The sequence below is a fragment of the Nostoc sp. genome (assembly GCF_036917615.1).
Lineage (GTDB): Bacteria > Cyanobacteriota > Cyanobacteriia > Cyanobacteriales > Nostocaceae > Nostoc.
Genome location: NZ_JBALCZ010000056.1, coordinates 1 through 57671, shown reverse-complemented (window position 1 = coordinate 57671; position 57671 = coordinate 1). Strand labels below are relative to the sequence as shown.

General features: G+C 40.5%; 51 protein-coding genes and 6 pseudogenes. 19 read left to right on the top strand and 38 right to left on the bottom strand.

Annotated elements, in window-relative coordinates; translation table 11 throughout:
- Positions 1-384 precede the first annotated feature (384 nt).
- The 3 genes from V7K85_RS18510 (at position 385) to V7K85_RS18500 (ending at position 1428) form a co-directional block, all read left to right on the top strand.
- Positions 385-582: a hypothetical protein gene (locus V7K85_RS18510; protein WP_334815292.1), complete on the top strand. Its 198-nt coding sequence runs from the start codon at positions 385-387 to the stop codon at positions 580-582.
- Between the two features lie 156 nt (positions 583-738).
- On the top strand, positions 739-1221 hold the full coding sequence (locus V7K85_RS18505; RefSeq protein ID WP_334815290.1) for a tetratricopeptide repeat protein: 483 nt from the start codon (positions 739-741) through the stop codon (positions 1219-1221).
- A gap of 21 nt (positions 1222-1242) precedes the next feature.
- Positions 1243-1428: a hypothetical protein gene (locus tag V7K85_RS18500; RefSeq protein ID WP_334815288.1), complete on the top strand. Its 186-nt coding sequence runs from the start codon at positions 1243-1245 to the stop codon at positions 1426-1428.
- A 130-nt stretch (positions 1429-1558) separates the two neighbouring features.
- On the opposite strand, the pseudogene V7K85_RS18495 reads toward V7K85_RS18500, so the two are convergent.
- From V7K85_RS18495 to V7K85_RS18465, 7 genes and pseudogenes are all read right to left on the bottom strand, one after another.
- Positions 1559-1999 (bottom strand): annotated as a pseudogene (locus V7K85_RS18495) (DUF3891 family protein); the annotation flags it as partial.
- Positions 2000-2448: 449 nt separating this feature from the next.
- Entirely contained in the window at positions 2449-3141 is a 693-nt protein-coding gene (locus V7K85_RS18490) for a manganese catalase family protein (RefSeq protein ID WP_334815286.1), read from the bottom strand.
- Between the two features lie 173 nt (positions 3142-3314).
- Positions 3315-3590 carry a GlsB/YeaQ/YmgE family stress response membrane protein gene (locus V7K85_RS18485; protein WP_334815284.1) on the bottom strand — a complete coding sequence of 92 codons (276 nt, stop codon included), beginning with the start codon at positions 3588-3590 and terminating at the stop codon, positions 3315-3317.
- Positions 3591-4252: 662 nt separating this feature from the next.
- The gene (gene hemN / locus V7K85_RS18480) at positions 4253-5635 is read right to left on the bottom strand and encodes an oxygen-independent coproporphyrinogen III oxidase (protein ID WP_334815282.1); all 1383 of its coding nucleotides are present in this window, start codon (positions 5633-5635) and stop codon (positions 4253-4255) included.
- A gap of 106 nt (positions 5636-5741) precedes the next feature.
- Positions 5742-6053, bottom strand: a pseudogene (locus V7K85_RS18475) (biliverdin-producing heme oxygenase); the annotation flags it as partial.
- Between the two features lie 122 nt (positions 6054-6175).
- Positions 6176-7156, bottom strand: coding sequence for a magnesium transporter CorA family protein (locus tag V7K85_RS18470; protein WP_334815280.1), 981 nt, complete (start codon positions 7154-7156; stop codon positions 6176-6178).
- 211 nt (positions 7157-7367) lie between these two features.
- The gene (locus V7K85_RS18465) at positions 7368-9428 is read right to left on the bottom strand and encodes a tetratricopeptide repeat protein (RefSeq protein ID WP_334815278.1); all 2061 of its coding nucleotides are present in this window, start codon (positions 9426-9428) and stop codon (positions 7368-7370) included.
- A 75-nt stretch (positions 9429-9503) separates the two neighbouring features.
- Between V7K85_RS18465 and V7K85_RS18460 the strand changes: the two genes are divergently transcribed.
- Complete coding sequence (locus V7K85_RS18460) at positions 9504-9767, top strand: hypothetical protein (RefSeq protein WP_334815276.1); 264 nt, start codon at positions 9504-9506, stop codon at positions 9765-9767.
- A gap of 92 nt (positions 9768-9859) precedes the next feature.
- On the opposite strand, the gene V7K85_RS18455 is transcribed toward V7K85_RS18460, so the two are convergent.
- The 7 genes and pseudogenes from V7K85_RS18455 to V7K85_RS18425 all read right to left on the bottom strand — a co-directional run bounded on the left by V7K85_RS18455 (position 9860) and on the right by V7K85_RS18425 (position 17177).
- A complete protein-coding gene (locus V7K85_RS18455; RefSeq protein WP_334815274.1) occupies positions 9860-11692 on the bottom strand; it encodes an aspartate kinase in 1833 nt (610 codons plus the stop codon).
- A gap of 115 nt (positions 11693-11807) precedes the next feature.
- The gene (locus tag V7K85_RS18450) at positions 11808-12377 is read right to left on the bottom strand and encodes a Uma2 family endonuclease (protein WP_334815272.1); all 570 of its coding nucleotides are present in this window, start codon (positions 12375-12377) and stop codon (positions 11808-11810) included.
- Positions 12378-12425: 48 nt separating this feature from the next.
- Positions 12426-12560, bottom strand: a pseudogene (locus V7K85_RS18445) (type II toxin-antitoxin system HicA family toxin); the annotation flags it as partial.
- A 182-nt stretch (positions 12561-12742) separates the two neighbouring features.
- Positions 12743-12919 carry a hypothetical protein gene (locus V7K85_RS18440; RefSeq protein WP_334815270.1) on the bottom strand — a complete coding sequence of 59 codons (177 nt, stop codon included), beginning with the start codon at positions 12917-12919 and terminating at the stop codon, positions 12743-12745.
- A gap of 452 nt (positions 12920-13371) precedes the next feature.
- Positions 13372-15591: pseudogene (locus V7K85_RS18435) on the bottom strand (tetratricopeptide repeat protein).
- 60 nt (positions 15592-15651) lie between these two features.
- Positions 15652-16029: a hypothetical protein gene (locus V7K85_RS18430; protein WP_334815268.1), complete on the bottom strand. Its 378-nt coding sequence runs from the start codon at positions 16027-16029 to the stop codon at positions 15652-15654.
- A 203-nt stretch (positions 16030-16232) separates the two neighbouring features.
- Positions 16233-17177: a lysylphosphatidylglycerol synthase domain-containing protein gene (locus tag V7K85_RS18425; protein WP_334815266.1), complete on the bottom strand. Its 945-nt coding sequence runs from the start codon at positions 17175-17177 to the stop codon at positions 16233-16235.
- A 177-nt stretch (positions 17178-17354) separates the two neighbouring features.
- Between V7K85_RS18425 and V7K85_RS18420 the strand changes: the two genes are divergently transcribed.
- The 3 genes from V7K85_RS18420 (at position 17355) to V7K85_RS18410 (ending at position 21482) form a co-directional block, all read left to right on the top strand.
- Positions 17355-18332, top strand: coding sequence for an alpha/beta hydrolase (locus V7K85_RS18420; protein WP_334815264.1), 978 nt, complete (start codon positions 17355-17357; stop codon positions 18330-18332).
- 240 nt (positions 18333-18572) lie between these two features.
- Entirely contained in the window at positions 18573-19475 is a 903-nt protein-coding gene (locus tag V7K85_RS18415) for an alpha/beta hydrolase (RefSeq protein ID WP_334815262.1), read from the top strand.
- A 336-nt stretch (positions 19476-19811) separates the two neighbouring features.
- A complete protein-coding gene (locus V7K85_RS18410) occupies positions 19812-21482 on the top strand; it encodes a phosphatidylglycerol lysyltransferase domain-containing protein (RefSeq protein ID WP_334815260.1) in 1671 nt (556 codons plus the stop codon).
- Positions 21483-21871: 389 nt separating this feature from the next.
- Here the strand turns inward: V7K85_RS18410 and V7K85_RS18405 are convergent, their stop codons facing one another.
- A complete protein-coding gene (locus tag V7K85_RS18405) occupies positions 21872-22348 on the bottom strand; it encodes a hypothetical protein (protein WP_334815258.1) in 477 nt (158 codons plus the stop codon).
- Positions 22349-23006: 658 nt separating this feature from the next.
- On the opposite strand from V7K85_RS18405, the gene V7K85_RS18400 reads away from it, so the two are divergent.
- Complete coding sequence (locus V7K85_RS18400; protein WP_334815256.1) at positions 23007-23282, top strand: DUF485 domain-containing protein; 276 nt, start codon at positions 23007-23009, stop codon at positions 23280-23282.
- Between the two features lie 53 nt (positions 23283-23335).
- On the top strand, positions 23336-24904 hold the full coding sequence (locus V7K85_RS18395) for a sodium:solute symporter family transporter (RefSeq protein ID WP_334815254.1): 1569 nt from the start codon (positions 23336-23338) through the stop codon (positions 24902-24904).
- A gap of 168 nt (positions 24905-25072) precedes the next feature.
- Here the strand turns inward: V7K85_RS18395 and V7K85_RS18390 are convergent, their stop codons facing one another.
- Together V7K85_RS18390 and V7K85_RS18385 are read right to left on the bottom strand one after the other, a co-directional pair.
- Positions 25073-25915 (bottom strand): tetratricopeptide repeat protein, encoded by an 843-nt coding sequence (locus V7K85_RS18390; protein ID WP_334815252.1) that lies wholly within the window; start codon positions 25913-25915, stop codon positions 25073-25075.
- Positions 25916-26666: 751 nt separating this feature from the next.
- Entirely contained in the window at positions 26667-27587 is a 921-nt protein-coding gene (locus V7K85_RS18385) for a ribonuclease D (RefSeq protein ID WP_334815381.1), read from the bottom strand.
- Positions 27588-28057: 470 nt separating this feature from the next.
- Between V7K85_RS18385 and V7K85_RS18380 the strand changes: the two genes are divergently transcribed.
- From V7K85_RS18380 to V7K85_RS18370, 3 genes are all read left to right on the top strand, one after another.
- Positions 28058-28531 carry a BON domain-containing protein gene (locus tag V7K85_RS18380; RefSeq protein ID WP_334815250.1) on the top strand — a complete coding sequence of 158 codons (474 nt, stop codon included), beginning with the start codon at positions 28058-28060 and terminating at the stop codon, positions 28529-28531.
- Positions 28532-29049: 518 nt separating this feature from the next.
- Positions 29050-32694 carry a chromosome segregation protein SMC gene (gene smc / locus V7K85_RS18375; RefSeq protein ID WP_334815248.1) on the top strand — a complete coding sequence of 1215 codons (3645 nt, stop codon included), beginning with the start codon at positions 29050-29052 and terminating at the stop codon, positions 32692-32694.
- 58 nt (positions 32695-32752) lie between these two features.
- Entirely contained in the window at positions 32753-33748 is a 996-nt protein-coding gene (locus V7K85_RS18370) for a PRC-barrel domain-containing protein (RefSeq protein ID WP_334815246.1), read from the top strand.
- 324 nt (positions 33749-34072) lie between these two features.
- Here the strand turns inward: V7K85_RS18370 and V7K85_RS36560 are convergent, their stop codons facing one another.
- On the bottom strand, positions 34073-34243 hold the full coding sequence (locus V7K85_RS36560; RefSeq protein WP_442940598.1) for a type II toxin-antitoxin system RelE family toxin: 171 nt from the start codon (positions 34241-34243) through the stop codon (positions 34073-34075).
- A gap of 316 nt (positions 34244-34559) precedes the next feature.
- On the bottom strand, positions 34560-34697 hold the full coding sequence (locus V7K85_RS18360; RefSeq protein WP_334815242.1) for a hypothetical protein: 138 nt from the start codon (positions 34695-34697) through the stop codon (positions 34560-34562).
- Between the two features lie 166 nt (positions 34698-34863).
- Between V7K85_RS18360 and V7K85_RS18355 the strand changes: the two genes are divergently transcribed.
- A complete protein-coding gene (locus V7K85_RS18355; RefSeq protein ID WP_334815240.1) occupies positions 34864-36588 on the top strand; it encodes an ABC transporter ATP-binding protein in 1725 nt (574 codons plus the stop codon).
- Positions 36589-36667: 79 nt separating this feature from the next.
- Here the strand turns inward: V7K85_RS18355 and V7K85_RS18350 are convergent, their stop codons facing one another.
- Entirely contained in the window at positions 36668-38125 is a 1458-nt protein-coding gene (locus tag V7K85_RS18350; RefSeq protein WP_334815239.1) for a protein adenylyltransferase SelO, read from the bottom strand.
- Positions 38126-38247: 122 nt separating this feature from the next.
- Here V7K85_RS18350 and V7K85_RS18345 point away from each other — a divergent pair, with 122 nt between their 5' ends.
- Complete coding sequence (locus V7K85_RS18345) at positions 38248-38925, top strand: SMI1/KNR4 family protein (protein WP_334815237.1); 678 nt, start codon at positions 38248-38250, stop codon at positions 38923-38925.
- A gap of 25 nt (positions 38926-38950) precedes the next feature.
- Here V7K85_RS18345 and V7K85_RS18340 read toward each other — a convergent pair whose 3' ends face one another.
- Both V7K85_RS18340 and V7K85_RS18335 read right to left on the bottom strand, forming a co-directional pair.
- Positions 38951-39406: a hypothetical protein gene (locus tag V7K85_RS18340; protein WP_334815235.1), complete on the bottom strand. Its 456-nt coding sequence runs from the start codon at positions 39404-39406 to the stop codon at positions 38951-38953.
- Positions 39407-39792: 386 nt separating this feature from the next.
- Positions 39793-40368 (bottom strand): GNAT family N-acetyltransferase, encoded by a 576-nt coding sequence (locus V7K85_RS18335; RefSeq protein WP_334815233.1) that lies wholly within the window; start codon positions 40366-40368, stop codon positions 39793-39795.
- Positions 40369-40664: 296 nt separating this feature from the next.
- Between V7K85_RS18335 and bioB the strand changes: the two genes are divergently transcribed.
- Positions 40665-41672, top strand: coding sequence for a biotin synthase BioB (bioB, locus tag V7K85_RS18330; RefSeq protein ID WP_334815379.1), 1008 nt, complete (start codon positions 40665-40667; stop codon positions 41670-41672).
- 385 nt (positions 41673-42057) lie between these two features.
- On the opposite strand, the pseudogene V7K85_RS18325 reads toward bioB, so the two are convergent.
- The 3 genes and pseudogenes from V7K85_RS18325 to V7K85_RS18315 form a co-directional block, all read right to left on the bottom strand.
- Positions 42058-42779, bottom strand: a pseudogene (locus V7K85_RS18325) (HesA/MoeB/ThiF family protein).
- Between the two features lie 382 nt (positions 42780-43161).
- Positions 43162-44292: a HesA/MoeB/ThiF family protein gene (locus tag V7K85_RS18320; RefSeq protein WP_334815231.1), complete on the bottom strand. Its 1131-nt coding sequence runs from the start codon at positions 44290-44292 to the stop codon at positions 43162-43164.
- Entirely contained in the window at positions 44292-44510 is a 219-nt protein-coding gene (locus V7K85_RS18315) for a hypothetical protein (protein WP_334815229.1), read from the bottom strand. Before V7K85_RS18315 ends, V7K85_RS18320 begins: the two co-directional genes overlap by 1 nt.
- 313 nt (positions 44511-44823) lie before the next feature.
- Between V7K85_RS18315 and V7K85_RS18310 the strand changes: the two genes are divergently transcribed.
- Positions 44824-45303, top strand: a complete 480-nt coding sequence (locus tag V7K85_RS18310) for an EamA family transporter (RefSeq protein ID WP_334815227.1) — start codon at positions 44824-44826, stop codon at positions 45301-45303.
- Positions 45304-45468: 165 nt separating this feature from the next.
- On the opposite strand, the gene petL is transcribed toward V7K85_RS18310, so the two are convergent.
- Positions 45469-45564 (bottom strand): cytochrome b6-f complex subunit PetL, encoded by a 96-nt coding sequence (gene petL, locus V7K85_RS18305; protein ID WP_334815225.1) that lies wholly within the window; start codon positions 45562-45564, stop codon positions 45469-45471.
- A gap of 177 nt (positions 45565-45741) precedes the next feature.
- Here petL and aroB point away from each other — a divergent pair, with 177 nt between their 5' ends.
- Positions 45742-46854 carry a 3-dehydroquinate synthase gene (aroB, locus tag V7K85_RS18300; RefSeq protein WP_334815223.1) on the top strand — a complete coding sequence of 371 codons (1113 nt, stop codon included), beginning with the start codon at positions 45742-45744 and terminating at the stop codon, positions 46852-46854.
- A 658-nt stretch (positions 46855-47512) separates the two neighbouring features.
- On the opposite strand, the gene V7K85_RS18295 is transcribed toward aroB, so the two are convergent.
- Positions 47513-48166 (bottom strand): hypothetical protein, encoded by a 654-nt coding sequence (locus tag V7K85_RS18295; RefSeq protein WP_334815221.1) that lies wholly within the window; start codon positions 48164-48166, stop codon positions 47513-47515.
- A 246-nt stretch (positions 48167-48412) separates the two neighbouring features.
- On the bottom strand, positions 48413-48727 hold the full coding sequence (locus V7K85_RS18290) for an S-layer protein (protein ID WP_334815219.1): 315 nt from the start codon (positions 48725-48727) through the stop codon (positions 48413-48415).
- 666 nt (positions 48728-49393) lie between these two features.
- Here V7K85_RS18290 and V7K85_RS18285 point away from each other — a divergent pair.
- A complete protein-coding gene (locus tag V7K85_RS18285) occupies positions 49394-49633 on the top strand; it encodes a hypothetical protein (RefSeq protein ID WP_334815217.1) in 240 nt (79 codons plus the stop codon).
- A 438-nt stretch (positions 49634-50071) separates the two neighbouring features.
- Here V7K85_RS18285 and V7K85_RS18280 read toward each other — a convergent pair.
- The 6 genes and pseudogenes from V7K85_RS18280 to V7K85_RS18255 all read right to left on the bottom strand — a co-directional run.
- Positions 50072-50410 (bottom strand): annotated as a pseudogene (locus V7K85_RS18280) (CmcJ/NvfI family oxidoreductase); the annotation flags it as partial.
- 164 nt (positions 50411-50574) lie between these two features.
- The gene (locus tag V7K85_RS18275; protein ID WP_334815215.1) at positions 50575-51351 is read right to left on the bottom strand and encodes a discoidin domain-containing protein; all 777 of its coding nucleotides are present in this window, start codon (positions 51349-51351) and stop codon (positions 50575-50577) included.
- Positions 51352-51371: 20 nt separating this feature from the next.
- On the bottom strand, positions 51372-51698 hold the full coding sequence (locus V7K85_RS18270; protein WP_334815213.1) for a hypothetical protein: 327 nt from the start codon (positions 51696-51698) through the stop codon (positions 51372-51374).
- A gap of 29 nt (positions 51699-51727) precedes the next feature.
- Positions 51728-52183: a hypothetical protein gene (locus V7K85_RS18265; protein ID WP_334815211.1), complete on the bottom strand. Its 456-nt coding sequence runs from the start codon at positions 52181-52183 to the stop codon at positions 51728-51730.
- Positions 52184-52236: 53 nt separating this feature from the next.
- Complete coding sequence (locus tag V7K85_RS18260; protein ID WP_334815209.1) at positions 52237-52425, bottom strand: hypothetical protein; 189 nt, start codon at positions 52423-52425, stop codon at positions 52237-52239.
- 47 nt (positions 52426-52472) lie between these two features.
- Positions 52473-53060: a hypothetical protein gene (locus tag V7K85_RS18255; RefSeq protein ID WP_334815208.1), complete on the bottom strand. Its 588-nt coding sequence runs from the start codon at positions 53058-53060 to the stop codon at positions 52473-52475.
- 140 nt (positions 53061-53200) lie between these two features.
- Between V7K85_RS18255 and V7K85_RS18250 the strand changes: the two genes are divergently transcribed.
- Positions 53201-53713, top strand: a complete 513-nt coding sequence (locus V7K85_RS18250; protein ID WP_334815206.1) for a hypothetical protein — start codon at positions 53201-53203, stop codon at positions 53711-53713.
- Here the strand turns inward: V7K85_RS18250 and V7K85_RS18245 are convergent.
- Genes V7K85_RS18245 through V7K85_RS18230 form a run of 4 tightly spaced genes read right to left on the bottom strand, consistent with a single transcriptional unit; the run spans position 53676 to position 57519 of the window.
- Positions 53676-54536, bottom strand: coding sequence for a hypothetical protein (locus tag V7K85_RS18245; RefSeq protein ID WP_334815204.1), 861 nt, complete (start codon positions 54534-54536; stop codon positions 53676-53678). The genes V7K85_RS18250 and V7K85_RS18245 overlap by 38 nt on opposite strands.
- Complete coding sequence (locus V7K85_RS18240; RefSeq protein WP_334815202.1) at positions 54529-55950, bottom strand: hypothetical protein; 1422 nt, start codon at positions 55948-55950, stop codon at positions 54529-54531. The genes V7K85_RS18245 and V7K85_RS18240 overlap by 8 nt, the downstream gene beginning before the upstream one ends.
- Positions 55950-56735, bottom strand: coding sequence for a hypothetical protein (locus V7K85_RS18235; RefSeq protein WP_334815200.1), 786 nt, complete (start codon positions 56733-56735; stop codon positions 55950-55952). The genes V7K85_RS18240 and V7K85_RS18235 overlap by 1 nt, the downstream gene beginning before the upstream one ends.
- Positions 56736-56757: 22 nt before the next feature.
- Positions 56758-57519 (bottom strand): hypothetical protein, encoded by a 762-nt coding sequence (locus tag V7K85_RS18230; protein ID WP_334815198.1) that lies wholly within the window; start codon positions 57517-57519, stop codon positions 56758-56760.
- Positions 57520-57671: the final 152 nt, after the last annotated feature.

Sequence of the window (57671 nt, the reverse complement as noted above, 5' to 3'; positions counted from 1 at the left end):
GTTCATTGCGGCTCTGCCGCGAGTAAGGAAGGCGGAGCCTAAGAGTAGGCATTAAGAGTCTGCGACTCTTGACGAGACAATCTCTAAAAGCTAGTTCTAAACTGGTTTTAACGTTAAGTTGACACCTATGTACCCTGCCTTAAGCCGCAACTCTTGGAGACGCTCCGCGTAGCTTGCTTCTCCGTAGGAGTATGCGTCTAGATGAATTGCTCCTACGGAAAATCAAGGCTTTCACTGCCTTTTTGCGTAAGTCTTGAACAGGATTAACTGCTGATGAATGGATAGCCTTTAATTTTGGTCGTAGAACAGAATCTACATGATTTAGAGCTGCTTAATTCTCATTTAGGAATATTAAATTTTTCATGCATATGTACCAAACAAGTGGTGAGGGCTGTGATATTGGCACAAACTCATCAACCAGATTTAATCCTGCTAAGTATGATGCTATCTAATTTGAGTGCCAACCAAGTCATTGATGACCTCAAACACGACTCAAAAACTGCTACTATCCCAATCATTACAGTAACACCTCTAACAATGACACAAGATGATGACTCCACGATGCTGATTCTAGATGTCTAGTGTGGTATTAGTCGTATTACTAAATACAATAAATCACACAGGAAATTCATAATTAGCAATTAATCACCGCAAATTTAAAGATGACTTTAAAAATGATTGAATAGATATATTTTGTGAGAAAGTTAATACAAACGTATATTCACTGATCTCAAATTCATGGATTCTTTATCTATCAATTCCTTACTTGAAGAGTTGAAAAACCCGGATGCCACAGTCCGCGAAAAAGCAACCAGAGAAATCTGGCGGATTTGGTTTCAGCAAAAGGGAATCTATGGGCTGGAAATAATTGACCGCAGTCAAAAATTACTAGATGCAGGTGAAATTACTGAAGCCGAAACAGCACTAACGGTACTAATAAAAGACCAGCCAGATTTTGCCGAAGCCTGGAATCGCCGTGCTTTCCTCTATTACAGTATTGGTGATTATCAAAAATCTCTGGCAGATTGTCAGATAGTTGTGCAGATAAATCCAATACATTTTGGGGCACTTCACGGGATGGGTTTGTGTTATGCGGCACTAGGAGAATATGGTCAAGCGATCGGAGCTTTTCAACGCGCTTTAGAAATTCAGCCTTATTCGCTAGTGAATCAAAAGTTGATTCTAGAATGTACATTTAGATTCAGCTATAACGGCAGATAAAAGAGAGCATTATACTGTTTTATGAATCCGTCATCACCCTCATCAACAGCAATTCATCGCCTTAGTCGCCGCAATTTTATTCAATACGGTTCTATCTGGATTGGTAGTAGCATGATTGCTGCTTGTACTAACAGCAACCAACCGTCAACTAGCAATTCTCGGTTGGATAAAGTTACCTTTGGTACAAACTGGATAGCACAACTATAACACGGCGGATTTTACCAGGCGATTGCCACGGCTATCTATAAAGACTACTGTTTAGATGTCACTATCAAAATGGGTAGTCCCCAGGTTGCCAATGGTACTCAATTGTTGATGGGGGGTGCGGTATATCTATCTAACTATTAACGAATGTCCACTCTAGTACCTTGATGGGAGCTTCTTGTAGTGCTTGAGTTAGTTCGGTGCTACTCTCAAATTTCACCTGCCAGAGGTCGCAGGCTTCGACGTTGACTGTAAATTTATTGTCTTGGAAGGGCCAGGGTTTGACAACAACCAAGTTATCACTACGCTGCATGATGTCATAGCGCTGACCTTCAGGGCCCTTGCTAATTTCTAAAAACCGCTCATCGTTAGGTAGTTCCTGCTGACAGAGGATGAGAGAAAGGCGATCACACCATTACATAAATGCATAAGCGGTATCAACTTCTTCTTTTTCGATACCCAGTTCTTTACGCCAACGTTGCTGGTTTTGAAGTTGCTCATCTAAAAGTTTGTCTAGTTTTGAAAACTGACCCCGGCTTGGCTCATTTAAACGGCTGATGCGTAGCGTTGACAATCACAAATCAATCTCCTGATTCTCAGTTTTGATTTTGAGTTGAATTAATTTTTGAAGTCAGAAATGTTGAGGGGCGATCGCTCTGACTTTTTCAGTGTAGCTTTTGACTTACACCCATTTTCAAGTGAGTCTAACATAGTCCATTCGTAGGGGCGCACATCTGTGCGCCCCTAGAGTGGGTTGCATCCAAATGAATATCAGCAAATACTGCTCGGCTGAGATCCCAACTTGTTATAGAAGTCGAGAATCTTGCTGTTCACGAATGATTTAGGATTGCGAGAGGTTGGATACAGCTAAATTCTCCCTAAAAAATCTTTGGTGTGGGCAAACAACCCAATAATTGCAAAAAAAGGTGGGCTATTTGCCCACCTGATGATTAAAAGCTTTCAAGAATATGTCAAAATCTTTCAGCCTCCAATCAATTTATAATCTAACTGCAATCAATGGAATTAAGAATGACTTTCTAGGGGATTAGCAACATATTTAAATGTTGGTTCAGAATTCCAAGGCCCACGCTCATCTTTACCATTACCGTCTGTAGATAGGTTGTAGTAGAGAGCAACAGTTTCATCTGGCTTAACATTACCAAAGAATGGATCTGTCAACTTACCCAGTGAATCTAGAGCTTTCATAAACATCTGGGTATGAGAAATTTCTCGTGTTAACAGATGCACTAAAGTCTCTTGGGTTCCTTTGTCAGTTGCCAACTTAATCAATTCTTCGTAAGTCTGACGAGCGCCAGCTTCAGCTGCAAGATTAGCTCTTAAATCACGCACTACATCTCCACCCTCATTCAAATAATTTGCAGTCCAAGCATTACCTTGACTATCTAGAAAATGAGGGCCAACCCCTCGAATCGCAAAAAGAGTACTCTTATAAGCCTCTGTTTGATCCACATTTTTGGTATGACCTTCGATGAGTTTCCCAACCATTTCTAAATGGCCGAATTCCTCGATCGCAATGTCTTGGAGCATATCTTTAATTCCAGCATTTTCAACATGGAATGATTGAACCCAATATTGAAGTGCTGCGCTAAGTTCTCCAGTAGCTCCGCCAAACTGCTCTAAAAGTAATTGAGCAAAACGAGGGTTTGGTTCACTAATGTTAACTGCATGAATAAGCTCTTTCTTGTGAAAAAACATAGATTTACACTTCCCAAAATTATGATGTTACAGAAAGGATCGGCTATTTTATTGTCTCCTAGTATTTTTCCAGCACAGAGCTAATTTGATGTTTGATAGTTTTTCCAACTGGTGAACTAGAAGACTGATAAAATACAATAGTAATCTTAGTGTTGATAAATGCCAATCAGCCATTAGGCATTGCTGCTTCTGATTAATCCCCAGAGATAAATAGCAATAATTGCGCCGAGCACAGCTACTAAAATACCAGGAAGAGTTAAACCAGTGCCAGCCGCAGTAATTTGCAGAGTTCCTGTTCGTAACAAGGTAAACAGAGTTCCACCGACGAAAGCACCAATGATACCCAGAATCATTGTGGAGAGAGCTCCGCCGCCTTGATAACCAGGATGAATAGCTTTAGCAATCGCACCTGCTAAAATTCCTAAAACTACCCAAGCAATAATACTCATAACTGCCTCAACAATCTCTCTTATCTCTAAGTTATCAACTCTAACTCAAAATTCTTTCTACCACATGGGATAAATGCTAAATCCAAAAGTTAGATAAAAAACTTTACATTCCGATTTTGATGAAAATTTGCATTTTTTTATTTCTTAGTATAACTATGTTAAACAAAAGTATTTCTCAATAAGTTAGCAATTCTTGAACACATCAGTCTAGACCTGATTTTCTATAAAAATAGACACTGAAAAATTAATTAACTTATTATATCTATCTTAAGGAAGATGTAAAAATTCTATCTAACTTTTTGGAGATCCGATGCGTCAAAATCTGATTCATAAAAATTCCTAACGGTTTCATTAGCATTCATTATTGATGATTTTTAATTAGAGATAAATAATCAACCAATATTTTGCAAAATTTTTGTTTCAAATATTGATGATTTACTTAAATTGTAATTTTGAGCATCAAAATTAGGTAATAGCTTTGTGATCATTACTAAGAGTTCATTTTAAAATTAAAATTTTGCCAGGAGTTGATTATATTTCACTGCACAGGTGGCTGACAATAATTATTTTAACAATTGCAACATATTAGCTCCCCTCAACCGTTATTTTCAAGGTAGATTCAGGGGATAATATCTATTTTACCAACATTTGCAAAAATGGTATCAAATGGCGCGTGAGAATTTTGTCTCTCGCGTTCTTGTGTGAGTATCAAAGATGACGGCAATATTTCTGACTAGTAATCTACCAATATCTGTAATCTGGATGTGATTTTTTGATAAACTAACCAAACCATCGGCTTCTAGCGGCTGCAACACCTCTAGTTCCTCACAGAAATATTCGTCAAAATTGATCTGATATTTGTTTTCAATATCTTGTTTATGCAACTGAAAGTGAGACATAATACCCATGATCACATCCCGTCTGATGATGTCATTCTGAGTAAGCTTAATACCTTTACTAACAGGTAAAGCGCCTGCTGCAAGTGTCTGATAATAATCCTTTAATTCCTTGTGGTTTTGAGCATAAGCATCTTCTAGCATACTGATAGATGTAGCACCGAAACTAAATAGTTCTGTCTCAGCATGGGTAGTGTAGCCCTGGAAATTGCGTTTGAGAGTGCCATTACGTTGAGCGATCGCTAGTTCGTCATTAGTTTTAGCAAAATGATCCATCCCAATAAATAGATATTGGCTATTCGTCAATTCTTCAATGGTCATTTTCAGAATCTCTAACTTTTCCTCTGCTGGGGGTAGTGCCTCTTGAGGAATATTTTTTTGCGTCGGTTTGAGCCACGGTACATAGGCAAAGTTAAAGACAACAATTCGGTCAGCATCTAACTCAATAGTCTTTTTCAGGGTCTCTCGAAATGTCTCGCGGGTTTGATAGGGTAAACCATAAATTAAGTCTACATTCACACTTTCAAACTTAGCTTCTTTAATCCAACTCATGACATCAAAGAGCATTTCTTCGGGCTGGACACGATTAACAGCTACTTGAACTTGGCGATTAAAATCTTGAATGCCAAAACTAATGCGGTTAAACCCAATCTGTCTCAGAAAGAAAATGTAGTTTTTATCGATATAGCGGGGATTAATCTCAATTGAGATTTCTGCTTGTGGATCAATGTTGAAATAGCGATTGATGTTTTTCCATAAAAATTCTACTTGGTAACGATCCAAGTAATTAGGAGTACCACCTCCCCAGTGGATTTGCAGCACTTTTCTGTTTGGATCGATTAAAGCTGCGGTATTTTTGATGTCTTGAACCAAAGATTCTAGGTAAGGTTTAGCAATATTCTTATTGTTGGAAATTACGGTGTTACAACCACAGAAGTAGCAAGCACTTTGGCAAAAGGGGATGTGGAAATACAAAGAAAGAGGGGTTTTGCGTTGATTCGAGGCTGCGATCGCGGCCTTAAAATCAGTTTCAGTGAATGTTTCACTTAACTCTGTAGCGGGCGGGTAACTGGTGTATCTGGGTGCGCGAGTGTCGTACTTTTGGATCAGATCGAGATCAAACTTGACACTAGGTAATAGAAAAACCATTGAGTTGCTTTCCAATAAATGAGGGTAAGAGGAGTGGTGGAGATGAGGGGGATGAGGGGGAAATAACTAATGCCCAATGACTAATGACTAATGACTAATGACTAAATTAATTAGGCGCAGCTACTTCAGTACTACCTGAATTCTGAGAACCAGTGAGGCTATTAAACAGGACTTGACCGAGTGCTTTGATTAAACTTCCCTCTAACTCCTGAGCCATCTGTAAATTGAATCTAAAGGCATTATTAGCTTCTGCAACAATCCGTTCTGCTGTTATATCATCAATAGATAATGCATTTAATGCCTGATGATACTTATCCTTAAATGCCTTTTTGTCAGGAATTTGCTCAAAATTGTAAAAGGATGTGCCCTCGTAGCCAGAAAGCTTCAGGGCTGATTGAGCAACTTTTTGTAGCATTTGATAGGAGATTCACCTTTATTTACCGATTTCGGTTGATTCAGTCTACTTACTCAAAGCATATAGCAATCCCAAATGAGATGTAAATTTTACTGTTACGGCAATAGTCTGTAACTTGATAGATGCTACAACCAACGTTGTTTTTTAGCATAGACAATACTACTAATCACAATTAATGCCATCACACAGATTACAGCCGGATAAGCCCAAGGTTGATCTAATTCCGGCATATATTTAAAGTTCATACCATAGAAACCAGACATGAAAGTGATTGGTAAGAATATGGTCGAGAGGATAGTCAGGCGATTAATTCGTTCACCGGTTTTGCTAGCAATATTATCGCGTTGAATTTCCATTAATTCTGACATCCAGGCTCTCAGAGCTTGATATTCTTGCCAGAGTTTATCAACGTGATGAACCAATTCTTGATTGAATAGTTCCTTCACTGGTTGGGTGAGCCATTGGAAATCTTCGTGATCCATAATAGCCATAAGTAACTTGATGCTTTGAAAATTACGGCGTCCGGAACGAGTAGATTGCCTCATCGTGGCAATTTTTTGGTACGTTGATTCATTACCGGAATTCTCTAAAACTTCATCTTCTAAATCATCAAGTTTTCTAGAAATATAGTCAAATACAGTATCGTAATTATTCAAAAAATCTTTGAAAATGAGATAAAAAAGATAGTCCATTCCCCATTTTTGAATATCTAGAGTTCGTTTTTGAAGATTATTAGCTAGAATGCTTAAAATTTTTAGTTCAGTGATTTCAAAGGTGATAATAAAATTATTTCCAACCACAATATTGCCACGTGCAGTCTCAAGCTGGTGATTTTTTATTTGAGGAGTTAGAATTTCATAGCTGTCAAATAAACAATCTTCTACGTCTTCATCAATTCCTAGAGGGGAATGGTTGAAAATCATGTCAACACGAGATGGATTGAGTCCAAAGTGCTTGATAATTCTAGCGGTTCCAGTGCGATCGCGGAAGTGAATACAGCGCAACCAAATATTGTGAGAACCATCAATTCTTTTCAGTAGCGTATCGACATCCCTAGTGGTAAATAATTCTACGTTGTCTGGATAAAAAGTGAGGAGAGTTAGCATATAGCAATCCTAATTGAGTCGTCAAAAAACACGGTGACTCATATTGAACAATAATTTATTTGACTACAACTACACATAAAATGTCAAAGTCTACGATTTTTGATGGTAATACCATTTTATACAAACCTTGATACATATAGATTTTGGACATATTGGGCTAATAGTATAAAAGGAATAGTCCTAAAATGGTATTACTATATTGAGTCATAGCTTAATTTTTTTCTATTTTCCCAGATTTAGGGCGAGTAGTCGGCGCTGGTGCTGAATTATTTTGCAGAATTGCAATTTCTCTCTGTGCATCTTGATAACTATCTTGTTCCCCTTGCTGTTGGAATAGTTTTGTAGCTTTTTTGAAATCTGCGATCGCACCCTGTTTATTTTTCTGCTTGGTGCGAATCACACCCCGGTTATAGTAGGCTAAGGCATTGTTAGGATTAATGGCGATCGCTCGTGAATAATCTTGATTTGCAGCTTTTTTATTTCCCATATCGAGATAGGCATTACCACGGTTATTGTAAGCTGCTATATTATTAGGATCTAGTTTTAGCGCTTCAGTGTAATCTTCAATAGCGCCTTTATAATCTCCGAAAGAAAAGCGGTGCATACCTCTGTGAATATAAGCTGCAATAAATTTCGGATCAATCTGTAAAATAGTGTTGTAATCTTCAGTTGCTTCGAGTTTATCTCCCAGATCGCTGTAAACATCACCACGATTAAGATAGGCTTCTATGTATTTGGGATTGATGTTAATTGCGTCCGTATAATCTTTAAGCGCTATATATTTTTGTTTATTAATAGATTGAGTTAAACCCCTTTGATAATAAGCTTTGGCATCACTAGGATTAATCTTAATTACTGTATCAAAATCTTGGATTGCTTCAAGTCTTTGTCTGAGGCGACGGCGGAGAATCCCTCGCTGCAAGTAGGCTTCGGTATATTGAGGCTTGAGAGCGATCGCTTTGCTAAAATCTCCAATTGCACCTTTATTATCCTTCCGTTGAGTACGAGCTAACCCACGACCATAGTAAGCGTATGCATCTTTAGAATTTAACTTAATTGCTTGGGTATAGTCAGCGATCGCTTCTTTGTACTTGCCTAATTCAGAAAAAGCAAATCCTCGGTCAAAATAGGCATTAGCATCTTGAGGATTCAGCAAAATGGCTTGGCTAGAGTCTGCTTGTGCTTGCTCGTAGTCTCCTAATCGATAATAAGCATCGCCTCGCCGATTATAAGCCAAAGCGTTTTGCGGATCTAATTCAATAGCCTGATTGAAATCTTCAACTGCTCCTTCATAGTTTCCGGCGTCATATTTATTTACTCCCTCTTGATATAATTTTTGTTGAGCATCACTTACAGGTTTTGGCGACCTCAATTGCCACGCTCCAACACCAAATGTGATACAGCCAGCTACCCCCGCTAGAATTAGTAATAATTTTTTATCATGCTGTTTTTGCTGATCGCGATCAACATTTGTTATATTTTTCAGGTCGTCTAAAACTTCGGTTGCATACTGGTAGCGCTTACGATAGTCAAAACGCACCATTTTATTAAGAATTTTTGCTAATTTTCTGTTAATTTTTAAATTTTTGTGACGCCAAACTATTTCACCTGTCAGCCGATTTTTATGACCTCGGAAATTAGATATTTCCTTTGCTGGTAAACCTATAAGTGCTGCGATCGCAACTACACCTAAAGCATATATATCACTGTTGTATTTGAGATTGCTGTTCACTTGTTCTATAGGCATATATTCCAGACTGTCAACGGTATTAGTGATGGCTTCATTAAAAGTACGAAAATTAACCAAAACTAACTTTTTATCTGATTCCCGGCGAATAATATTTGCTGGTTTAATATCCCGATGAATCACGCCATACCTATGTACAATCACCAAAATTTCTAAGATTTCTGATAAAAGAGTAATAACTTGGTCTTCTCTCAGAGGTTGTCCCTGGATAATTTCGTCAGTTAAAGGATTGCCGGGGATGAATTCTTGAACTGTATAGAATTTTTCATTTTCTTCAAAATAAGCAATTAGCTTTTGAATTTTATCGTGTTCCTGTCCTAGTGTTTCTAAAGTTGCTGCTTGACTAGCAAACAAGCGACGTAAGATTGTTAAAGTTTGAGGATTGCTACTAGGAGGACATAACTGCTTTATTAGAAATTGGCTGGCACGAAGATTAACATCTTCAACTAGATAGGTTTTCCCGTTTTCCCCATCATTGAGAAGTTTTAGTATTCGATAACGTCCATCTAGGAAATGACTATTCATCAATATAAATATAGTCTTATAAATTGTTCGATTATAGCTTACGTGTTATTAATGTTAAAAATTAAAATCAGATAAATGCGTAGACTGTTACGGCGTGTCTCTACAATCTGCTTACCAGAACAACGTGAGTTCGACGAACCTATCCCACCTAGCCTCCCTCTCCTACAAGGAGAGGAGTCATACCAAATCTATCGAACTCACGTTAACAATACAGGTCGATGTTATGCCATTGTAAGTCGATTTTATGCCATTGCAGGTCAATGTTATGCCATTGCAGGTCAATGTTATGCCATTGCAAGTCGATACATTAACAATGCGGCCGATGCATTAACATTGTAGGTCGATGCATTAACATTGTAGGTCGATGCATTAGCAATGCAAGCAGAAAATAGTCTCCGTATCCACAGCCAAGAGGGCATTAGAGTCAGGTTTTACGCTGGCACGACAAATTTCTCACTACCAGCCAGTTCAAAGGCTGCATGAATGGCTTGCAAAGCTTTAACACCTTGCTCTTGCGCCACAACACAACTAATTTTTATTTCTGAAGTGGCAATCATTTGAATATTGATTTGTTGTTGGGCTAGCGCTTCAAACATTTTAGCGGCAACACCTGGTTGTCCTACCATACCTGCACCGACAATACTCACCTTAGCGATCGCACTATCTAAAACAACTTCACCCCATCCTAATTCTGCCGCTACTTGAGTGAGCATTTCTCTTGCATTTTCCCCATCCAGCCGCGAGACTGTAAAGGCAATATCTCGCCTGGGAACAGCATTAATAACTCGACAGCGCTGAGATTGGATAATCATATCAACGCTGATATTATGTTGCGCTAATAGTCCAAACAGCTTCGCCGCCATCCCTGGACGATCTGGCAACTGGCGAATAGCAAGACGCGCTTGGTTCAAGTCTAAAGCAACGCCGCGAACGGGAGGAGTGGGGGAGGAGTGAGGAGTTAGGAGTGAGGAGTTAGGAGTTAGGAGTTCTCCCTTGCTCTTTGCTTCGATCTCAAAGGCGGTGCGGAGTGCGGTGACGGCGCGATCGCATTCGGCTGCATTTACTACGCAACTTACTTTGACTTCGCTGGTGGAAATCATTTGAATGTTCACGCCTGCTTCTGCTAAGGTGGCGAACATCTTCGCAGCTACACCAGGACGGCCAATCATTCCCGCGCCTGCGATGCTGACTTTGGCAATGTTATGTTCTACCATTACCTCGGCTTCGTCAAATTTGGGGTTAGATTGACTCCTCAGTGCCGGGGCGATCGCTGCTGTTACTGCTTCTGCCCGTTTTAATATTGGTGTGGTGACCGTAAAGGCGATGTCATTACTGTTACCTTCATGAATTGACTGAATAATCAAATCTACGTCTACTTTTTGCCGAGAAATTTCGCCAAATAACCTTGCTGCTACGCCTGGTTTGTCAGGTACGCGCAATAAAGCGACCTTTGCTTGGTCAGTGTCAAATTCTACATGATCCACCGGACGAGCAATTTCTAGATTGATCAGCGATCGCCCTTGGGGTTTGGGTGATATTACCCAAGTACCGGGGTCATCCGTCCAGCTAGACCTAACTACAAGGGGAACACCATAATTACGAGCAATTTCCACAGCGCGGGGATGTAGCACTTTTGCGCCCAAGCTAGCTAGTTCCAACATTTCATTGCAGGTGATGGCATCCATCAACTGGGCTTCGGCAACTAAGCGGGGATCTGTAGTTAAAATCCCTGGAACATCTGTATAAATTTCACAAAAATTTGCTCGTAATGCAGCTGCGATCGCCACCGCCGAAGTGTCGGAACCACCACGACCCAAAGTCGTAATTTCCATCTCTCCAGCGCTGGAAGTACCTTGGAAGCCAGCTACTACAACTACTTTACCTTCATTTATATAACGATTTAGGCGAGTAGTTTCAATATGCAAAATCCGAGCGCGGCTGTGTTCTGCTTCTGTAACAATTCCTACCTGAGCGCCAGTCATTGAGATTGCAGGTTGTCCGAGTTCCTGTAATGCCATACTGAGTAAGGCGATCGTTACTTGTTCGCCAGTAGAAAGCAGCATATCCATTTCCCGGCGGTTAGGATTTGGAGAAATTTCAGTAGCTAGTTTGACGAGTCCATCGGTGGTTTTGCCCATTGCGGAAACCACTACTACCAGAGAGTTTCCAGCTTTAACAGTTTTATAAACGCGTTGTGCAACAGCTTGAATCCGTTCGACTGAACCGACAGATGTACCACCGTATTTCTGAACTATGAGCGCCATAACTTTTTATTTAATCAATTGTGCCTGCTTTCTTCAACGCTTCCGCCTGGTAAGGAAGCCTTCAAGCCTTATCAGTTATATAGTTTACTAAATATCGCGACGAATGCCCCATTGATTATTCAAAAACTACATCTTCGTAGAGTGTTACCATTGTTTCCTCAAAATCCACGCTGTTGAGTCGAAATGATTGATGTTCTGCTGTGTAAGATTGTAAAACCCACAACCCTTGCTCATTGCGTCGAAAACACTCAACTCGTTGACGCTTTGTATTAATTAAAACATATTCTTGCAGACTTTCCAGGGTTTGATAATCAGCGAATTTGTCGCCCCGGTCAAAGGCTTCAGTAGAATTAGATAAAACTTCGACAATTAAACAGGGAAATCTTTTATAACCTGGCGTTTCTTGATCTCGTTGGTCGCAAGTAACCATTACATCGGGATAATAAAAGCGATTCAGAGATTCAATTCGGGCTTTCATGTCAGCAATGTAAACACGACAACCAGAGCCGCGCACATGATTACGGAGGAGAGCGAACAGGTTTCCAGCAATGGTAACGTGTGGATCAAGCGCTCCAGCCATTGCGGAGATGTAGCCGTCTATATATTCATGCTTGATATTGCTCTGTTCCTCCATTTGGAGGTACTCTTGGGCGGTGAGGTAGTTTTGTTGGGGCGAGGCTATCATGGTTGAAACTTCAAGGTTTGAGTAATGCTGAGTTCGTCAACAGAGCAGTTAAAAATTAGGTAATAAACCCGCTTGTTTGCAAATCTCATTAGCAGTAATACGATCTATGGTACGATGCCGTTTTACAGGAAGAGTTTTTATATCATTAGTATAAATAGAATGATTTCCTCCTTCTCTTAATAAATAAAAGCCATTTACTTATAAGTATTTAATTATTTCTTTTCGTTTTACTGATACACTCAAACCTCTATAGGAATCTGTTCCAGCAAAAAATCACCTGTGGGAATTTCTTTATTTTGTTGACGATAGGCAAGAATCATTTCTTTTGTTGCGTCTTGCAACATAGCCCTGCATTCTTCTATGGTTTATCCTTCTGTGATGACTTTTTGCCATTCAATGAGTTGTCCCATATATCCGCTATTAGTTTTTGTATATTTTGCAGTGTATGTAACTAACATTGCTGTGTTTGTGAAGATAATTATATGATTGATGGTAGCTGATTTTTCGTTGTAGGGGCGTAGGTGTAGCCTGCCCTTAGACATTGCTCTCCATTATTCACAACCACATAACAGCGTAGGCGTAGCCCGTCGTAGACATCGCCTGTAGATTTACACTCTAAAATAGAGCGATCGCTTGTCGATTTACACTCTAAAGTAGAGCGATCGCCTTTACAACACCATCATTCCACCTCAGAACACGAAACTCCGAGTTCGGAACTCGAAACTACTAGTTCGGAACACAAAACTCCGAGTTCGGAACACAAAACTCCGAGTTCAGAACAAGAAACTCCGAGTTCAAAACACGAAACTCCGAGTTCGGAACACAAAACTCCGAGTTCAGAACAAGAAACTCCGAGTTCAGAATATGAAAGGCCGACTTCAGAACATGAAACTCCGAGTTCAGAACACGAAAGACCGAGTTTAGGCGATCGCTCCTTTAAGTTTTATCATGGTATTCTTTGCACAAAACCTGTAAATTCGTAGCTCCATGTAGTCTATTCTTGATTTGGGGGAAAGCTATCGCGCAAATATGCTAAATTTTCACGCGCAGTAACAGTATTAGGGTGATTTGCGCCTAACCCTAGCTCACAAATATCTAAAGCTTGGATGTAAAGGGGTTCTGCTTCGCTGTATCTGCCTTGAGAGTTGTAGAGTGCTGCTAGGTTGTTGAGGCTAGTGGCGACATCTGGATGTTCTTTATCCAGCAGCTTGCGCCTGAGTGCTAAAGCTTGGATGTAAAGGGGTTCGGCTTCGCTGTATCTGCCTTGCAAGAAGTAGAGAGAAGCTAGGTTGTTGAGGCTAGTGGCGACATCTGGATGTTCTTTATCCAGCAGCTTGCGCGTGAGTGCTAAAGCTTGGATGTAAAGGGGTTCGGCTTTGCTGTATCTGCCTTGGGAGTAGTAGAGATAAGCTAGGTTGTTGAGGCTAGTGGCGACAGATGGATGTTCTTCACCCAGCAGCTTGCGCCTGAGTGCTAAAGCTTGGATGTAAAGGGGTTCGGCTTCGCTGTATCTGCCTTGGGATTCGTAGAGTCCTGCTAGGTTGTTGAGGCTAGTAGCGACATCTGGATGTTCTTCACTCAGCAGCTTGCGCCAGAGTGCTAAAGCTTGGATGTAAAGGGGTTCGGCTTCGCTGTATCTGCCTTGGGATTTGTAGAGTGCTGCTAGGTTGTTGAGGCTAGTAACGACAGATGGATGTTCTTCTGCCAGCAGCTTGCGCGTGAGTGCTAAAGCTTGGATCTAAAGGGGTTCGGCTTCGCTGTATCTGCCTTGCAAGAAGTAGAGAGAAGCTAGGTTGTTGAGGCTAAGTGCGATAGATGGATGTTCTTCTGCCAGCAGCTTGCGGTAGAGTGCTAAAGCTTGAATTAAAAGGGGTTCGGCTTCGCTGTATCTGCCTTGGGATTCGTAGAGTAACGCTAGGTTGTTGAGGCTAGTGGCGACATCTGGATGTTCTTCACCCAAACGTTTTTTGGTAACTTCTAAAGACTGCTTATACCAAGGTAAAGCCTGATCATATAACCCCTGATCATTGTAGAATCCAGCATTAGCGATGAATGGCCAAATTAAATCTTCATCACTGATGTGTTGAATCAGATTATGCGCTATTTCAGCAATGTGAGGTATGGCAGGGGAAACGGTAGTGATTTTCTCAACGGTGAGGTCATCAGGAATTTCTTTGGCGACAACTACCATTACTCGACAAAGCGATCGCTTAAATTCCTCTGCCTGTTCTAAAGCTGTAAGCTTATATTGGAAAAACTCCCTTAGCAGTGGATGTAGTTGATAAATTCCCTTACCTTTGCGCTGAAGTAAATGCAAATTCAACAACTTATCATCTTTAATTTGCTCTATTTCTTCCTCGTCTTCCTCTGGTAAACACTGTTCCACCAACTTCCAGGGTATGGGTGCGGCGGCAAATAAACTCAATAAACAACCCAATTGTTTATCGTCGTCCTCTAATTCTTGCCAACTCAACTCAAAGGCTGCTAACACACCTCGTTGTGCTGTCATGTCGGCTTCCGACTTAGATTTAGAGAGGGAACGCTCATCTAACCGCTTGTTCTCCAACCGCCGCAACATCTCAGCTAGAGATAAATCCTCTTTCCGCGCCAGATAGCGCCCCACTAATTCCACACCCAAAGGTAAATATCCCAGCCATTCACACAACTGATTTGCTAAAGCTAATTCTCGCTCAATTCGCTCTGGTGTTTCTTTGAGCAAAGACCTTAATAACTCCAGCGCCGCGTCTGGTTGCAGCACATCCAAAGATAACTGTGCGATGCGTCCCAACTTCTGGCGCGTAGTCATTAGCACTTTAAACCGAGAAGATGACGACGGTAGATAAGGCTTTACTTGCTCGTAGTCGCTGACATCATCCAACACTAGCAGCACCTCACCCTCACGCCAACGTTGCCAACAGTATTGCACTTGGGCGAGTATATCAAAATCTTCTCGCGGGTTTAAATCAAGCTGCGTTCTGGCAAACTGCACAACTTGAATGCCCACATCCCCAGTTTTTGCCAGCAACCAGCAAAGCCCACCGTTGTATGTTTCGCGTTGCTGGATGGCATATTGCAACGCCAATTCTGTTTTACCAACTCCACCCATGCCAGCGATCGCAGCAATGGCTACTTGTTTATTATCCTGCAAAAGTTGGTGGAGGTTTTGCAATTCTTTCTCACGCCCGACAAACTCCAGTACCCCACTCAGGGGCAAATTTTGCGGTATTCCAGTAGGAGGATTTAACTTTGCCCGTTCCCCTTCAGGCGACTGTAGTCAGAAGTTTAAGGTGTTACCAGAAATGGTATTAGTTCCACCTTTAATATTTATCCCCTGCCAATTTTCAATAATAGTGTTCGTAAGTTGAGGTTGTGCCTCATTGGCTACAGCTTCCACAGCTTGAGCAATTTCAGGATCTTTCTTCGCAGCTTCCTCTACTTGCTGCCCAATAAGATAAGCTTGACCATAATCTAAAGGTTGTGTTTTAGCCTGTTCGATAACCTTCGCCGTGCTAGGTTCCTTGCGTTTCAACAAAACTAACAACTTTTCGCCTTCGTCCCAAGCCTTTCCGCCGATGATTTCACCAGTTTTTTCAAAAGCCTTGGTGATGACCAAGGTTGCGATCGCAGCTGCTGTCAGTGATACTGGCTCCATAAGTTTGCCAAAATACACGAGATTTTACTTATGGTTCTCAGTCTACAGTCTCTAAATAGTTAATGGAGAGCAAATAGCAGAAAAAATTATCAAGAATACAGCCAGCCAGGGCGAAGGTCATTGCCTGCGCGGACTAAGGTTTGAAACCTACGGAGGTGGGTAAAGCCTCGGTATAGTTGAGGTTTATAATCGCTCTTTTAAGATTATTCATTTTTTTGATTTCCTGATTTAAATCTAATTTCATAAAGTCCTAACAAACCCGCTGCTAATAGCAAAGGTAAGAAATAGTAGACTCCCCGATAAGCCAGCACTGAACTCAAAATTGCTGCACCAGAAACTTTTGAGGAGAGAATTAGCAAAATTATAGTTTCAAATACTCCCAAACCACCCGGAACATTACTAACCACACCTGCAAACATCGCTAGTAAATAAATTCCTAAAAAGTCTAGATAAGACAAAGGTGTATTACTAGGAAGTAAAGCATAAAGAACTGCTGCCGCAAGAATCCAGTCAAAACTAGAAATGGCGATTTGAGCTAGGGATATTTTCAAAGAAGGAAATCGAAACTCTTGTCCCCGAATTATTAATGGTTGTTTAATAACAATACTGCCTAACAAATAAACAGCGACCAATAGCAGAAAAATCACGCCGATGGGACGCACCGTGGCAAAAGGTAAATGTAGTTGAGTGGGAATTTGGAGGGGGTTGATGATAAACAACAAACCTGCAACGGCAAACATCCCCAACCAAAAAGTAAAATTTGCGAAAGCAATTACTTGAGCGATCGCTAATTTCGATACTCCCCAACTTGAGTAAAATCGATAACGGATAGCACTGCCAGTCAGCAAAGCAAAACCTATGGTATTACTAAATGCAGAGCTAATAAAGTTAGTGAAAGCAATCTTGTTCCAAGCCAGAGAACGATTAATGTAGCTAAAACCTAAGATATCGTACCCGATCATCACCAGATAGCCCAAGGCTGTCAGCCAAATTGCCCAGCTTAAGCGACTTTTGGGAATAGCAGCTAGAGAATTGAGGATATCACGATAATTATACTCACGCAATTCGTTAGCGATCGCCCACAGGGAAAGCACTAGCAGCAACAAGCCAAACAGCGTGCTGAATTTGAGTTGCAACTTTTTAACCATTTTAAAAGTCCTGAGTGCTAAGTAAAGAAACTTATCCTAACTGTTGACTTTTAACTTCCTAGCAGTCGCAAAGTTTCCATCAAGTTGACACAGCATTGACATATCATTTGCATAAGCTTTTTAAGACAAACACCAGCTACCAGAGTTGTTTTTCTAGTGACAACTAATAAATGATAAATGAATTACAAACAATCTAAAATTCTCTTGCTAGTTTCAGTATTAACTCTACTTGGCTGTAATTCCTGTCAAGGTGTAACAGCTAAACTACCACAACAGCAGGATTTACAAACAACGCCTTCCCTTTTTCCAACCCAACCCAATACTAACGATTTAGCTACTCCTCTAACTTACAAGATTGAAACCTACGATAGTCAGGTAATGGGTGCAAGTCGCACTTACGGTGTTTCTTTACCTCCTGGCTATAAGCAAAACCTAAAACAAAGCTATCCTGTAATCTTTCTCCTCCACGGTGGACATGGTTATCCCACTGATTGGTTTATTCAGAGCAAGGGACAAGCTCTCAAGACTATAGAACAACTTTATACGATAGGTAAGTTGCCACCCAGCATCATTATCACACCAGATGGCTACGACAAACGTGGCTCTAGTGCCTACCGAGATCCCGCATATATCGATGGCCCTAACGGTAAAATCTCCACAGCCGTGGGGGATGAGTTAGTAAAAGTTGTGCAAAGTCGTTATCGTACACTAACCAATCCAGATTTTTGGGCAATAGGTGGTTTATCTTCTGGTGGTTGGGGTGCAGTTAATGTGGGATTACACAACCTGGATCATTTCTCGATCTTATTTAGTCATAGTGGTTATTTTCAGGATAAAAGCGGCCCGATAAATAGCCCAATATCTTATATCAAAAGCATACCTACACCAGATCAAAAAAGGTTGCGAATCTACCTAGATTCTGGTAGATCAGATATTGAAGAAATCCACGAAGCCGAACGATTTACTAAAGTCCTAAACAATCTCAAAATTTATAATTCGTTTCGTCAATTTCCTGGCAGGCACACTTGGCAATACTGGAGGGAACATTTAGCCGATTCATTGACATTTGTAGGTGAGCAATTTCGACTTGCTAAAATAGCACATAGGGCTGATTTTTTAGGTTTTAATCAGCATAAAAATACTCAAAATCATTAGCAATTACCAGTGCAATACTGCTCGGTTAAGCCTAAAAAATAACTCCAATGTAGGTTGGGTTGAGGAACGTAGCAAGATCCCGAAGGGTAACCCAACATTTTCATGGCTTTGGGGGGAACCGGAATCAAAGTCCCCTTTTTTAAGGGTAATTTAGGAGGATCTAGAACGTTTTGATCCTGACAATAGGACTTTTAAAACATCCTCTTATAATGGAGGTAATTTTTTTAACACTCAAATAAAATGAAGATTTCTAAATTTTTAATTAGTTTAATAGGAGCGATCGCACTCCTGACTACGGCTGGTTATTATTATGTATTCATCTTAGGTGCGCCCCAACTAGACCCACCCCAAAAACACGCAAATACTGGGCTAAAGTTTCAATTGGCAACCTTCAACTCCCAAGCGATGGGTGCAGTCCGCAACTACGGTGTGATTTTGCCCCCTGGCTATAACAAAAATCAGCAAAAGCGCTACCCCGTGATCTTCTTGCTACACGGTGGTCATGATGATGCCCGTGCTTACGCTGATAAATATGCAGTCCTAGACATACTGCATGAACTTTATCAAAGTGGAAAATTACCGCCATCGATTGTGATTACACCTGATGGTAATGATAATCGAGGTTCCAATCCTTTGTATGATCCTGATTATTTTGATGGGTCAAATGGCAAAGTGGGGACTTTGATTGGAGCAGAATTAGTACAAGTTGTCAAGTCCCGCTACCGCACTTTAGAAAAACCCCAGTTTTGGGCACTGGGAGGTCTGTCTTCTGGGGGATGGGGAGCTTTTAATATCGGGTTACGCAATCTCAACAACTTCCACATTCTGTTTAGCCATAGCGGTTACTTTACCGATAATAGCGGTTCACAAAATAGTCCCCAACAAATCGTGCAAGAGCTACCAGTTCAAGATAGAAAGCAATTACGTGTTTACCTGGATGCGGGTCTGAACGATACTAATTTGCTGGCTTCTACCAAAGCCTTCAACGAAACCTTAAATAAATTAGGCATTGCTCATGTATTCTATGCATTTCCTGGAGGTCATGGTTTATCGGGTGCAAATGTAGGCTGGAACTACTTCCACAAGCATCTTAAAGATTCGCTCTCATATGTAGGTGAACAGTTTAAAAAAGTTAAGAGTTAGAAGTTAAAATTTTAAAACTCAGGTTCTAGCGCTCCTCTTGTGCTACGGTATTAAGATTAAGCTGTTATGGAAAAAATTCCAAATATAGGACTATGATTTGATTGCGTGAAAAAACTCCGTACAACTCGAAAAGCCTGATTCCCTACTCCCCACTCCCCGGCTACCTAGATAATTTCAGAAATCAAATATGATTCCTATATTAAAATTCAATCAGTATAAGTAACACAGTCGATAAAACTGGTTTATTTATTATTTTAGTCCATAAAGAGAGTGTAGAGCCAAAACTCCTAACTTATAACTTATAACTTATAACTCCTAATTAAGACTTTTAGACTAATGACCAATAATTTAAAAACTCAGATTGGACTTTGGAGTGCAGCTTTCCTTACAGGTTTAGTCGGAGTAGTAAATTTGTTATCAGCAGTGACACCTAACCTATATGGGCGAAATCACTGGTTGAAAGAATTCTTACCATTTGATATCCGGGCTGGTGGTCATATATTTGCAGCCCTTACTGGATTTGTTTTACTAGCACTTGCTACTAATTTATTACGTCGAAAAAGAATAGCCTGGTTACTTACCATTGGTTTACTAGTGATTTCCATTTTCAGCCACTTGCTGAAGGGATTGGACTATGAAGAAAGTCTACTCTCTGGAGTTTTGCTGGTACAATTAATCTTGATGCGCCATCTTTTCACGGCGCAATCAGATCGTCCTTCCATTGCACGGGGAGTTCGAGCGCTGATAGGCGCTTTATTATTTACCCTGGCATACGGAACTATTGGATTTTACTTGTTAGACGGCAAGTTTTCAGAGAATTTTAATTGGCGTGAAGCGATAGTTCAGACTTTAGCAATGTTCTTCACCGAGGATAATTGGGGATTGCAACCAAAGGGCCGATTTGGAGAATTTTTTGCTAATTCCATCTATATTATTGCCGCAGTTACTATTACATATGCAATATTAATGCTGTTGCAACCTGTGTTTTGGCGGAATCTAGCAACTCCAAAGGAACGGCAAAAGGCAAAAGAAATTGTCGAGCAATACGGCCGTTCTTCTTTAGCAGCGTTAACCCTATTAAATGATAAAAGTTATTATTTCAGTCCTTCGGGTAATAGTGTAATTGCTTATGTTCCCAAAGGACGGGGTGCGATCGCTCTAGGAGATCCCATAGGCCCGATTGAAGACCGCAAAGAGACAATTATTGCTTTCCAGCAGTTTTGCCAGCGTAACGATTGGTATCCTGGCTTTTACCAAACTTTGCCCGATGATGTTCAGCTTTACAAGTCATTGGGGTTTAAAGTACTCAAGATTGGCGAAGAAGCGATCGTTGACTTAAAAAGTTTTACATTACAAGGTAAAGCCGGTAAAAACTTTAGACCATCAATCAGCCGTTTAACTAAGCTAGGATATCAAATCGACTTTTACCAAGCACCCATCACCGATGCTTTGTTGCACCGACTCAAACCTGTGAGTGATGAATGGCTAAAAATGGTACACGGTTCGGAAAAACACTTTTCTTTGGGTTGGTTTGACGAAGCTTACCTGCGAGAGTGCGAAATTGCTGTAATGCATAATCCCGAAGGTCAGATCAGCGCCTTTGCCAACATTGTCCGGGAGTACCAACTCAACGAAGCGACTATTGACATGATGCGACACCGCCCGTCCATCGAAAATGGCACAATGGACTTTCTATTTATTTCCCTACTCCAACATTTTAAAGAGTGTGGCTATGACAGCTTTAATTTCGGTCTTTCTGCCTTTGCGGGAGTTGGAGACAACCCAGAATCACGCCGCTTAGAGAAAGTATTGCACTATCTTTACGAGCATTTGAATCGCTTCTACAATTTCAAAGGACTCCACGCTTACAAAGACAAGTTCCGCCCCGGTTGGGAACCACGTTATTTGGTTTATCCCAGTTTAGCCGCCTTACCCGATGTAGTTGTGGCATTGATTCGTGCAGATTCAGGCGATCGCCTCTTTGATTATTTCAAACCCGGAGCCTAAATGTAGACTCAAAAAATTCGGAATGATTTTGACCGAATTGCTTTGCATGAGCAAGAAGGTTGGAATCACAACAGTCACTATCACAATGAATCATTAGAAACTTATCTCAGTTGGGGATTCAGACCCCAACTGAGGTAAAACATAAGAGTCTTCTGCCTCCTGCCTTTTTCAACGCTACAATTAGACAAAAAATTAACGGCAGCGATGCGATTTTGTTAGATCAGACGTTAATTCTCAGTTACATAGCCAGATTCTCAATAAATCTAGCTATTTTACTGCGATGCCTGTAGCGGACTATGCCTACGCACTATTAAACCGCTGATTTATACCCCCAATTTTTAGCACCTAAGAAAAAATCTCACTGCTCCGGAAATTAATTTGCCTTAAGATTAGTAGTTCTCTATTCTCTGGTAGCGTCCAGGTTGATTTCTGCCACTAATTGTTTGTAGCTCGATAATCTCTTTACCACCTCGAATAACAACACCGAACTGGCTATAAGGTGTAGAGGTTCCATCCTCAAAAGTTTGAGTACCCTTAAGTTCAAAACTACAATCCGTCGCAACTTTGTAAGTGGCAGTAATTGTGTAGGCTTTGATAACTCCATCAATACTGCTAATGCCTTTGCCTTGATGGTTGCCATTGCCATCAAATTTAGCTGTTCTGACTGCCGTGTAATCTACAGTTCCGTTTTTAGTTTTTCGAGAACCTATATCCTGCAATCCATAGGCACCTTTTATAGTTGCGTTATTACAACTATTGCTGACGTTATCAGCCATAACCGGACGAACACAAAGAGTGCTTTGAAGTAAACCTACTACTGATACAGTGATTAATGCTTTAAGCGCAAGATTTTGACAAACTTTCATGATAGATATCCTGTGTAATAAAAGGTTAGCAAAGAACTGGTAGGGTTAGAATTGAAACACAAAAAATTTGGGTCAAATACAAGATTTTTTGACCTAATTAAGATGCGTTTATCCTGTGGATAAAAAGGGTTTTATTTCCTTTAGCCAGGGTGATGAAAGAGCGTTAAGCAGCTTTAAGTTTCACCACTTGGTAGCTAGCTGAATTGAAAAACTCAACCTGGAAGCGGTTTTGAAAATTACCAAAGCTACCGACTATATATGTCGAAGTTAAAACTTTGATATTTAATTGCAATTTAGCTCAAAACTGACTTTTAAATAATATACATAAATCAGAAATTCCTTTAATAAAGTTTTGATGAAGAATGTCAGGAGACCAAAAACTCTTACGCTCATTTTGGGAAAAAGACAAACAACCAGACTTTTGTCTAATTGGTGTGAGATCAATGAGCCTGTCATTTGCTGTCATTTAACTTTTTATTTGCCTTTAGTTAGTTATGAAACGTGTCTGAGTTAATAAAAAATCAGTTGTATATCACTTGGCAAAGTTAATTTTATTACCTGATATGGCAATAGATTTACTAATAATCTTTAAGAAAATGACGCAGAAATCAACTTCAATGAGACAATCTGACCTAATCTTCTCAACCCAAAGGAAGACATGAACGATCGCACAAAGGCTCTCCAGGCTCTCGCGGCTGAACGTTGGCGGGTATCCCTGATTCTCAGTGGAGCCATGATTTTTATTTACTTTGCCTTTATCCTATTAATCGCCTTCAATAAGCCCCTGCTGGGGTCATTAGTAGTTCCTGGTCTCAGCCTGGGAATTTTACTGGGGGCGCTGGTAATTGTCTCAGCATGGGTATTAATTTTTATCTACGTGCGTTGGGCAAATAGCAGTTACGACGACCAAATCGCCAGGCTGACACGCAAGTGAATTAGCTATTAGTAATTTCTAGTCCCAAATCCAAAATACTAAACCAAAAAAGCATGAATAGTGTGTGGTTCGATCTGCCACTAGCGGCGGATATTACCAGTCTTGGTAAGTTTAACCCGTTAGCGATCGCTTTCTTCTTTCTGTTTGTTGCAAGTTCTTTAGGCATTACCTATTGGGCGGCAAAACTTACCAAAAATACGGCACAGTTCTATACAGCTGGCGGTAAGATCAGCGGTTTCCAAAATGGGCTGGCCTTAGCAGGAGACTTCATGAGTGCAGCTAGCTTTTTAGGTATCGCTGGGCTGGTGGCACTCAACGGCTTTGACGGCTTAATTTATTCTATCGGCTTTTTGGTGGGCTGGCCGATTGTCATGTTCCTAATTGCAGAACCACTACGTAACTTAGGTAAATACACCTTTGCTGATGTAGTGGCTTATCGCTTGCAGCAAAAACCTGTACGAATTGCATCTGCGATCGGAACGCTGGTAGTGATTAGTTTTTACTTAATTGCCCAGATGGTAGGTGCTGGTGAGCTAATCAAACTATTGTTTGGCTTTGATTATGAATTAGCTGTGGTCATCGTCGGTTGCGTGATGATGGCTTACGTGATTTTTGGCGGGATGATTGCCACCACTTGGGTACAAATTATCAAAGCAATTCTATTGCTCGGCGGAACTGTCTTACTAGCTATCTTGGTACTGGCACGATTCGGCTTGAATCCGATCGCTCTTTTCGCCGCTGCATCTGAGAAATATGCAGGTGTGTTAGCTCCGGGCAAACTGGTTTCTAACCCCTTGGATGCTATCTCCTTGGGGATGTCGTTGATGTTCGGCACTGCTGGACTACCCCACATCCTAATGCGTTTCTACACAGTACCCGACGCCAAAGCAGCGCGGCTCTCTGTTACTTATGCCACAGCTATTATTGGCGTTTTTTATCTCCTTACTTTTATCCTGGGCTTTGGAGCGATGGTGTTAGTAGGTAAAGATGCCATTGAGAAAATTGGTACTGGTGGTAACATGGCTGCGCCGATGTTGGCAGAATTTCTCGGTGGTGATGCTTTCTTAGGCTTTATTGCTGCTGTTTCTTTTGCAACTATTTTGGCAGTTGTCGCTGGGTTGACACTCTCAGGTGCAGCTGCACTGTCTCATGATTTGTGGGTGAACGTGGTGCGATCAGGTCATGCTGACGAGTCAGAACAGCTGAAGGTGGCTCGCGGTGCAACAATGGTTTTTGGGTTAGTGGCGATACTCTTGGGTATTTTGTTTAAAGGGCAAAATGTGGCTTATATGGTAGGTTTAGCATTTGCGATCGCTGCTAGTGCAAACTTCCCAGCGTTGCTCTTATCAATGCTTTGGCGACGCTTCACTACCAACGGTGCGGTTGCAAGTATGTTAGTAGGTACTATCTCCTCTTTAGTGCTGATTTATTTGTCACCTACTATTCAAGTAACAATTCTCAAGCACGCTTCTGCACCCTTTCCACTGAAAAATCCTGGATTAATCAGTATCCCCCTGGCGTTTATTGTGGCGATTGTCGTTTCATTATTGAGTACTGAACAGCAGGCACTAGAAAAATTTGCGGAAGTTGAGGATCGCATCCACATTGGTTCTGGGATGTGATTTTGTGAACGCACAAACAAGTGTAAACTTAAGCCCCAGCGAATGGAATTCGCGCGCCAGTTGCTCATGGGGAGCCACACCTCCGTGGGCTAAGAGAAAATTAAGGTTTTTTAACCCACGGAGGTGGGTAAAGCCTCGTCTAGACGTGGTTTCTAACCGCCCTTTTGCCTACCGTCCAAGTTCTTTGATGTTATTCGTCACTTGTTGATATAAGTCGTTGTTACCTTGACTTTGAAAAATGCTTGCTGCTTGTTCCAAGTCCTTAAGCGCTCCCTCTTTGTCTCCATTGGTAGCGCGGGCATTTCCCCGGTTATTGTAAGCTGGGGCAAAGTTAGGATTGAGGCGAATGGCTTGATTGTAATCTGCGAGCGCCCCCTGTGGATCTCCATTGGCAGCACGGGCATTTCCCCGGTTATTATAAGCGATCGCATATTTGGGGTTGAGGAAAATCGCTTGGTCAAGATCATCTAGTGCCCCTTTTTTGTCTCCATTGGTGGCGCGTGCGTTCCCCCGGTTATTGTAGGCTTCAGCATAGTTGGGATTCAGGCGAATCGCTTCACTGTAATCTTTAACTGCTTCTGTGTTATTTCCTAGTGAGGCGCGAGCATTCCCCAGGTTATTGTAGGCTTCGGCGTCGTTGGGATTGATCCGCAGCGCTTGATTGTAATCTGCGATCGCTTTTTCCTTGTCTCCCAAATCAAAGTAGGCTAATCCCCGGCCGTTGTAGGCAGCGCCATATTCAGAATTTTGATTAATTGCCTTACCATAGGAAGCGATCGCAGCTTGCAAGTCGCCGTTGAGATGCTGATTCTTTCCCTGAAGATAGAATTCCCCACCAATGGAAGTTGTAGCTGAACTACGGCTAGGTGGACTAACTCCTATTTCTGTTACCAATAGATTGTCATTCTTACTGCAAGAAACACTGCTAATTGCCGTCAATGTAGTAAAAATAGCTACGGTAAATAAAGTATTTACCCTTGTTCGCTTTTGCCTAAATAAACGCCGTCTCATAAGTTAATATAAACTGCCATAACGCCTGAACGAAATTACTACCAAAATCTAGATTTTAATTCTTTAACTCAATAATTATTCTAACTTTCGATAGACCTTTAAAGTTAATTGACAAATTCCCCTGATATTTTATATATTTATTTAATAGTTATCTGTAACATTAATTATAAATTTTAAAGTATAAAACTTCTCATTTTTGCCCTTTTCTGTTGTCATTTTTATACTTTTTATACCATTGAAAAAACCTCTGCAACACATGAATAGGCTGTAGAAGCGTACATTTGTACGTCCCTACCTATGTATCTGTATTAAGTATTTAGTGAAATGACATTAGAAATGGATTGTTGAACCGTATCAAGTATTTAGTGAAATGACATTAGAAATGGATTGTTGAACCGTAAACCACTGTTTATTATGTTTCTTAGAGGATGTCTGAGAAGTATCAAATATTTGTTGATCCCCCCTAACCCCCCTTAAAAAAGGGGGAATAAGAGTCTCAAAGTCCCCCTTTTTAAGGGGGATTTAGGGGGATCTCCAAGGGTTAGGTGTATAAAAAAACTTTTCAGACATCCTCTTAGGATACTTCCTTCAAAAAATATTTGAAATATTAAGATTTCTTTTAAACCATAACTTTATAGGAATCCTAAATAATTTATGAACTTTCCTGTTTCCCCTGTTGGCGGTTGGATAATTTTCATAACTCAAATAGGATTGCTATATAAATTCTGGCATTTATAACCATGTGAACAATTTACTCATCCTCAGTTTCACTCTCTTGAGTTTTGGAAGTTAGCCGCCAAGAGGTCGTTTTGTCAATATCTACAGACAGATGTTGCAGATTTTGCCCTAAATCTTTTTGGAGTTTCTGAGTTAGTGTGATCGGAAAATCTAAATTAATATCTTGAGTTTGTGCTAGCCTTGCCAATTCTGTAAAAGTAGCTTTGACTGTAGTGCGCTCATAACTAGTCAGCTTGTAATCAGAAGTTTCCGATATATTCTGAGCCTGCATGGCTTTTTTTATGCGTTCTTGCAAATGCTCAAATTCTGAATTCAACAACTTCCATTGCTGCTCAAGTTGTGAGTATCTGGTACTTAGTGATATTAAGTCTTCTGTTGCGGGGTCTGGGCTGCCTTGGGCTTGTAATCCTAACAGATTTAAGTGGATTTGAGCAAGATAAATGCAGTCTAGGTAAGCATACTCTATTTGTTCTTCAGTCAGGGGACGTTTTCCCCAATTGCTTTCTTGTTCTTGTTTATCGATATTGTTAAAGCTACAAAGTGCAGTAGCTATGGTCTTGAGTTGGTAGTTAGGTAATGGCAAAAGATAGTAGGGAATTTTTTTTGCCATTTCCAAAGTACAAGTAATATTTTTGGCTTTCTTATTACCGAGAAGCTTTAGATCATAACTTGCGTTGTGAAAAACTTTTTCAATTGCAGAATTTATCATAATTTCTTCAATAAATTCAGCTATAATATTAGGCTGATCTAGGACATCTAAAAGGTAAACGCGATCGCCACTCATATCTTGAGCATTATCTAATACCTGAATCAGCGATAGTCGGGGATTACGACTTTTATAGTCAGCTACTTCTGTATCTATCCACAGCGTTTTAGCGTCGGTATATTTAGCAACAATGGCACGAATTTCGCGGGCGGAACTAAGGTACGGCATTGGCCAATATTTCCTGATATTTAGGGCATTGTAAGCAAGCCATAGTTTTATAAAGTAACATTTTGTTGGTAGAATATTGCCAAAACGCTGAAGTTTTAAATTGCCGCAGCTACGCCCATCATAGACATCGCCAAACTGACTCAAATCTGATAACATCGAGTCACCAGTGTAAGGCTGCATAGTCTACCCTCAAAAAAAGCTCCTTAGCATCTACGTTAAATTGACACAGAGCCACAGACTGTATGCAGAGCTATAGTGGTTAGCAGCCGTCAGGAAAATTGAATTGGCGCTTTTCAAAACTGGCTGCAAAATCTTAGTCTCAAGAAATCGTCCAAGTTTCAGTTTTCAGTAACCTGAGTACTTGCTTGGGCAGTTTTGCTACTTCAGCTTTAATTGCTTTTTAACATCTGCTCCTCACCATGACACACACCTCAATTAATCGCTTCCAGTACTCAATTCGGAGATAGATAATGAAAAAGCTAATTTTATTACTAGTTAGTAGCATTTTGGTAGTTGGTACTTTTGGCTGCCAAGAGGCTTCTAAAACTGGTTCGGAAACTCCTAGTACTACTAATGAAGCCGCTCAAGCACCAGCAAAACCAGCTTCCCAGACAACTCAAACTGCGGATAAAACTACTCCTAAAGCTCCAGGAAAAGAAACGACTCCTTCAGTAGCTAGCACAAACACTAAAGTTAAAACCGATTCTTCAAAAACGGCAGCAACAAAAGCTAAGAGCGACTTGAAAACTGAAGTTAGCACAAAGTTGAACAAAGGCTTACCAGGCAATAAGTTACAAGTTGAAAACAAGGAGGGTGAAATTATCCTCAAAGGCACAGCAGCTTCTCAAGAAGAACTCAACAAAGCTGAAACCTTGGCTAAGGAAGTTCAAGGTGTGAAGACGGTGAAGGTAGAAGCAAAAGTTGAAGCTGGCAAAAAGCCATAAAAGAATAACTGAAGCTCTCAGTTAACATCGCCATGAAAGCGAAACAGGGACTAACACAAATGAAAGTCCCTGTTTTTATTTGCTCAAATAAGGGTAAGGAATAGACAGTTGACACCATTCTAGTAACTGATAGCGATCGCTTTGGCAACGCCAACTTGTTGAATCAGTTTATCGTCTTTCCAGTTAGTTATCTAAAATAAGACTATAATCAGTTGGTTTTCTCTGAGAGGATGTTTTAAAAGTGGTGTCTAATGTATCAAAAACTTTAGCTCCTCCTAAATCCTCCGATAAATTGCAGGACTTTGAGAAGGTTATTCCCCCCTTTTTAAGGCTTGATCGGGGGGATATTGATACAACCGTAGACTTTTCTAACATCCTCTGAACCAGGATTATCCTTACCCCCTCTGCGTCTCTCTTACCTCTGTGGTTCAATAATCCCTAATTCTCCCCCCTACCCTCTTGCGAATTTTTAATTAGTTGATACACTTGTTCTTCATTAGCCCAGTGAACCAGCGCCTATGGTGCATATCAAGCGCGTGGAACTTACAAACTTCAAATCCTTCGGTGGCACTACCTCAGTCCCTTTGCTACCGGGGTGTACTGTCATATCTGGGCCAAATGGTTCGGGTAAATCGAATATTTTAGATGCACTGCTATTTTGCCTGGGACTCTCCAGTTCTAAGGGAATGCGAGCCGAGCGCCTCCCGGATTTGGTAAATAACACCCAAACGTCTAAAGGACGCGCTTCTATTGAAGCTAGCGTCACTGTGACGTTTGATTTGTCGGGGGAGGATATCTCACCCAAAGGCAAAAAGGCGCAGAGTGAGGAAGCAGGGGGAGCAGAGGAAGTAGAGGAAGCAGAGAAAGAAAATCCAAAATCCAAAATCCAAAATCCAAAATTGGGAGAGTGGAGTGTTACTAGAAGGCTGCGAGTCACTCACCAAGGAACTTACACGTCGAATTACTATATCAATGGTGAAGCTTGTACGCTGACGGAGTTGCATGGGGAACTAAGTAACCTGCGGGTTTATCCCGAAGGCTACAACGTGGTACTGCAAGGGGATGTCACCAGCATTATCTCGATGAATGCGCGTGAACGGCGGGAAATTATTGATGAATTGGCTGGGGTGGCGGCGTTCGATCGCAAAATTATCCAAGCGAAATCAACTTTAGATGAGGTGAAGGAAAAAGAAGATAGCTGTCGGATTATTGAGACGGAATTAACTGCACAGCGCGATCGCCTTTCCCAAGATCGGGCTAAAGCTGAGAAATATCAAAAGCTTCGCACGGAATTTCTGGCTAAACAATCCTGGGAAGCTGTTTTATCATGGCGATCGCTACAAGCACAACAAGAAAAGTTAGTTAACGAAATTCAAACAGGCGATCGCAATTCTAGTGAACTCACTACCCAACTCACAAACCTAAATTCCGAAATCGTCCAAAAAACTGCTGAACTTGAACAACTCAATGCCCATGTCAAAGCATTGGGAGAAGATGAACTTTTGGCAGTACAATCTACCCTCGCCACCCAAGAAGCAGAACGTAAACAACTCCAGCGTCAGCTAACAGAATTAGAAACAGCTTCCCAAGAAACTGCTAAACGTCTAGCTCAAACTCAGCAAGAGATTCAAAAATACCGTCTTTCCTTAGAAGAAATTGCCGAAACACAGGTTGTAGAGACGCGATATATCGCGTCTCTACAGCAGCAAAGGGATGAGGCACAGCAAGCGCTACAAACTTCCCGCGAAGCAGCCGCAGAAATCGCCTCGGCTTCGGAAGCGTGGGTGCAGCAACAAACGGCATTTAACCGTCAAATTGAAACTCTGCTGCAAACTCTGGAACCACAACGCACGGAACAAGCACAACTCAGGGAACGCAATAATCAGTTACAGCAACTGATTTTTGAGCAAACTCAGTTAATTGAACGCGACGAACCCCAATTAGCCCAAAAACAAGCTGAGTGTAATCGAGTTGAAACGGAATTTAACGCCTCTAGCGAACCCATCCAAAATTTAGCCGAAAATCTCTCAGCCACAGAACAAGAATTGCAAATCCAACAGGAAACCCAAAAGCGGTTACTTTCTGAACAACGGGAAAAACAACGCCAGTTGGATAAAATAGAGGCGCAAGCGCAGGCACAGCAAGAAGTCCAAGGAACCCAAGCTAGTAAAGTCATTTTACAATCGGGAATGCCTGGACTTTGTGGCTTAGTTGTGCAGTTAGGAAAGGTGGAACCCCGCCATCAGCTAGCGTTGGAAATGGCTGCTGGTGGACGCTTGGGACATATTGTGGTGGAAGATGATGGTGTAGCCGCAGCAGGTATTGAACTGCTCAAACAGAAACGTGCAGGGAGAGCGACTTTTTTACCACTGAATAAAATTCACGCTCCCAAATTTACTCAAGATGCAACGCTGCGTTTCGCTAACGGCTTCGTTAATTATGCTGTTAACTTAGTTGATTGCGATCGCCGTTATAAAGATGTATTTAGCTATGTTTTCGGTAACACGGTGGTATTTGCTAACCTTGAGGCAGCGCGGAAAAACTTAGGGCTATATCGCATCGTCACCTTAGACGGGGAATTGTTAGAAACCAGCGGTGCAATGACTGGTGGTAGTAACACCCAGCGTTCAGCGTTGCGCTTTGGCAATGCGGAAGCGGCGGAATCTGATGAAGCGATCACTTTCAGAAGTCGTTTGGTGGACATTGAGCGAATTTTAGAGCGTTGTACTGAAGCGATCGCAACTTTGTCAACCAAAACAAAAAAACTCACCCAGGAACTCACAGAAGCGCGTCAAGCGCGGCGCGAACAGCAGTTGCAATTGGAACAGTTGCACAAAGATATTAAGAGTTTAACAGCGCAATTACAGGGGACGCGATCGCAACTCTCACAAAACAACGAAAAGTTAGGCACTGCTCAATCTCGATTGGAAGTTTTAGAGCGGGAATTACCGGGACAAGAAAATCATCTGCAACAATTGCGACACGATTTAGCGGAGTTGGAAGCTTCACAAACGCCCAGCGAATGGCAACAAATCCAGGCAACAACTAAAATTCAAGAGCAACAATTGCAACAAGGGGAGGGAGCCTTACGGGAAGCTGAACAAAAATTAAAAAATTTGGAAAATCAGCAACAACGTTTGCAAGAGAAAATCCAAGAAGGAGAGACGCGAATTGCAGAATATGAAACCCAACAAATATCATCTAGAGACGCCATATATCGCGTTTCTACGCAAATTACAGCGATAGTTGAGCAAATCGCCGAAACCCGCGCCACGCTCAGTCAAATGGAACAGAATTTGGGAGAAGAGAAACAAAAACGCGATGCTACAGAACAGGAAGTGCGATCGCAGCTTTTGCGGCAACAACAATTGCAATGGGAAATCCAAAAACTCCAAGAAACCCAAGAGAAGCGGCGGGAGGAATTAGTTGCTTTGCAAAGTCAGTTGCGGGATGTGGGAGCAGAATTGCCAAATCCCTTGCCGGAAGTTCCAGATCAGGTAGACTTGGAAGAATTGCAGAAAGAATTGCGATCGCTTACCAAACGCTTACAGGCAATGGAACCTGTGAATATGCTGGCGTTGGAAGAATACGAACGCACTCAAAATCGCCTCCAGGAACTGACGCAAAAATTAGAGACACTAGAAGGGGAACGTACCGAATTACTTTTGCGGATTGAAAACTTTACCACATTGCGGCAACTTGCCTTTAAAGAAGCTTTCGATGCTGTCAATGAAAACTTTCAATCGATTTTCGCCATCCTGTCAGACGGTGACGGCTACCTGCAACTCGAAAATCCTGAAGATCCCTTTAGCAGTGGACTAAATTTAGTCGCGCACCCCAAAGGTAAACCCGTACAACGCCTAGCTTCCATGTCTGGGGGAGAAAAATCACTCACAGCCTTGAGCTTTATCTTTGCCCTGCAACGCTATCGCCCATCCCCGTTTTACGCTTTTGACGAAGTAGATATGTTTTTAGATGGGGCAAACGTAGAACGATTAGCTAGAATGATTAAGCAACAATCACAACAAGCGCAATTTATAGTTGTGAGTTTGCGTCGTCCGATGATAGAATCAGCCGAACGCACAATTGGCGTTACTCAAGCACGAGGAGCTTACACTCAAGTTTTGGGGATTAAGTTACAATCATCCAATACATCTGCTTGAGTTTTTGTTAATAATAGTGTATAGATAAACCGGATTCGAGATCAGGACTCGGTATAGAATGACCTCTGAACAGATAATTAGGCGTTCCGACATATTAAATACCCAGGTGATTACCCGCGACAACGGCAAGCGGCTAGGCATCATCAGTCAAGTCTGGGTTGATATTGATCAACGAGAGGTTGTGGCACTTGGTTTGCGAGACAGCCTGATCTCTATTTCGGGCATACCGCGCTATATGTACCTCAACAATATCAACCAGATTGGTGATGTCATCCTGGTTGATAACGAAGATGTAATTGAAGATATCGAAGTTGAATCTCTCAGTAATCTGATTAGCTGGGAAGTAATTACCGAAACAGGTGAAGTATTAGGCAAAGTTCGGGGCTTTAAGTTCAACGCCGAAACCGGGAAGCTTAACTCCATAGTCATTGCTTCTTTAGGATTGCCCCAAATTCCCGATCAATTTCTGAGTACTTACGAGTTCTCAGTGGATGAAATTGTCAGCACAGGCCCCAATCGGTTGATTGTGTTTGAGGGAGCCGAAGAACGGGTAAACCAATTGACAGTTGGTTTACTAGAGCGCCTGGGTATCGGCAAAGCACCGTGGGAGCGCGATGCAGAAGAAGAATACGGCTATACTCCACCACGCCAAGTTGCACCTGGCAATCAACTGCCTCCGGGAGTGCCATTGCAGCCATCCAAGCAGAGAGTTCGCGCTCCCGAACCCGTAGCGCGGGAAGAAGAATGGACAGAAGACTATGTGGAAGAAGAAAGGCCACAGCGTCAGGTAATGAAGGCGCGGCAGTATGAATCTATTCAATACGATGAAGATGAGGAAGAAGATAACTGGAGTGAGGCAACGGGCAACGACAGGTATCAACAACCGCAACCGCTAAAGTATGAAGCCCAGCCCTATAGCAAGCCATACGTTGAGGAATACGATGATTATGACGATGTAGAGGGCGATGCTTGGGAAGATGCGCCGAAGCCCGTGAATATTCCCAAGAAAGTCAAGGAAAGACAGCCAGAATACGAAGAAGAAGGCGGATATTAACTAATTCGTAATTCGTAATTAAATTTGAAGATTACTCTAGCTCTTTCCTTACAAGTAAGGAGGGGGCTAATTTTTTAGAAGGCACTAGTACCGCAAGGCGGAAGTCAAAAGTCAAAAGTATTATGGAATGGGTTTTTTAGGGATTTTTAAATGGTTGCTCTATTTACGCCGTGGCGTACTAGCGACAGCAAGTCGCACAGAATTGTTTACACACAACTTTTTAGTCTTGACAAGGGTTTCATGCCTAAATTGTGTGTAATTAATTTTATTTAAGTACTTATAGTGAAGATACTGTAGGCGATAGCTTTAATATTTTCTTGTTTGTCAACTTTCATTTTTATAAACCTTACTACGATGCCCGATATCTATAACATTTACCAATAAAATCTCATCGAAAATATCGTATATAACTCGATAATCGCTTACTCTAATTCGATATGTGTTTTCTTCACCCTGTAACTTTTTAACTCCATTGGGACGTGGTTCTATAGCCAACTCATATATATTTGGGTTGTATGCGATCTTGTAATTCTTGAGATAGTTGTTTTCATCCTCTTCATCTTCAATTTTTTGAAGTAGTGCATAAATTTCATCTAGGGTACTGTCGTAAGCTTGGTTTAGCAGTACGTTAATAGCTTTGATTAATTGTTCGCGTTCGTGTTCGTTTTTCATAATTAAGCCTCTTTAAAATTGTTAAGTTTGATTAATTTGTCAATTCTATTTTTGAGAATGTATAGCAGTGGACAAAGCCGTTAGGACAAGTTGGCGGTAGATGCTTTCAACAAGCGTACATTGTGAATTGATTTTTGTCCTAAGCTTCCTGTCCGTTGCTATATAATTCAGTTTGGTAAGTATCAATGCTCTGGACAAAATTAGGCAGCAATAACACCGTAAGATCATAGGTAATGTCATCTGGTGCAAGCGCGTTGAAATACTCTTCCAGTTTCATCAAGCAAGACCCCTCGAATGAACAATTCCACTTCAATCATAGAAGAACACCGGGAAACTCCACGATCAACGCTAAAACAGTTTGTAACTAATTAGTTAAGTGTTCAGAAACTCATCAAAAGCTGATAGCGTCAAACAAAGGAGAATATCGTTGTGGACCTTCGAGCTTGAAAACACCTTCTAATTACTGGCAACTTCTGCCTTATATTCGACTCCAGTGGCAAACCATCAGCAAGGGACTTGTTGGTATCTTGGGATACGTACTGGCGACATTAGTGTTGATCAATCTCGCCGGTAAATTGGCAACTCCCTTTGCACAAGGTAATGTAGTAGCGATCGCTCAAATAACTGGCAGTTGTGCCTTAGTCTTTCTTGTCAGAGGCTTGTTTCAGTCTATACAAGATATGTACATGGCAAAAGCTGCTTTGAGAGTTGCTTTTCATCTCCGTCAGCAAGTTTACGCACATCTTCAAAAGCTAAATCTCAGCTATTTTGAAACGGTAAAAGCCGGTGATTTATCTTACCGCCTTACGGAAGATGTTGATCGAGTTGGCGAAGTGGTAAATAAAGTATTTCACGACTTTATCCCCTGCATTTTGCAGTTGCTAGCAATTCCGATTTACATGATTTACCTGAATTGGCAACTGACATTAGCAACGGTGATAGTTGCACCACTGATGGGTATTTTAGTCGGCTGGTTTGGTGAACGGTTACGCAAGTATTCCTTAAAAAGTCAAAATCGTGTGTCGGGTTTATCAGCCATCCTCGCAGAAGTTTTCAACGGTATTCGTTTGGTACAGGCTTTTGCTGCCGAAAATTATGAAATCGCCCGCTTTGGCCATGAAGCAGAACGCAGTCTCAAAGCCAAATACTCAGCCGAACGCCTGAAAGCGATTCAGATTCCGATCATCGGATTTCTAGAAGCCTTAAGTGCGTTATCGTTACTGATTGTAGGAGCGTGGCAAATTTCCCAAGGTAACTTGACAGTGGCGAATTTTTTTAGTTATTTGGCGGCGGCGGCGCTGTTAATTGATCCCATTGGTCATACTACTAACAACTACAACGAATTTAAGCAGGGTGAAGCATCTGTTGACCGCGTTTTTGAATTGATGGCAATTCAGCCGACAGTGATCGAAAAGATCAATGCGATCGCTCTCCCCCCAGTCAACGGCAAAGTAGAATATCGTCATATTTCCTTCGCCTATAAACTAGGTGAACCTGTATTAAAAGATATCAGTTTATTGGTATCGCCAGGTGAAGCGATCGCTCTTGTCGGTGCTTCTGGTGCTGGTAAAACCACATTTGTAAATCTCCTACCGCGTTTTTACGACCCGGAAGTTGGGCAAATCTTAATTGACGGTGTTGATATTCGGGATGTGAAGCTACATAGTCTGCGGCGACAAATTGGGATTGTTCCTCAAGAAACCATCATGTTTTCGGGAACAATTGCCCAAAATATCGCTTTTGGACAAGATGTTTTTGACATTAAAGCAGTTAAAGAGGCGGCGAAAATTGCTAATGCCCATCAGTTTATTAGCAAACTGCCAGAGGGTTATCAGACTTGGGTGGGTGAACGTGGGGTAAACTTATCAGGTGGACAAAGACAAAGAATTGCGATCGCTCGTGCTGTTCTGCTCAATCCCCAAATTTTGATTCTTGATGAGGCGACATCAGCATTAGATTCTGAGTCAGAATCACTGGTACAGGAAGCCCTGGAAAGATTGATGCAAAAACGCACAGTATTTATTATTGCTCACCGTTTATCAACAGTTAGACGGTGCGATCGGATTTTAGTTTTTGAACAGGGACAAATTGTTGAATCAGGAACCCATGAAGAATTATTAGCCCTAGAGCGTCGCTATGCGAGGTTTTATGCCCAGCAGTTTAGTTAGCCAGAAGAAGAGGCAGGGGAGGCAGGGGGAGAAACAAATTCTTTGTTTTGTACCCCAGTCCCCTTGCTTCTTTATATGTCTATTTCCTAGACTGAATTGTCTTGATTAACTCATAAAAAGGTTGCCAATTATCTTCCTGAGCAATTGCTTCCCAAATAGATTCAATCACAGGCCTTAATAATGCCGTTTGCGGATTATGATCAGCTAGAGTTTGGGCAATTACATCGATGCGATTGCACTCCATATCATTCAAAATTTGATGATATAGTATGCACCAATCATCAAAAATTCCTGACGCACCCGGTACTGGTACAATATCTGAACTATTCATCACAAAACCTGGTTCATCTCGCCATTTAGATGAAAAAGTACGAGCCATCTCATAAAAGAATTGGTGATAACCAACTTGGCTCTCTTTCAAGAATTCAATCGTTAGATTCAAGAGTTCCCCTGCTTCTGGATGTAGCAAATCCTCAAAACCCAACTTTTTCAACATCAAAGAACTGTATTCAGCTTCATAATATTCACCAAACCTAGCTAATCCAGCTTCCATTTCACCTTTATCAATAATCGCCTTTAAAGGTTCTTGGAGCATTTGTAGATTCAGCTGGCAAATACTTGGTTGATTACCGTAACAGTAGCGTCCAGAATAGTCAAAATATGCAGCTATAAAGTAGGGATTATAACTAGGGATAAACGCGTAAGGGCCATAATCAAAACTTTCTCCGGTAATTGACATATTGTCAGTATTGAGAACGCCATGACAAAAGCCAGCCGCCATCCACTGCGCTACTAATTCTGCAACCCGTTTAACTAATTCGGCGTAAAATAGAGCATATTTATCTTGTTCAGCACTTAAGTGTCGATAATACTGCTCAATTACGTGGTCTAACAGCTTCTTAGTTAAATCTGGACGCTGGAAATAGTGCAGTCGCTCAAAAGTGCCAAACCGAATATGAGAACTGCTCATTCTAACCATCACAGATGAACGGGTAGGCGAAGGTTCATCACCCCGCCAAAGGGGTAAACCTGTTTCAATCATGGTCAGACAGCGCGAGGTACGTACACCCAAGTAGTGGAGTGCTTCCGCAGCCAGAACTTCCCGCATCCCACCTTTGAGCGTGAGCATACCATCGCCACCACGGGAGTAGGGCGTTCTCCCAGAACCTTTCGTGCCAAAATCGTACAATTCCCCATCATTGGCGCGTACTTGCCCGTAGAGAAAGCCTCTACCATCACCCAACTGTCCGTTATATTCACCAAATTGATAGCCGTGGTAACGGAGTGCTAACAAGGGTTTGCGCCCCTGAAATTTGCCAAAGGCTGTGATGAAATCTTCGTCTTTGACTAGTTGGGGGTCTAAACCCAAACGGGCTAGTAATGCATCGTTACGCCAACGCAGGAGGTGTTGGGGAAATTCCGCTGCTGCAACCTCATCATAGTAGTCATCGCCTAGAGATTCCAAGGCGCTTTCGTAGTTGAGGGTGAGAAAAGGATTGCTAGAATTCTTGTAGTTTGGAGTTTCAGCCAGAGTCATTACGAGCAAAGCTTAATTCATTCTTCCCTTAATACTACCTCTGGCTTCAATATCAGCATAGACGCAAAAAGCGACCCATATCTAAAATATGGCAGCGCCACCATCAAAATCTAGAGCGCATAATGAATAAAGTTTTGCAATTGAAGAAAAAGTTGACTCAATTAGCTATTCTAGACGCTACATTTCAAATTTTTGGCTCAGAATCACACCAATATCAATTCAAACCTTGCTTGAGTAACAAAGATATTCAAATGTTTGAATCAAGATACAATATTATACTACCAAGTGAATATCGAAACTTTCTCTTAGAAGTTGGTAATGGTGGTGTCGGCCCAGGATACGGCTTATCCGGACTGTCGGGAATTGAAAATGAAGATGTCATCCCAGAAAAACTATACCAAGAAAACTACGAAATTCTCTCTCAACCATTTCCTTTAACAGAAGCCTGGAATGATTTAGATTTGATTGTCAAGAATAATACAGGTTTTGTTGCCAACAATGATACCTACTTCGATGATAAGTTTATCCAGGGCACTCTCACCATTACAAATTATGGTTGTGGAATTTATGCAATGTTAGTCATTACTGGGGAACAGTCAGGAAAAATTTGGATAGATGACCGTACTAATGATAATGGGATATATCCTGCTTCTTTGAGTTTTTGTCATGCTTTCCATGACACCAACCTTGATGATTTTCATCAAGATAGTGATGAAGAACAGCCTTTGAGTTTTTCTGATTGGTACGAAGACTGGCTCAACCGAAGTTTGGATCAAATCCGCCAGTCTTCCGAAACTTAACCTTGATTAAAGAAAACTGAGTTTTTTATTTTTTAATTGGTTGTGATGTTTGTGGATTACTTCCTACTGAGTTTGATGTTGGTTGTGATGCCTGTGAAGATAGAATTTTTTTCACTTGCAGCTTATAAGTTTGCAAAATTGATTCAACCTGTTTCTGTTGAGCTTGATTTAGCTCCAAAGATGTTAAGACTCTTCTGACTTTCTGACGGGATTGGAGTGCTGCTTTAAATTTAGTGTCTTGGGACCGGTTTAATAGAGCCTCAATATCCTTATCTCTTTGCTGACGAGCCATTTGGATTTGTAGGCGCTGTTGCTTTGTAAGTTCGATTGTCTGGTGTGATGTAGGACTAGTCTGAGTTTTTGAGGCTGGTGTCGTGGCGGAATTTGGAACTGGTACTGCCAAGACAACTCCGTGTAAGATGGTAGCAAAAGCGAAGATAGTAGAAAAGACAGATAAAGGCTTTATAGAATTAATAGACATTTTGAAAAACTCCTCAATTATTTAATAACATTGGACACATCAGCTAAAGCGAATCTTGATAACTGAGCCGGGTAGTGAACAAATATTACTATTGCATTTGCTTGTGGAGTTGTTGTGTATTTATTATGAATTTACTATGAATTTGTAAATAGTCACAACTGATATCTCAAATTTCTTAAAAATCAGATATTGTCCGATCATCAATAGCTATAGTGTGGGCATTTTTCACAAACGAAAATAATAGTTTAAATAAGAGTTAAGCATTGCCCACCCTCCAAAAATTGCCTAAGTTTTGTTCAAAAATAGCATTGATAAATAGGTAAATTCAAAAGTATAAATAGTGGGAAAATAAAATAAATATTATTGATAATAATCCTCAGCCATTTTTAAAATTTAGGTGTTTGCCAATTAGGATTAATGAGACTTGTCATAATATGATCTTCCCATTGCCCATTAATTAATAAATAGTCTCTAGCATATCCTTCAATGACAAAACCGAGTCTTTTGAGTACATTGCCACTACGCCGATTGTGAGGCATATAATTAGCCATGACTCGGTGAAAATTTAACTCTTGAAATAGATATTGAGTTGCGGCTTTTAGCCCTTCTGTCATGTATCCTTTACCTTGTTTCTTTTCAGCAAGGCTATATCCCACATAGCAAAAATGAGCCGCTCCTCGGACAAAATTACTGAAATTGACCGTTCCAATAATTATATTTGGATTTTTTTTTGTAAAAATAAATAGTTTTAACGATTGCCCATTGAGAAATTCCAGAAAACTATTCTCTATCTGATACAGCCAATATTCTTCAGTGAAAAAACCATCAGTCCAAAGAGGGTAGAATGGCGTGAGATAAGTTTTATTATCAGTAAAGTATTTGAGAATTTGGGGTATATCTTCATGGATCGCTGCTCGTAATAATAGGCGATCGCTTGTAATTAGTGGCAGTTCTGATCTCATAAATTACTTAATCTACGGGATCTCTTCCCGAAACATTCTCGCTAATTTTGTAAATTCTCTCATACCTGGAGTTTAACAGCAGTGAAGTGAGTATTTTTGCTGTGAATCTGCCATTCAACCAAAATCTTGATAAGCTGATGTCTAATATCTAGAGCGGGAGGATTCAGAGCCAATGGGTGATAAAGCACAGTGCGCGGTATAACTTCGATAAAATAGCTTTGCCCAAACGCTGTACCGCAGGAGATTCAACCAAAAGACAGCTCTTGATTAACCCAGTCTACAAGAAGGATAGTGATGTGGTGGGAATACGCTACGATTGGCAGGAATTAGAGATTCGGGCGATATACAACGCGCCATTGCTAGAGCTTATTTATCAAGCTGCTAGCGTGCATCGCCAATATCATGACCCAACAAAAATACAAGTTTGTAAGCTTATATCGATTAAAACGGGAGGTTGTCCAGAAGATTGTAGCTACTGTGCCCAATCTTCCCGCTATAAAACAGAGGTAAAGGCGCAAGCACTCCTAGAAAAGGAAACGGTAGTTAGCATCGCCCAGAAAGCTAAAGAAACTGGTGTTAGTCGCATCTGCATGGGTGCTGCTTGGCGCGAAGTGCGGGATAACTCACAATTTGAGGAAGTCCTGGAAATGGTCAAGGATGTAACCGCAATGGGTTTAGAAGTGTGTTGCACTCTGGGTATGTTGACAGCAAATCAGGCTAGGAAATTGGAAGAAGCGGGACTTTACGCCTACAACCATAACTTAGATACTTCGCAGGAATATTACAGCACAATTATTACCACGAGGACATATAGCGATCGCTTGAACACAATTGAAAATGTCCGTCAGACAAATGTTACTGTATGTTCTGGCGGTATCCTGGGTTTGGGCGAAACTGTCGATGACCGTGTTGGTATGTTACAAACTCTGGCAAACTTACATCCGCATCCAGAGTCCGTGCCGATTAATATTCTCTCACAAGTACCGGGCACACCCTTAGAAAATCAGCCTGATGTTCCCATTTGGGATATTGTGCGGATGATTGCTACAGCCAGGATTTTAATGCCAGCTTCCGATGTGCGTCTTAGTGCCGGTAGAGCTAGACTTTCTGAAGTTGAACAAGCTTTCTGCTTTATGGCAGGAGCCAATTCTATCTTTTCCAGTGACGACAACAAAATGTTGACAGTGACTACTCCCTGTCCAGATTACGATAGCGATCGAGAAATGCTGAATTTACTTGGTTTGGGAATGCGTCCGCCTTCTCAAAGACAGGAGAAGGTAGCAAGTCCAGCTGTAGTAGGATAAATATTTGATTTGGTGCAAAACATTTAGTTGAAAATTCAAATCTAGGCTAAATGTTTTTTCTTCTAATTAAGCCAAGAGACGCGATAAATCGCGTCTTTGCTTTGCGATGTAGAATTTTCATCTTGGAGTGTAATTTTTAGGACTTACACTTGACAAGTTTGTCAAGATATGCATTAAGCAATGCTTAAAAAAATTGTCAGGTGAGCGGTATTATTTAATATATATGCAATAATTAGCAAATAATAAAAAGGTATTGCTGAAATTAGTAACAATAATCAATTGTGTAAAACACTATTGAAATTTCTTTGAGAAAATTAGTGGAGAGTGCATCAAATAAATGCCACAATTTATGAAATTTACTAAGCTTAATTATTGTCAATACTAATTATTTTTTATTTCCACAACATGGGCAGTCAGCCCGTCTTGGTAAGTCAATGAAATTAATTTTATTTGTTAAAAAATTATATTCACCTCTTCGATTTACCATTGCAGGTTTTAGCTCAGGCGCTCTTGAAGCAATACGTATTACTTCATTAACCACAAACGACGATGATATCCCAGTTAATGGAGCAAGATTTCCTATGTTACGCTGTGGTCTAGGAAGTTTTCTAATATTTTTTAACTCTGGTGCATTAATGTCTTCAAGCGTAAGAGTCATGCACTCAAAACAAGCTGTTTCATAAGGAAGGATGGTTGGCCCAATTAAACTTAAATGGAGATTATACCCTCCTGCTATAATATAGGGAATTTTGCTCTCCATACAAGCTTTATGAATTAGGTTTGATGTGACATCAACATTCGGAAAATCTGCACAGTTAATTACTATAATACTTTCATTCTTTATTTTTGAATAATTTAAGATTTTTAATATTTCGTCCGATTGGGAAATAACTGTTGTTATTTCACTAACTTCAACATTAGGTTGAATAGACTTTAGTCTATTTGATATTGCTGTAGTTTTTTTAACCCTAGGTCTTTATATGTAAAAAGTGAACGATTTAAATTAGTTTCTTTAACTACATCATTGTCAATAAGTGTTAATTTATCTATTCCACTTTGAACTAAAAGAATAGATACCCAACTTCCAACCGCACCCAATCCTACCATCACAACATGATTATTTTTGACTTTCTTCCAGACTTCAAAAATTGAAGTATAAGAAATATAATCTCCAAGAAAATTTAATATTCTGCGATAAGGAATTTTCGCAATCTCTGCTGCGGTTTCCATGTCCTCAATAAGACACTTAGAAGCAAGAAAATTTAAAAAAGAGCATATAGCTTCTTTATGATTATTGCCAAAATATTCTATAATAGAATCAACAGAATTAGTTCCATCCAATTTACTTATAATGTCAGTTAATATAGGTTGAGAAAATACTACTGGAACTATTCGACGCGTATTAGATAAAAAGAAGTCAAACCTCTGAGCAAATTCATTTTTTACATCAATAGGAACAAAACTAACAGATGGTCGGAGACGAAAATATTTATCTTTCATTATCTAAATTGCTGCATATATGACAGGTAGGATTTTTTTTAACAGGAAAGACTGATAAGTTGTAATCATCGAAGAGCAATTCTCCTCGTTCACCTTCAAATATACCTGTAAAATCAATAAAATAACGAACAATAGTCATTGCAGCTGTTGAAGCTGCAAGAACCGACAAAGATGCTAAACCCCCGAATGAGCTTCTTCTATCCTTAACAGGATAACTAATAGGCTTCCAATCTTTCAAAGATTCTTTAAAAAATGTATTATAACAGTCTGCACAAGGAGTAGCACCTGGTATTATTAACTCGCCTAAAGATGCTAAATGTGCATCAAAACCACCAGCAATCATTAGTGGCTTTTTATGTTGAACACAATAACGAGACAGTTTTAAACCTGTATAACCGATATAAGGTTCATCAGCTGTATTAATAATACAATCCATACCTAATAATAAACTTTCTAAATTAGTATTTATTGTTAAAGCATGATCAAAGACTTTTACACAAGCCTCTTGATCAATATCAAGAATCATTTGTTTGCCTACTTCAGTCTTTTGAAGATTTATTACCTTTTGTTCAAAAAATCCATGTCTAGATATATCAAATTCAGAAACAATATCGTAATCAACTAACAAGAAGTTCTGAAATCCCATCATCACAAGTTCTCGACATAACCAACTGCCAACACCAGCAATCCCAAATATTGCTATTTTAGCTTGATAAATTCTAGATTGGATTCTAGCAACTTCATCAGAGCTATCAGTAATATCAAGAAAAAAATTTAGTTGTCGCTCTAACCTTTTTTTATATAAATATGGTAAATCAATTTCTTCAATCCAATGTTCGTAATTAAGAATTCCTTTTCTATATAAATATTTAATAAACTCTAAAAACCCATTGTTCGTTAAAAAATCTTCACATGAAGAGTTAGTTAAACAAGAGTTTAACTCTTCTACTGAAAACTCCCCTGTTAACCATGAAAGGCTTTTTATAAGTAAAGGGTGACACTGAACTTTTATTCTCTTACGAGTAGATAAATAAACAAAAGTAACGTCACTTTCAGACTCTAGATAAATATCAACTCCATCTCGAAGACGGGGTTTATATTTATTCCAATTTTCACTCATCAGTATTGTACCTGTCCACCCTCAACATTAAGAAACTGTTCCCACTCATCTGCACTTCCTACAAAGTTTTCATCCCTTGAACAAGTACGGGTGCAACAATCCGAACGAGATCCCGAACATTGCTTTGTATAAGCTTCCCCTTTTGTCATCCCATCTTCAACAGTAATTTCGGCAAATCCATACTGTTCAAGATTTTTTTGTATAGTGTTACTCATCATTTACTATCCTTAAAATAGTGGTTACAGTAATTACCCTTATATCACACCTGACCGTATAAACCCAGAAAAACTAAAAATATACGCGATAAAGTTACCTGAATTATATTGGCTTTTATCGCTAAATCAAGGCTTGAGGTTTTATTTGGAGTATCTGAAAGTACATTATTGTTTTTGAATGCAAGATGCGAGATAATTTAAAACTGATTTTAGCGCTGTAAAAAAAAATCAGCAACAAATGTGTGTGATCTTTATAAAGTTTTTCTTTTATAGATAAATTGATCAGAAAAACGGATAACATCCAGTTTCTCTGTTGATGTTTACGGCATGGCAATTGGCGATCGGCGGGATAATTCTTTTACCTATTGCCCTAGTTGTTGAAAAACCGTTGACTCATCTGAGTGCGACAAACCTATTGGGATTTGTCTATTTAGGTTTGGTGGGAACTGGGTTAGCTTATTATATGCTTTGGTTTCGCGGAATTGAACGATTAAAAGCAACAGCTGTTTCTTGCTTGGGATTGATGAATCCTCTGGTTGCAACACTGATGGGGTTTTTTGTGTTACATCAAACACTAATGCCAATTAAGCTGATTGGAGCAGCGATCGTACTAGTACCGCAAGGCGGAAGTCAAAAGTCAAAAGTCAAAAGTCAAAAATATTATGGAATAAGCTCTTTAGGGATTTTCATTGGTCTGCTTATTTACGCCGCGATCGCACTAGTGAGTGTTTTAGTGAGACAACAAACTAACCGATTGGGCGATCGTTCGACCACTCACCTTAAAGTATCGTCTTAAAGAGAACTTTAGTTCAACACGGTCTGTAGTTGATTACTTGAGTTATACAGATTTATCGCCAATTTTTGGATGCTATTTTTAGGCGCAACTTGGTGTGAATTGAGGGACAGGCAGAATGCCCGTCCTTCAAAGGTCATAGGTTGATAAGTTGAATGTATCTCTCGATTAAATTATTTTGGCAGTCCGCAGACCGAAGAACAGACCTACAGCCAAACCAAAAAACAAAGCTAAAAAGCCGATGTAAGCTACAATTGCAAACATTTATTTTTCTCCACAATACTTCCTAAATCTATTGAATCATTAGTTGTTGGGCATTGGGCATGGGTTATTCCCCTTGTCTGCCTTGTCTCCCTTGTCCTCCTGATCTGCTCACTCCCCAATCTCCACTCTCTGATTGCGATACAATACAGCCCACGGGCGCTTGTTTGGGGTTGGGCAATGACTTCTATAATTAATGTGAATTTACCAGAGCAGTCTTATGAGATTGCGATACCTTCGGTAAGCTACGCTAACGCACCTTCGAGTTTAGATCAGCTGGGTCAACAGATGGCCAGTCTCAAGCTAGGCAAGAAGGTATTGCTAGTTTCTAATCCGACGATTTTTAAGCATTTTGGGGAAAGAGTGATCGCATCTCTCACATCTGCTGGATTTCAAGTTGCTAGCTGCACCTTACCACCTGGTGAACGCTACAAAACCCTCAATTCTATCCAAAAACTCTACGATATAGCCTTGGAAAACCGCCTAGAACGTTCTTCTACTATGGTGGCTTTGGGAGGAGGTGTGATTGGCGATATGACTGGCTTTGCCGCCGCAACTTGGCTGCGCGGCATTAATGTTGTCCAAGTGCCTACCACTCTCTTGGCAATGGTAGATTCGGCAATTGGTGGCAAAACTGGTGTAAATCATCCCCACGGCAAAAACTTAATTGGGGCATTCCATCAACCGCGCTTGGTTTTGATTGACCCAGATGTATTGAAAACTCTTCCTATGCGCGAGTTTCGGGCAGGAATGGCAGAAGTTATTAAATACGGTGTGATTTGGGATGCCGAATTGTTTGCCCAGTTGGAAGCAAGTAAACGCCTCGACCAACTCCGCTATGTAAAACCTGAGTTAATAAACAGCATATTAATGCGCTCTTGTCAAGCTAAAGCCGACGTTGTTAGCAAAGATGAAAAAGAAGGCGGATTAAGGGCGATTCTCAACTATGGACATACCATCGGTCATGCAGTGGAAAGCTTGACTGGTTATCGTCTAGTAAATCACGGTGAAGCGGTAGCCATTGGCATGGTAGCAGCTGGACAAATTGCTGTGGATTTGGGACTGTGGCAAAAGGAAGACACGGAACGTCAAAATGCTTTAATTCAAAAAACGGGTTTACCGACTCAGTTACCAGCTGGGGTGGATATTGAAGAAATTATTGAGGCGTTGCAGTTAGATAAGAAAGTCAAAGCGGGGAAAGTGCGGTTTGTTTTACCAACGGAGATTGGTGTAGTGACAGTTACCGATGAGGTGCCATCGGATATAATTCGGCAAGTATTGCGGGCAATGTAAAAAGTAAAAAGTAAATCCCCCAGATAACTTGAGGCGGCATAACGTCCGCGTTAACTGGGGTGCGTGCTTTTGGCGTGTCCGCCCTCGAACGCATATAAGACTTACGCAAAAAACCTCTTAAACTCTTATTCCTCCGTGTCGCGCCAGTTGCTTCTCCCTACAGCCCTTTGGGCATCCTACGCCAGGCGCTAGCCTCTCCCAAAGGGAGAAGGGGAGACGCTGCTTTGTAGCTTGCTTCCCCGGAGGGGTACAAGTCTCTTAACCGCAAGGGCGCACTGGCTTCTCTGCGTCCTCTGTGATAGCCTGCGGCAAGCCGCTTTGCGTCTACGATTTTCCGTTACCTGTGCGTAAGTCCTGGCATAGTTAGGCAGATTAATTAATTGGATCATTGATCACGACGGTATGCGATTTTTCTTATCAATGGCGCTACCGCCTCCATCAGCTCGACGTTTGCGTCGCTTATTGGGATTGGGCAAAAGTCGAAGTGACAGATCGTCATACAGGCATTAAACTAAAAATCTTTACAATATCTTTACATTACTCCTCTGAAAAATTTATTTGCGGTGTTGATAATGCCTTATTTCCCGACATCTCCCTTAACAAGCGACAGTATCAACAATACTGCCGCCCTTATTTTCATTAGATTAATGAAATCGAACTATTTAGCGGTGACAAGCTGACCTGTAAAGAAGAATGATCCTCCATTTTGTCCATTACCCTGTAGTGGATTACTTTTTAGATCAAACAGACGAAGCTCAATTGTCCCTTCCACCGTTTGAGTTATCGAATTAAAACTAGCTTTAAAATCATTTCTTGCAATACCACTACCGCCCTTGTTTGAGAGGCTAAAGTTGAGTGCCCTACCTGTAATCGCCCTATTTCCATTACACACCCAAGTACCTTGAGTAGTGGTAAAAGGATCAAACTGACCTGAAACACCACCTTGGTTTGAGTCACTACTAATCAACTTGCCTTCTTCAGTAAGAGTGAGCAGCGCACGTGAAGCAAACTTTCCATTAGCATCTTTAATTGTCGTCAGGTATGTACCAGCGACAAACTTTCTGCAAATAGCCTGTTTAGAATTAGTATCAATTACAGATTCAGCTTTTACTTTGTGAATGTTGCAGATATCCAAAATGCTGACTGTGGAAAGTACACCAATTGTCAATCCAAGCAAAGTTTTACGAATTTTCATGATAAACAATAGTAAAGAATTTATGGAACCGCACTTAGAAACATATACATTAAACAAAAAATAATTTTGATAAATTTTGGTTAATTTTTGATTAAAAGAGACGTAACCACTTCCCAACACTCTAACGGGGATAATGTGCCAGGGTAAGCGCATCTCAAATTGGATTGACAAAATGTACATTCAATATACTAAAGAGAAAATAGGGATTTATAGTTCGGTTGTATTTCTACAGGCTAATAGCGATGTCTACGACGGGCTACGCCTACGCCTAATTTATTATCAATAAGCATAGTTTAATGCGATTAATTAAGAATTTATTGAGATTGGGGCTTTGTTATTGACAAGATGCGCTTGCCCTGCTCTCTATTTTTGAAACTCTGGTTCTTTCTGCGGTTGCTGTTGGTTATTTGTTGGTTGCAGTTCTTGAAATAAAGCTGGTGGTGTTGCCTTGCGAAATGCACCGCAGTAGTGCATAGTCATAACTGCTTTGAAAGCCCAATGGTTTGCTGGCACATCACTAAAGGGATTTGGTAAAGTTTCTGCTTGATTTTGGACACAAGTATTCAAAACTTGATTCGATTTTGCTGGAGTGTTCGTAGTAGGTTCTTGAGATTTAACAGGAGTAACAAAGCTAGTAGTAGCTAGCACTACGACTGTTACCAGAAGTTTACAGTTCATAATTTGAGTTTTATAGGGATGAAAGTTTACCCTATCTTAGTTCCCAGGCTGCTGCCCAGGAACTATAATAACCCTGCTAAGATTAAGCGTTAGAAAACATTGTAAGCATTACTAATAGAACAACTAATGCACTGATCCAAAGGGCTAACGATCCCCAACTAACTGAATCTTTTTGTACTTTTTGCCAGAAATTGGCGACTAAATTATTCCGAATTGCCATTTTATGACCTCCAATTTTTATAAAACTTGTACTGACTCAATGCATTAAGCCTGCATTGAGTAAAAAAAAGTTCATCTTTGGGGGTATCAGCCTTGATTTGCTGATTCCCAGAGATTAACCAACAGAGATTTAAATTAATCCATGCAGCGATGTCTCCGACAGGCTACGCCTACGCCAATGCATATGTTTCAACGCATTACTGATCTAAAAAACAAACAAAAATTTACAAAAAGATATTTGTTGATGCTTAACTTGATTTTCCCATACGTAAGTGTTTCCACTCCCAAATTTGGTGATTTTGAGAGAATTCTTAATGTTGTGTTAACCACGGATAAAATTTAGTGTTTTTCTAATCCTACGTAAATAAAGAGTCTGTTTCACTTTCACTTGTAATTTCTCTAGACTTAAAAATAGACACAATTAACACTGAGATTGGTAGGTAAATAATGGTGCAACAAATAAGACATAATGAACCGCAATATATCTGTATTATTTCAGTTGAGAGAATTACAACTAACCAAGACGAAGAAATCATCACCTTTGGTGTATCTGCTGACGAGGCAAAAAAACAAGGTGAGGAATTATTAGCATCTACCTATGGTTGTAATCAATCGCAAGTTTTGGAATTGATGCAGCAAGCACGAATTGAACCAATAACTCAGTGGTGTGCCCCTCAAGAGCGCTAAAACTAGTGATGACGGTGTTAGCAACAGCAAGTATTAGGAACCGAAATGGTATGCAAATATTCGGCTAACCTGCATGAAGGAGCAATCTAATCTATGACCGACGCCAAGCACACTTCTTTGCGCCGCCCTCGTTCTTGGGAAGAGCCATATAAAATCAAGGTGGTTGAGCTATTAAAAATCACTACTCGTGCTGAACGCGAACAGGCGATGTCTACGACGGGCTACGCCTACGCCCAAGCAGGTTACAATACTTTTCTGTTACGTTCTGAAGATGTCTACATTGATTTGCTAACTGATAGCGGCATCTCAGCCATGAGTGATTATCAGTGGGCATGGATGATGCTGGGAGATGAAGCTTACGCCGACAGCAAAAAGCAGAGGAGAGGAATTTTCACCCTGCTCCCTGCCCCCTTGCTCCCCTGCTCCCCTGCCTATTTCTTATGCGGCATAGAAGACCAGCGTCCGCAACTCGATACTCTCGCGTGGCGGGGCATCCGGTTGGCTTGTGGGGTCATCAAATGCGGTGTGGGCGGCGAACCGCGCCAAACCTTCCGGTGCTGAGTCAAAGCACTTGATGAGTAGCGCCTCGTTTCGTTGCATTTGCGGAAAGTAAAACCATCGATGTTTCGGGTTATACGTAACCGCGTAAGTTTCGCCGATGCGATCGCGATATACAAGGTCGGTAGCCACAAGGTCCGTCGGTGTGATACTTTGGGCATCACACACCGCTAATGGAGACTCCTGCACTGGCCCCGCAATCGGTCGCCAGAGGTTGACTACACTGAATCCCCAGAAGAGTAAACTGAATAATGCACATAGGAAAACAGCGTCCGGTTGCCTGTACACTGCTCAACGCCTGCCAGAAGGCAGTGGACATAGCGCGTTCTTGAGGTTAACTCTTCTTCAGGATGGGAGGCTCTTCATAAATACTTATGCCAATTTTAACTATACAAACCGTATAATTCTATTTCATTAAGTACTAAGAGATGCGCTCCTGAACTATCAGCACCCGTTACTATTAATCGAAAATAATTGTAAAAATCAGCAGTGGTGACTGGAAGTGACAGCCACTGTCCGTCAGAGTTTAGCGTTGTGTTGTTAGTTTGAACATCAAGATCAACCCAAGTATCACCGTCATTAGACCCTTGTAGCTTCCAATTTCTGAGATAATATCCTCCGTACCCTGCTCTTGTTTTGATAGAGTAATAATTGCATTTCAATGCTCCTCCAGTTAAGTGCATCACAAGCCAACTACCACTCGGATCTTCCGGAGGATAAAAGAAATCATCAGTTCGATTAACGACTACAGACGGATTACCATAAGCTGTTCCATTAGCAGTTAACACCACACCCCTTTCAGAGGGACTGCTAAAAGCGACTGTTTTTTTGTTAGTACCAAGATAGTAAAACAAACCGTTGTCATCATCGGAACTCACAAAAGAAAGTGCTACCCCTGTAGTGCTTCCGCCACTGCCACTACTACTGCCACTGCCACTGCTACTGCCACTACTTCCCCCACTGCTTCCCCCACTGCTACTACTGCTACCACTAGAAAAAGAAGCGAATAAGTTAGCTTTGGTAATTCTATAAATACTATTTTCATCATCAAGCATTAGCACATAATCGCTAGCATCTGCTGTAGTTTTTATTGGAGTTTGCGTTAAATATGGAATGTCTTCAGGAACCTCAATTATTATCGCTTTTTTAAATAGTCCCATAGTTCGTTTTTATGTGAGTTTTATTTATCAGTCTTTTGATTGCGGATTAAGTATGATTTGATTTCTTGCAAATTCTCATTGATCATTGTACATTGGTTTTCGATATCCTTAAAGCCATAAGCTATATTATCAGATATCTGTTTTTGATTGCCAATTAGATGATTGAAGTCTCGCTTATCATTTACCGCTTTTTCAGCGGCAATCTTTGCCTCTTGAATAGCTTGTTGCCTTTCCAGAGAAGCTTGCTGTTTCTCAAATTTAATTTTGTTTACCCACCAAACAACCCAGCCTGATACAGCACAAACAAGTCCTAATAAAAAACTACCAAGTTTTGGATCAAAATTCATTATTGTTAGCTCTCTTGAAAATTATGTACTTATGAAGAAGGAACTACTGCACTCTTGATAATATCCAAATCCTTTTCAGCAAGGGTGCGGTCATCTCCTTCGTACTGATAGACAGATAAATTACATGACAAAAACCATTTAGGAACTCTAACTTCCAACTGATAATTGTTTGATAAAACATCAGAAACCACTAAATTAAATCCATTTAAAAACAAAGGTTTTGGGTCTTCAATGTAAGTTTTCCCAAATGATGAATTTGCAAATCGTAAAAGTGTTCCAGCGAAAAACCATAGTCTTCCAGCAGGAATTGTTGTACCCACAGTAATTGCTAATATGGACTTATCTAAAATTACGCCAGGATAAATTGGCGTAATCCTGGCATAATCAATTTTATTCCTAGTGGTTGATAAAACAGTAGGAGGGATAGATATTGAGTAAATTAATTGCCAATTAGCTCCAATAGATAAATCCAGATTTCTAGTCATTGCAAGTAATCGGAGATTATCTTATTAATAAATTCCCGCGTTCAAATCTGTCATTAAACAACAATTTCGTTAACTGCAAGATTGTCTTCTACTGTGATTAGGTAATCGTCGATATCAACCTCACACAATTCCAGAATATCTAAATAATCTTCAAAGCTAATCACGCCTTCAATAAAGCGCTGCTGGGCAAGTTCTGCACATTCTAATTGCTCAATTAGCTTTAAAGATTCAGCATATGACATTTGTTCGGTTGTGATTATGCTTAATTTCAAAATGCCATCAAGCATAATTAGAATTTTTCCGGTTTGAAAGATACACCCCGATTAGCAGTTCCGGTACTGGCTTTGGCGATAATTGCAGCTTTAGCCGTTTTGTAATTTGGGTGGTTTGTTGATGCTCCAAACGGATAAGTATAAGTTTTTGTTGCTTTTTTCTTATAACTATTTCCTGTGATTTTAGAGGAAGTTGATGTCCCAACACCTGTTGGCACAACTGATACAGTAGCTTTTGCGGCTACAAAACCTTTTTCTTTTTCTAGTCCTGCTGTTCCCGCTGGAGTAACATCTATACCTAACTCATCTGTAAAAGATAAACCTGTATCTGCAACGTGACTTTGCGCTCTGCCTGAAATACTAACCAAAAATTTTGTTGTCTCAGATGCCGGCAGAGCAAAAGGTTTTAACGCGCAAAAAGTTTCGTTACCAGGAAGGCTGTCACTAGAGCGATTAATTTTAATAACTACCTTTCCAGATTTAAATTCTTGAAATTTCCTTAACTGTGTTCCTTCTGGTGCATCAGGAACTACAGAGCTTTCATTTGCTCCCGGTGGACGAAGGTAGTGTAAAGCTCTTTTTAAGCTATTAAAACGTGTAGGCATATTATTTTTTACTCAGAGATTAGTTCTTCAACTCATATTACCCAGAAAAAAAAGTGAAATATATGATATTTTGGAGTGTCGCGCTACAACGTAAACCCTTTGGGTTTGCACTTTTATTAAACTATTTTTAAACGAAACTTATGGCTCCTATTACACCTGGAAGCAATGGCACTTTAAAATCAGTCACAGCCGAACACGCTTTAGTTGAGCTGGTAACGATTTTGAAAAATGGTGAAGCGAATACTACAGTTAATCCTAATAAGCGTAATTACGTAACTTTAGATTTTAATACGAACACTGGCTCGGTCGCAATATCATTTAGTATTCCTTCTGTTTCAATAATTACGAATACAGGAAGTATTGAGATTAGCGCCAACAAATATTTAAGTAATTTGGGGTTTAATTGTAGTACGGGAGGAACTTTTAAAAGCTCTACATCTGCTCAGACTTTAATAGAAATAGCTTCCTATTTACAAGCTAGAGAGGCTAATGTTGAAGCTAATCCTGAGAATAATAACTATACAAATTTTAGTTATGACGGTGATAATTCCGTATTTGGTGGAACTGCAACCATCCCCTTTAATGTTGCCATTGGATTAGACGGTAAGCCGATTATTAATGTGGTTGAGTACTTGGTCGAACCGCCGTCTTAACTACGGGGTTGTTATCTTGGTCAAATTCAATCTCAATTAAGTTCTCGTCATTAGCCAAGCGTTTTTGATAAAAATAATTGTCTAACGCTCCGGCGACTACATACCCAGCTTCTGTACATGCCATACCAAACTCTTGGTAAGCTTGGTCAACAAATGCTTTAGCATTTTTATTTGAGATTGAATCTATTGATTCTTGAATTTTTTGGGAAATAATAAACGGTTTATGCCTTGTTTCTAATTCTTGATTGATTTTTTGTTCATTTGCACCAGCCGCTTTCAAGCGATTTTTTAAATCTTGGTCGCTACCACGGAAGGCTCGGCGCACACTGCCATAAAGCCATAAAAAGCCGGAATTTAAAAGTAGTCTACCGCTTTGGGTGATGATTGTAGCATATTCGCTTGCAAGCATTCCTAAAAGTTCTTCTGTTATTTTTGGGGCGATTGACTCAAAGATTTCTGGGCTAATAACCATCAATCCAATAGTGGGAACAGCCCCACAAACAAGATACCCTAACGTTTTGCCAGCGGCTTGCCCAAGTAAGCCGGAAATTGTCACAAAACTATTGTCCATAGAGTCATGAATTTCTTTGTCCGTAATATTAAAATTGAAGTTCATTACAAAGCTGGTCGCGATAACGATACCAGTCCAAAGCGCGGTAAACGTCCAACTTATCGATTTTGCCAAAAAGCCAAACAACCCTTTAACCAAAGATTCTGCTGCCGTCCCTAAAAAAGCAAAAAAACCAGTAGAAGCTGAGGCAGGGTTTACTACAACTCTTTTGCCATTGGGAACAGCTGCTGAACGAACTGCACGACTAGTCAAGTTTATGATCGACGGCATCGTACACCCCATTTACATCTTTAACAAATGTTTTGATTTGCTCTAACAAATCTCCTCCTTCACCTAAAAGTTTTTTCAAGTCTTCTTTGATTATGTTGGCAACTTGAGCTTTATTCCCTGGCGTACCTCTAAAATGTGAGGCTCTAATGATTGCGGCCGCTTGCAAAAGCGTGTGCAATGTTGCGGCTAGAGTTGGCTTTTCAGTGTATGTTAAAACTGAAACATCTATATTACTTTCTTTTAAAAGTTTGTCAAAAGAAAGCTCCCCAGGCTTAAAAGTTAAAGGCATTTTTTCAGTTGTTGTATGGGTAGGAAATCCCAGATAATCTATCAATGCATGTAATGCACTGATAGTTTTATATTCACTTTGCTTAATTTGTCCTGACTCAATTAACGTCCTATTGACTATATTTAAAATTAGTTCATTGTTGATATTACAATGAATCATTAAAGAGAACATCTCAGCAATTGATTCTGCCAAGTTTGGGAGCCTAATAGTTTGTTTTTGTTCACCTTGCTTAGTCAAATCTGCGTCATTTACTTCGATAGTGACCTCAAATTCACCCACAGTCTCGTCAAATCTTTCGGCAAACCAGGCAATAAATTCTGTAAGGCTTTCAACTTTTTTTACTTGTGCTGGTTGCACTCCATTTTTAGTTAAATAACTTGCTGGAACATCTACGGGTAAAGTGCCAATACGTTTTAAAATTAACTTTAGAAGAGTATCGTCAATTTCGGGGCAACAACTCATACAATCACATTCCTTTTCTGGTGGTGGTGGCGGGGGTGGCGAGATAGTCGGCTCAAATTTACACCCTTGACATTCTATGTGGATGAATCCCCATGCAAGGGGTCTTCCGTCAGGCAGTGTTGGTAGTTGAGTGTTAACATACCCGTGGCGTTGCTGTTCTTCTGTAAAAAGCCTTGAAAAATAGTAAACTTGGAGCGCTCCGCTTGCGTTCGCTCCATTCATTGCGTATACCGTATTACGCTCATTGCCAGCTACATAAACTTGACTGCCTCGCGGGTTACGTTCTTCTACCCCGGATGGGGCTGCTGCGCCAGTTGCAATATATTCTAGGAACCCCATTCCCGGTACAGTTGTGAAATGGTCGGGCGAATTATCTGTAACGGTACATCCGAAGGTAATGTTAGCCGCACAGCCACAAATGCCAGGTGTTTTCACTGCACCGGGTGGCGGTGGAGGTTGAGGCTTGGGCGCACAATCAGGGTTTCTATACCCTCTTATGCCGTCTACCGCCATTGCAAAAATATTGCATGGGTCAGTCAAAATACTAATAATTGCGTGTGCAGCCTGTCCCGATACTCTCGCAATTGCTTCACTTGCATTAGATAATTCGTTGTTTACATAAGACAAGGGTTCGTCGGCAAACATTAGACAAACTCCCTAATATCTATTGCAGTACTTCCATTTTCTACCACTGCATAATAATTCCCTGTATACATCGGACTTGGCGCTTCGTAGTAATCACCAGGTTCAAGCTTTACCATATAGCTATTATTGCTAACAGTATTTACAGTGTCGAGGTAAATATCTTTCCCGCTTGAGTTAAAGAAAGTCAATCCTTTTCTATTAGGATTACTGTTTACTATAGTTGCTGTAATGGTTGTAATATTATTTGCAATTTTTGAGGAAGTATCTACTAATTTTTCAATAGTTATATATCGGGTTAAGTCAGCAAATGCTGTTACTTTATCTTGTCCGTCTGTACTATTTTGCAGCAGTCCAAAACCGACATCTTTGATTTGCAATCCCAACATTGCATTATCACCAAGTGTATGATTACCAAGGGAATATTCCCTGTAAGGGTAGGGCGATGAATTTAGAAGTGAATAAGCTGAAATCTTTTGCCAAATAGAATTGTCAACATTTATCATTATATCCATTTGAGTTCTGGGAGATCCCCACTCCAAGTTAATAGCTGCTAGCAATTGTTTGCTCTTAGAATCTTCAAGTTCAAAGACAGGGAATTCTACAGTAGGAAGGCTATAAATCCAACTAACTGCCTTCAGGTTTTCTATTTCTAAATACTCATTAATAAGCCTATATCCTGATTTGTTGTAAGGGACATAAGTTAGCAATGGTTTGACAGCGTTGCCTGTATCAGCATCAAGTGATACACATACTTTACTTCTTATTTCAAAAGTCTCAAATGCCATTTTTAATTTTCCAAAAATTTTATTATAATCCTTCTGTTTCTTGTTGACCTACTCCCCTAACTCGCAATGCTTCAATAATGATTGCTCTAGCATTGGAAGGCTCTTTCTGAACCCAAAGGGGAATTTTTTTAGTCCGGCTACGCTTGAAATCGCCGGCTAAGGTAGCGTCAAATCCGGAAAATTCTCGTTGTTCTTCTACTACTATTTTTTCTGAGTTGATCACGCTAAAAAATGCTGGATATATTCGTGTATTTTCCTTATACATGCGTTTATTTTCAGCGCGTCTACCTTCTTTCTTCTCCTCAGCTACGGTTATGGTTAAAATTTTGGCAGTTGAAAAAGCGGCTAAGGATTTGAGCATATTTGCCGCAGTTTCATCACTACCCCCGTAAACTTGCATTTGTCTCCCATTGCTTAAGTTTGCTGTAGCGCGAAATCTTCCCCAGGTGTAGCCTTCCGCACCTCCGCAAGCGTTTTTAATTGTCAGCCAGTCTAGTTTGGCTTTATTCACATCGGGGATATTGTAGGTTGCTCTCACAAATCTAAATCCACTTCTTTGTTTAAAGGGCGGATATTGAAAGTTAAAAAAGAATACGGTTAGTTTGATTGTTGCTACTTTGGCTCTAACGTAATCCTCCACGGGGGAGCCGACAAAATCACCGATGTCTCGATTTTCAATTAGATTTCTGCTCGCAATGACTTGAGTGACAACTGATTTGTAATTATTTCTATTTACTGCTAAAACTATTTTCTCTTTACCAGCTAATACAATTTCGCCTGCCATTTACTCGGCTATATGCTTAAGGGGAATAATCTAGTTTTACTCTGCTTCAATATTTCCGTAAATGTTCCAGTTTTACGTAAAACCGGAAGTTTTACGGACGACGCTAAAGTATTACGGTGATTACGATTGAAGCGGATTTAGGTAATACCTGA

Bases quoted from the DNA above. Each gene is read 5' to 3' on its own strand.
- V7K85_RS18505 (WP_334815290.1), top strand. From the start codon at position 739: ATGGATTCTTTATCTATCAATTCCTTACTTGAAGAGTTGAAAAACCCG.
- V7K85_RS18500 (WP_334815288.1), top strand. From the start codon at position 1,243: ATGAATCCGTCATCACCCTCATCAACAGCAATTCATCGCCTTAGTCGC.
- V7K85_RS18490 (WP_334815286.1), bottom strand. From the start codon at position 3,141: ATGTTTTTTCACAAGAAAGAGCTTATTCATGCAGTTAACATTAGTGAA.
- V7K85_RS18485 (WP_334815284.1), bottom strand. From the start codon at position 3,590: ATGAGTATTATTGCTTGGGTAGTTTTAGGAATTTTAGCAGGTGCGATT.
- hemN (WP_334815282.1), bottom strand. From the start codon at position 5,635: ATGGTTTTTCTATTACCTAGTGTCAAGTTTGATCTCGATCTGATCCAA.
- V7K85_RS18470 (WP_334815280.1), bottom strand. From the start codon at position 7,156: ATGCTAACTCTCCTCACTTTTTATCCAGACAACGTAGAATTATTTACC.
- V7K85_RS18465 (WP_334815278.1), bottom strand. From the start codon at position 9,428: ATGAATAGTCATTTCCTAGATGGACGTTATCGAATACTAAAACTTCTC.
- V7K85_RS18460 (WP_334815276.1), top strand. From the start codon at position 9,504: ATGCGTAGACTGTTACGGCGTGTCTCTACAATCTGCTTACCAGAACAA.
- V7K85_RS18455 (WP_334815274.1), bottom strand. From the start codon at position 11,692: ATGGCGCTCATAGTTCAGAAATACGGTGGTACATCTGTCGGTTCAGTC.
- V7K85_RS18450 (WP_334815272.1), bottom strand. From the start codon at position 12,377: ATGATAGCCTCGCCCCAACAAAACTACCTCACCGCCCAAGAGTACCTC.
- V7K85_RS18440 (WP_334815270.1), bottom strand. From the start codon at position 12,919: ATGTCTAAGGGCAGGCTACACCTACGCCCCTACAACGAAAAATCAGCT.
- V7K85_RS18430 (WP_334815268.1), bottom strand. From the start codon at position 16,029: ATGGAGCCAGTATCACTGACAGCAGCTGCGATCGCAACCTTGGTCATC.
- V7K85_RS18425 (WP_334815266.1), bottom strand. From the start codon at position 17,177: ATGGTTAAAAAGTTGCAACTCAAATTCAGCACGCTGTTTGGCTTGTTG.
- V7K85_RS18420 (WP_334815264.1), top strand. From the start codon at position 17,355: ATGAATTACAAACAATCTAAAATTCTCTTGCTAGTTTCAGTATTAACT.
- V7K85_RS18415 (WP_334815262.1), top strand. From the start codon at position 18,573: ATGAAGATTTCTAAATTTTTAATTAGTTTAATAGGAGCGATCGCACTC.
- V7K85_RS18410 (WP_334815260.1), top strand. From the start codon at position 19,812: ATGACCAATAATTTAAAAACTCAGATTGGACTTTGGAGTGCAGCTTTC.
- V7K85_RS18405 (WP_334815258.1), bottom strand. From the start codon at position 22,348: ATGAAAGTTTGTCAAAATCTTGCGCTTAAAGCATTAATCACTGTATCA.
- V7K85_RS18400 (WP_334815256.1), top strand. From the start codon at position 23,007: ATGAACGATCGCACAAAGGCTCTCCAGGCTCTCGCGGCTGAACGTTGG.
- V7K85_RS18395 (WP_334815254.1), top strand. From the start codon at position 23,336: ATGAATAGTGTGTGGTTCGATCTGCCACTAGCGGCGGATATTACCAGT.
- V7K85_RS18390 (WP_334815252.1), bottom strand. From the start codon at position 25,915: ATGAGACGGCGTTTATTTAGGCAAAAGCGAACAAGGGTAAATACTTTA.
- V7K85_RS18385 (WP_334815381.1), bottom strand. From the start codon at position 27,587: ATGCCGTACCTTAGTTCCGCCCGCGAAATTCGTGCCATTGTTGCTAAA.
- V7K85_RS18380 (WP_334815250.1), top strand. From the start codon at position 28,058: ATGAAAAAGCTAATTTTATTACTAGTTAGTAGCATTTTGGTAGTTGGT.
- smc (WP_334815248.1), top strand. From the start codon at position 29,050: ATGGTGCATATCAAGCGCGTGGAACTTACAAACTTCAAATCCTTCGGT.
- V7K85_RS18370 (WP_334815246.1), top strand. From the start codon at position 32,753: ATGACCTCTGAACAGATAATTAGGCGTTCCGACATATTAAATACCCAG.
- V7K85_RS18360 (WP_334815242.1), bottom strand. From the start codon at position 34,697: ATGAAACTGGAAGAGTATTTCAACGCGCTTGCACCAGATGACATTACC.
- V7K85_RS18350 (WP_334815239.1), bottom strand. From the start codon at position 38,125: ATGACTCTGGCTGAAACTCCAAACTACAAGAATTCTAGCAATCCTTTT.
- V7K85_RS18345 (WP_334815237.1), top strand. From the start codon at position 38,248: ATGAATAAAGTTTTGCAATTGAAGAAAAAGTTGACTCAATTAGCTATT.
- V7K85_RS18340 (WP_334815235.1), bottom strand. From the start codon at position 39,406: ATGTCTATTAATTCTATAAAGCCTTTATCTGTCTTTTCTACTATCTTC.
- V7K85_RS18335 (WP_334815233.1), bottom strand. From the start codon at position 40,368: ATGAGATCAGAACTGCCACTAATTACAAGCGATCGCCTATTATTACGA.
- V7K85_RS18320 (WP_334815231.1), bottom strand. From the start codon at position 44,292: ATGAGTGAAAATTGGAATAAATATAAACCCCGTCTTCGAGATGGAGTT.
- V7K85_RS18315 (WP_334815229.1), bottom strand. From the start codon at position 44,510: ATGATGAGTAACACTATACAAAAAAATCTTGAACAGTATGGATTTGCC.
- V7K85_RS18310 (WP_334815227.1), top strand. From the start codon at position 44,824: ATGTTTACGGCATGGCAATTGGCGATCGGCGGGATAATTCTTTTACCT.
- petL (WP_334815225.1), bottom strand. From the start codon at position 45,564: ATGTTTGCAATTGTAGCTTACATCGGCTTTTTAGCTTTGTTTTTTGGT.
- aroB (WP_334815223.1), top strand. From the start codon at position 45,742: ATGACTTCTATAATTAATGTGAATTTACCAGAGCAGTCTTATGAGATT.
- V7K85_RS18290 (WP_334815219.1), bottom strand. From the start codon at position 48,727: ATGAACTGTAAACTTCTGGTAACAGTCGTAGTGCTAGCTACTACTAGC.
- V7K85_RS18285 (WP_334815217.1), top strand. From the start codon at position 49,394: ATGGTGCAACAAATAAGACATAATGAACCGCAATATATCTGTATTATT.
- V7K85_RS18275 (WP_334815215.1), bottom strand. From the start codon at position 51,351: ATGGGACTATTTAAAAAAGCGATAATAATTGAGGTTCCTGAAGACATT.
- V7K85_RS18270 (WP_334815213.1), bottom strand. From the start codon at position 51,698: ATGAATTTTGATCCAAAACTTGGTAGTTTTTTATTAGGACTTGTTTGT.
- V7K85_RS18265 (WP_334815211.1), bottom strand. From the start codon at position 52,183: ATGACTAGAAATCTGGATTTATCTATTGGAGCTAATTGGCAATTAATT.
- V7K85_RS18260 (WP_334815209.1), bottom strand. From the start codon at position 52,425: ATGTCATATGCTGAATCTTTAAAGCTAATTGAGCAATTAGAATGTGCA.
- V7K85_RS18255 (WP_334815208.1), bottom strand. From the start codon at position 53,060: ATGCCTACACGTTTTAATAGCTTAAAAAGAGCTTTACACTACCTTCGT.
- V7K85_RS18250 (WP_334815206.1), top strand. From the start codon at position 53,201: ATGGCTCCTATTACACCTGGAAGCAATGGCACTTTAAAATCAGTCACA.
- V7K85_RS18240 (WP_334815202.1), bottom strand. From the start codon at position 55,950: ATGTTTGCCGACGAACCCTTGTCTTATGTAAACAACGAATTATCTAAT.
- V7K85_RS18235 (WP_334815200.1), bottom strand. From the start codon at position 56,735: ATGGCATTTGAGACTTTTGAAATAAGAAGTAAAGTATGTGTATCACTT.
- V7K85_RS18230 (WP_334815198.1), bottom strand. From the start codon at position 57,519: ATGGCAGGCGAAATTGTATTAGCTGGTAAAGAGAAAATAGTTTTAGCA.